Annotated in this window: 40 protein-coding genes (2 of these 40 running past the window's edge); 6 read left to right on the forward strand and 34 right to left on the reverse strand. The window is 51.2% G+C overall.

The annotated features are described in order from the left end of the window. The 5 genes from G5B42_RS02695 to G5B42_RS02715 form a co-directional block, all read right to left on the reverse strand. Positions 1 to 260: the start of a hypothetical protein gene (locus tag G5B42_RS02695; protein ID WP_181338903.1), read on the reverse strand. The gene continues 562 nt to the left of window position 1, outside the view; 260 of the gene's 822 nt are visible here — the first part of the coding sequence; it begins with the start codon at positions 258 to 260; its stop codon lies beyond the left edge, outside the window. A 55-nt stretch (positions 261 to 315) separates the two neighbouring features. Continuing rightward, positions 316 to 858: an OmpH family outer membrane protein gene (locus G5B42_RS02700; protein WP_181338904.1), complete on the reverse strand. Its 543-nt coding sequence runs from the start codon at positions 856 to 858 to the stop codon at positions 316 to 318. A gap of 35 nt (positions 859 to 893) precedes the next feature. Continuing rightward, on the reverse strand, positions 894 to 2,729 hold the full coding sequence (locus G5B42_RS02705; protein WP_181338905.1) for a BamA/OMP85 family outer membrane protein: 1,836 nt from the start codon (positions 2,727 to 2,729) through the stop codon (positions 894 to 896). Between the two features lie 243 nt (positions 2,730 to 2,972). Further along, positions 2,973 to 7,685, reverse strand: coding sequence for a translocation/assembly module TamB domain-containing protein (locus G5B42_RS02710; protein ID WP_181338906.1), 4,713 nt, complete (start codon positions 7,683 to 7,685; stop codon positions 2,973 to 2,975). 157 nt (positions 7,686 to 7,842) lie between these two features. Next, the gene (locus tag G5B42_RS02715; protein WP_181338907.1) at positions 7,843 to 9,693 is read right to left on the reverse strand and encodes a hypothetical protein; all 1,851 of its coding nucleotides are present in this window, start codon (positions 9,691 to 9,693) and stop codon (positions 7,843 to 7,845) included. Between the two features lie 283 nt (positions 9,694 to 9,976). Between G5B42_RS02715 and G5B42_RS02720 the strand changes: the two genes are divergently transcribed. Then, positions 9,977 to 10,777 carry a tRNA threonylcarbamoyladenosine dehydratase gene (locus G5B42_RS02720; protein ID WP_231133176.1) on the forward strand — a complete coding sequence of 267 codons (801 nt, stop codon included), beginning with the start codon at positions 9,977 to 9,979 and terminating at the stop codon, positions 10,775 to 10,777. 52 nt (positions 10,778 to 10,829) lie between these two features. Here G5B42_RS02720 and G5B42_RS11780 read toward each other — a convergent pair whose 3' ends face one another. The 3 genes from G5B42_RS11780 to G5B42_RS02730 all read right to left on the reverse strand — a co-directional run bounded on the left by G5B42_RS11780 (position 10,830) and on the right by G5B42_RS02730 (position 15,545). Then, positions 10,830 to 10,967 (reverse strand): hypothetical protein, encoded by a 138-nt coding sequence (locus tag G5B42_RS11780; protein ID WP_231133177.1) that lies wholly within the window; start codon positions 10,965 to 10,967, stop codon positions 10,830 to 10,832. A 465-nt stretch (positions 10,968 to 11,432) separates the two neighbouring features. After that, entirely contained in the window at positions 11,433 to 13,130 is a 1,698-nt protein-coding gene (locus G5B42_RS02725) for a glutamine--tRNA ligase/YqeY domain fusion protein (protein ID WP_181338908.1), read from the reverse strand. A gap of 267 nt (positions 13,131 to 13,397) precedes the next feature. Further along, entirely contained in the window at positions 13,398 to 15,545 is a 2,148-nt protein-coding gene (locus G5B42_RS02730; protein WP_181338909.1) for a carboxy terminal-processing peptidase, read from the reverse strand. A gap of 233 nt (positions 15,546 to 15,778) precedes the next feature. On the opposite strand from G5B42_RS02730, the gene G5B42_RS02735 reads away from it, so the two are divergent. Then, positions 15,779 to 17,641, forward strand: coding sequence for an ABC-F family ATP-binding cassette domain-containing protein (locus G5B42_RS02735; RefSeq protein WP_181338910.1), 1,863 nt, complete (start codon positions 15,779 to 15,781; stop codon positions 17,639 to 17,641). Here the strand turns inward: G5B42_RS02735 and G5B42_RS02740 are convergent. Genes G5B42_RS02740 through G5B42_RS11785 form a run of 3 tightly spaced genes read right to left on the reverse strand, consistent with a single transcriptional unit; the run spans position 17,627 to position 21,961 of the window. Beyond that, entirely contained in the window at positions 17,627 to 18,853 is a 1,227-nt protein-coding gene (locus tag G5B42_RS02740) for a peptidase U32 family protein (RefSeq protein WP_181338911.1), read from the reverse strand. The genes G5B42_RS02735 and G5B42_RS02740 overlap by 15 nt on opposite strands. A 39-nt stretch (positions 18,854 to 18,892) precedes the next feature. Then, positions 18,893 to 20,083, reverse strand: coding sequence for a quaternary amine ABC transporter ATP-binding protein (locus G5B42_RS02745; protein ID WP_181338912.1), 1,191 nt, complete (start codon positions 20,081 to 20,083; stop codon positions 18,893 to 18,895). Positions 20,084 to 20,086: 3 nt separating this feature from the next. Then, positions 20,087 to 21,961 (reverse strand): glycine betaine ABC transporter substrate-binding protein, encoded by a 1,875-nt coding sequence (locus G5B42_RS11785; protein WP_331274023.1) that lies wholly within the window; start codon positions 21,959 to 21,961, stop codon positions 20,087 to 20,089. Positions 21,962 to 22,386: 425 nt separating this feature from the next. On the opposite strand from G5B42_RS11785, the gene G5B42_RS02755 reads away from it, so the two are divergent. Further along, positions 22,387 to 23,106, forward strand: coding sequence for a protein kinase domain-containing protein (locus tag G5B42_RS02755; RefSeq protein ID WP_181338913.1), 720 nt, complete (start codon positions 22,387 to 22,389; stop codon positions 23,104 to 23,106). Here the strand turns inward: G5B42_RS02755 and G5B42_RS02760 are convergent. Further along, a complete protein-coding gene (locus G5B42_RS02760; RefSeq protein WP_181338914.1) occupies positions 23,103 to 23,318 on the reverse strand; it encodes a heavy-metal-associated domain-containing protein in 216 nt (71 codons plus the stop codon). The genes G5B42_RS02755 and G5B42_RS02760 overlap by 4 nt on opposite strands. Before the next feature lie 390 nt (positions 23,319 to 23,708). Here G5B42_RS02760 and G5B42_RS02765 point away from each other — a divergent pair, with 390 nt between their 5' ends. From G5B42_RS02765 to G5B42_RS02775, 3 genes are all read left to right on the forward strand, one after another. After that, a complete protein-coding gene (locus G5B42_RS02765; protein WP_181338915.1) occupies positions 23,709 to 24,185 on the forward strand; it encodes a Spy/CpxP family protein refolding chaperone in 477 nt (158 codons plus the stop codon). Positions 24,186 to 24,314: 129 nt separating this feature from the next. Further along, positions 24,315 to 25,007: a response regulator transcription factor gene (locus tag G5B42_RS02770; protein WP_181338916.1), complete on the forward strand. Its 693-nt coding sequence runs from the start codon at positions 24,315 to 24,317 to the stop codon at positions 25,005 to 25,007. Next, positions 25,007 to 26,791 (forward strand): HAMP domain-containing sensor histidine kinase, encoded by a 1,785-nt coding sequence (locus G5B42_RS02775; RefSeq protein WP_231133178.1) that lies wholly within the window; start codon positions 25,007 to 25,009, stop codon positions 26,789 to 26,791. The genes G5B42_RS02770 and G5B42_RS02775 overlap by 1 nt, the downstream gene beginning before the upstream one ends. Here G5B42_RS02775 and G5B42_RS02780 read toward each other — a convergent pair. The 22 genes from G5B42_RS02780 to G5B42_RS02885 form a co-directional block, all read right to left on the reverse strand. Then, positions 26,764 to 27,504: an SOS response-associated peptidase gene (locus G5B42_RS02780; protein ID WP_181338918.1), complete on the reverse strand. Its 741-nt coding sequence runs from the start codon at positions 27,502 to 27,504 to the stop codon at positions 26,764 to 26,766. The two genes, G5B42_RS02775 and G5B42_RS02780, sit on opposite strands and share 28 nt — an antisense overlap. 129 nt (positions 27,505 to 27,633) lie before the next feature. Beyond that, complete coding sequence (locus G5B42_RS02785; protein WP_181338919.1) at positions 27,634 to 29,328, reverse strand: methyl-accepting chemotaxis protein; 1,695 nt, start codon at positions 29,326 to 29,328, stop codon at positions 27,634 to 27,636. Between the two features lie 191 nt (positions 29,329 to 29,519). Further along, positions 29,520 to 30,704, reverse strand: a complete 1,185-nt coding sequence (locus G5B42_RS02790; protein WP_181338920.1) for a sugar ABC transporter permease — start codon at positions 30,702 to 30,704, stop codon at positions 29,520 to 29,522. Between the two features lies 1 nt (position 30,705). Further along, positions 30,706 to 32,223 (reverse strand): xylose ABC transporter ATP-binding protein, encoded by a 1,518-nt coding sequence (locus G5B42_RS02795; protein WP_181338921.1) that lies wholly within the window; start codon positions 32,221 to 32,223, stop codon positions 30,706 to 30,708. Positions 32,224 to 32,377: 154 nt separating this feature from the next. Continuing rightward, a complete protein-coding gene (xylF, locus tag G5B42_RS02800; protein ID WP_407926898.1) occupies positions 32,378 to 33,424 on the reverse strand; it encodes a D-xylose ABC transporter substrate-binding protein in 1,047 nt (348 codons plus the stop codon). 185 nt (positions 33,425 to 33,609) lie between these two features. Continuing rightward, positions 33,610 to 34,680: a sugar ABC transporter substrate-binding protein gene (locus G5B42_RS02805; protein ID WP_181338922.1), complete on the reverse strand. Its 1,071-nt coding sequence runs from the start codon at positions 34,678 to 34,680 to the stop codon at positions 33,610 to 33,612. A 94-nt stretch (positions 34,681 to 34,774) separates the two neighbouring features. Next, a complete protein-coding gene (locus G5B42_RS02810; RefSeq protein ID WP_231133179.1) occupies positions 34,775 to 36,070 on the reverse strand; it encodes an AraC family transcriptional regulator in 1,296 nt (431 codons plus the stop codon). 55 nt (positions 36,071 to 36,125) lie between these two features. Continuing rightward, positions 36,126 to 37,484: a sensor histidine kinase gene (locus tag G5B42_RS02815; protein ID WP_231133180.1), complete on the reverse strand. Its 1,359-nt coding sequence runs from the start codon at positions 37,482 to 37,484 to the stop codon at positions 36,126 to 36,128. Between the two features lie 279 nt (positions 37,485 to 37,763). Next, entirely contained in the window at positions 37,764 to 39,065 is a 1,302-nt protein-coding gene (locus G5B42_RS02820; RefSeq protein ID WP_181338925.1) for a Y-family DNA polymerase, read from the reverse strand. Next, a complete protein-coding gene (locus G5B42_RS02825) occupies positions 39,065 to 39,514 on the reverse strand; it encodes a LexA family protein (RefSeq protein WP_181338926.1) in 450 nt (149 codons plus the stop codon). The genes G5B42_RS02820 and G5B42_RS02825 overlap by 1 nt, the downstream gene beginning before the upstream one ends. A 132-nt stretch (positions 39,515 to 39,646) precedes the next feature. Continuing rightward, positions 39,647 to 42,289, reverse strand: coding sequence for a gluzincin family metallopeptidase (locus tag G5B42_RS02830; protein ID WP_181338927.1), 2,643 nt, complete (start codon positions 42,287 to 42,289; stop codon positions 39,647 to 39,649). A gap of 78 nt (positions 42,290 to 42,367) precedes the next feature. Next, on the reverse strand, positions 42,368 to 44,881 hold the full coding sequence (locus G5B42_RS02835) for an AMP-binding protein (protein ID WP_181338928.1): 2,514 nt from the start codon (positions 44,879 to 44,881) through the stop codon (positions 42,368 to 42,370). Positions 44,882 to 45,268: 387 nt separating this feature from the next. After that, on the reverse strand, positions 45,269 to 46,150 hold the full coding sequence (locus tag G5B42_RS02840; protein WP_181338929.1) for a carbohydrate ABC transporter permease: 882 nt from the start codon (positions 46,148 to 46,150) through the stop codon (positions 45,269 to 45,271). A gap of 16 nt (positions 46,151 to 46,166) precedes the next feature. Then, positions 46,167 to 47,060, reverse strand: coding sequence for a carbohydrate ABC transporter permease (locus tag G5B42_RS02845; protein ID WP_231133181.1), 894 nt, complete (start codon positions 47,058 to 47,060; stop codon positions 46,167 to 46,169). A gap of 115 nt (positions 47,061 to 47,175) precedes the next feature. After that, positions 47,176 to 48,480: an ABC transporter substrate-binding protein gene (locus G5B42_RS02850; protein WP_181338931.1), complete on the reverse strand. Its 1,305-nt coding sequence runs from the start codon at positions 48,478 to 48,480 to the stop codon at positions 47,176 to 47,178. A 119-nt stretch (positions 48,481 to 48,599) separates the two neighbouring features. Then, on the reverse strand, positions 48,600 to 50,222 hold the full coding sequence (locus G5B42_RS02855; RefSeq protein WP_181338932.1) for a helix-turn-helix domain-containing protein: 1,623 nt from the start codon (positions 50,220 to 50,222) through the stop codon (positions 48,600 to 48,602). Further along, positions 50,222 to 52,039 carry a cache domain-containing sensor histidine kinase gene (locus G5B42_RS02860; protein ID WP_181338933.1) on the reverse strand — a complete coding sequence of 606 codons (1,818 nt, stop codon included), beginning with the start codon at positions 52,037 to 52,039 and terminating at the stop codon, positions 50,222 to 50,224. The genes G5B42_RS02855 and G5B42_RS02860 overlap by 1 nt, the downstream gene beginning before the upstream one ends. A gap of 220 nt (positions 52,040 to 52,259) precedes the next feature. Next, positions 52,260 to 53,609, reverse strand: coding sequence for a glycoside hydrolase family 30 protein (locus G5B42_RS02865; protein WP_231133182.1), 1,350 nt, complete (start codon positions 53,607 to 53,609; stop codon positions 52,260 to 52,262). Positions 53,610 to 53,728: 119 nt separating this feature from the next. Beyond that, a complete protein-coding gene (locus tag G5B42_RS02870) occupies positions 53,729 to 55,417 on the reverse strand; it encodes a type 2 periplasmic-binding domain-containing protein (protein ID WP_181338934.1) in 1,689 nt (562 codons plus the stop codon). A gap of 125 nt (positions 55,418 to 55,542) precedes the next feature. After that, positions 55,543 to 56,454: a carbohydrate ABC transporter permease gene (locus G5B42_RS11790; RefSeq protein ID WP_181338935.1), complete on the reverse strand. Its 912-nt coding sequence runs from the start codon at positions 56,452 to 56,454 to the stop codon at positions 55,543 to 55,545. A 21-nt stretch (positions 56,455 to 56,475) separates the two neighbouring features. After that, the gene (locus tag G5B42_RS02880; protein ID WP_181338936.1) at positions 56,476 to 57,420 is read right to left on the reverse strand and encodes an ABC transporter permease; all 945 of its coding nucleotides are present in this window, start codon (positions 57,418 to 57,420) and stop codon (positions 56,476 to 56,478) included. Positions 57,421 to 57,542: 122 nt separating this feature from the next. Continuing rightward, positions 57,543 to 57,671, reverse strand: partial view of a LacI family DNA-binding transcriptional regulator gene (locus G5B42_RS02885; RefSeq protein ID WP_181338937.1) — the end only. It continues 873 nt past the right edge of the window; the window shows 129 of its 1,002 coding nt (coding positions 874-1,002); its start codon lies beyond the right edge, outside the window; it ends in the stop codon at positions 57,543 to 57,545.

A 57,671-nucleotide genomic window follows, 5' to 3' on the forward strand; every position in this document is an offset into this window, starting at 1 on the left:
AGCCCATCTCCCGCTGGAGAAAAAACACCGGCTTCTTGGCCCGGCCGTTCCAACCGCCACTGCAACTTGCGGGGCAGATCTTGTATTGCCTGCGTAATCTGGCGATAAGACCCCCATTTCAGTTCCGGCAAGAGAATAATCTCCGTTTCCGGGGCTACCACCTGGGAAGAGCGATAATAAAACCAACACCCGACCCCAATAAAGACGGCGAGGATCAATACAAAGAGTTTTCGCCGAAGCAAAGTAGTGTTCTTATTCATGCTCCTGTTCACCGTCGTCTTGAAGGATCATGCCGGTTGATAATCTCCTTTGCTGTTACTTCTGCAAAGCCGCGATCACTTGCTCAGTTAAATCCACGCCCCCATAGTAAACGACGCTTTTTTCCAGAATAATCGCATAACCTTCTTTTTTGGCGATCTCCTCCAGAGTCGCTTCGATTTTGGCGATAATTTCTTCATGTTTGGCTTGCACTTCACTGGACAACCGCGCATTTTCTGCCTCTAGCTTTTGCTGATAGCTTTTAATGACCTTGCGCGCCTGTTCTTGGTATTTGGCCTCAATCTCTTTCCGTTCCGCTTCCGATTTCCCTTTCAGCTCCGCTTCCTTCTGCTTTTCCAGGGCATTCAACTCGTTCTTTTGTTGCGTTTGGAGATATGCTCCAAAGCTGTTAAACTCAGCATTTTTTTGTTGCAACAGTTCCTGCAAATCCTGAAACAGCGACAGTTCGTTCTGTAATCGCTGCATATCAATATACCCAACCGTTGATCCGCCTTTGGCGGCAACGAGCCCGGTGATGGCGAAGACTATCCCAATCAACAACACCATGGGGACCAGTTTCTTTGCAACCTTCAATTTCATCTTAAACCTCTCCTTTTATTCTGATTTCTCCCCACCTAGAACATCTCTCCGAAGAAAAAGTTAAACTTGGGTTTACCGCTCTCCGGCGTCCAGCCAAAGTCAAACCGGAGTTGCCCCAATAAGGGAATGTTATAACGGAATCCCACCCCATAGCTGTGATAATACTTTTCAAAATCGACCGTCCCGACATCGTAAAAGAGGACGGCTTCCAGGTTTTCCGCATTGGGAATCCGTTGTCTTAGCTCGAAATTGGCCAGAACCTGTTGGTCCCCGGAGACATGTCTGACGTCGTAACCACGAAGAGATAATTCGCCACCAAGATACAGCTTGGAAGAGTCGGGTGTTTGCCCCAGGATCTTGCTGCCCATCACCCGGTAACCAAGGGTGGTGTGGGCCAAGGGTGAATAGAACTGTTTAAATTCCCCGTAGAGGCGCTGATAATCGTATTCGCCGCCAAAAATACCGCCGTGAAGGTTAAGACCTAAACTTGCGTGGTAACCATCGGTGGTATAGGCGCCGGTATAAACCAAACGGTTGTAATTCAACCCGAGGCCCAGACTATTATCCCAGTATTCTTGCTTTAAGGGGAGAGTAGGGTAATCATCCTCTTTTTCGATGGTCTGTTTGTTGCCTTCGGCATTTTCATATTCATACTGGTTGTTCCGGTCGGCCACCCACTCCTGCGGGTCTATCGTCACCCGTTCCATCCGGAAGGATGTGCTCAACCGTAAGTGGCGGTTCAACGGCCGGCCCAGCGTCAGGTTGAGGCCGGTCTTCTTTTCATTGTAATTGTAGGTGTACTTGTTATCGAACCGCCCATCTTTACCGGAGAAAACACCACCATCCAAGTTCCGCGAGGACAAGGAAAGCGTGTGGTTGGAATAGAGCTTGAGCCCCAAAGAAGTCTGTTTTGCATCCAACCAGGGTTCCTGGAACTCAAAATTAAAATTAAAAACATTGTTCGGGTTGAACTCCATGTTAAACGAGAGCTTCTGGCCAAGGCCCATGAGGTTCGGATCTGTGATCCCAAAGCTCCCCAGGAGCGTATTGTCCACCGGAGTATAAGAGATACCCATGTTAAAAATGCGGTTCTCACCCTCCTTGAACTCCATGATCAGATCCATCACCCCCGGTTCAGTGGTTGGTTGCAGCCGGGGAGAAATATCGGAGAACAATTGGAGTCTGGCCAGTTGCTGCGTATCTTCCCGTAAAACGTTAAGGTCCAGGATGTCTCCTTCTTTCAGCGTCATCTCCCGCGCCACGACAAACTCTTTCGTTCTCTCCAACCCCTGGTAGCGGATGCGGCCTAAGCGGGCCTCGGTAAGATGAAGATGGACTACCCCTTCCTCATCGATCTGCATTAACTCACTGATCTCACCGGCGCTACCGCTAAAGGGCGGGATGAGCAGTCCGCGCTCCTCATTGAAATACTGTTGCGCCATCACCAGGTCGTTCAGCATCGTTACGTAGTTGAAAACATCTCCTGGTTTTTGGCGGAAAAACGGAAGTACCTCTTCGGGTGTAATCCGTTCCAAACCTTTAATTTCATAACGGGTAATCTGCGGATTTTCCACCACGCGGAAGACCACTTTAATCCCGCCGAGAAATTCTTCGGCGTAGGGTTCCACCATGGCGAAATAACCAAGATCCATGATCGCTTGCTGATCCTTGACCACCGCTTGCCGGTCAAGGGCTTCGCCCAAGCGTATATTGGTTACCGCCTGGAGGATCTGTTCCTCTTTTACCTGTTTGTTACCGGAGATCTCGACCGATAGAACAAGCTCTCCTACCGCCAGCGCCGGTCCGCTCCACATCATAAACATAAAAAGCACAACACCAAGTAGTACCGGGATTTTTAAGATCCTCGTCACCGAATTGGCCTCCTTTTTGTTTGGACTATCGCTTCTTCCGCCGTCGAAAACAGCAAAGGACAGAGTCTCTTCTCCGCCCGTAGGCCTCCCGCCGCTAACAGCAGAAAAAGCTCAACTAGAGAAGCAGTTTGGAAGCAATCTGAGGAGCACTAATCACTAAAAGTTTCGTGATTGGACACATCTTTCCCTTCTTGCTTCGGATAAAGATTTCCGGTAAATTTGGCGAAAATAACGAACTATACATTAAAAACGTAAATTATACTGGAATTGCCACCGTAACCCCTCCGCGGCGGAGTAATCCCCAAGTAAGGAAAAGTTGGGAACAATCTTCCATTCTAGATTCCAAACCTGTTCATCCAGTGAGGTCAGGTTTCTGCTGTACGAGAGGTATAAATCTTCACTAATAGACTTACCCATATTCATCCAGAAGGTCCCTTCCTGCCGGTCCTGCTCCAAAGTGAGGAAATCAATGGGCATAATGCTTCGGAACTCATCCAGGACGCGCCCGATAAAAAAGTCCCCGACCATATTGATATTCTCCTGAAACAGATTGGCGAAAGTAAGGGATCCATCCTCAATCTTTTCCGGCCAATTCAGGAGCTTCAATATTTCTTCCCTGCTCATGGGCGGATTGGAACTGGGGTTAATCACTAAACTATCCAAATCCCCGGACCACCCCGCCGTACTCAGCGAGATTTCCGTCCCGGCGAGAAAACGGGTGGCTTCCAACTCCAAATAGGGATAGAGCTTATAATCCGGACGGAATTCCGCCCGCAAGCTTTTGATCCGGAACGTATCGCCCAGCACATTCACCCAACCACGGTTTGAAACAAGCTCCCCGTTTAACTCCGGTTTCCGGAGCGTACCACCGACGTGCAGACGGCCGTTGAAGGGAACATAAGCCATGCCGTACATCCGGAAATAAACATCGTTCAGGGCTTCACATTGAAGATCCAAGTTCAGATCAAAGGGAACCGTGTTGCCCTTAGCCTCCGGAAGTTCAATCCGGGCTTTCCGGATCGCCACCTTCCCTTGTAAGGTCGGTTGGGTGGCAGGCCCGGCGAGCGTCAGTTCTCCGCCGACCAACCCGTCAAAGAAAGACGGGGATAAGAGAAGATTATCGCCGTTCAAGCGTAGGGCGAAGCCCTCCAGCCGCAGACCATCCATCATCACCCTTCCTCCCAAACGGAAGCGCCCACGGCCCAACCGTCCTTCCAGGTAACTTCCTTCGCGGTTGCTCAACCCCCTCAGCTCCAACCCGCGGCTGGAAAAGGAAAGGAGTCCATTGAGATCCTTTAGTTCCTGAGATAAACCGGCAATCGTTCCCCGCCCGCCGGTAATCTCTATTTGCCCTACCAAATAGGGTTTTCGCCATGTCCCGTTCAACGAAATCAAACCGTCGATCGTCCCTCCGGTGAACTTTGTTCCCGTAAAGAACGTATTCAGGACGCTGGCTTCCATTTTCTCCGCAGAAAGCCCGAGGTCGATCTGGCTATACCGGTGTGGCCAGGCCGTCGGTAACTGTAAACCGCCAAACCACTCCGGGTTCAATGGAATACTTCCCTGAATCGAGAGGCGTTGGGTCCCTAAATCCTGTGCTTCCAGAAACACCAGGTCATCATTGATCCGGCCACAAAGCCCCAACGAATTAACGGCGATACTTCCCCAGACGATATCCTGCAGGAATGCCTCAAACTCCCCTTGCATTCCGTCATCCGTGGTTGTAACCATCATTTCCAGGTCAAAACGGCCCTCCGTCGGCAGATCGGCCCGCCCGGTTAGCGCAACCAATGGTTTAAGCGAAAAATCTTTGGTCCGGGCGTTAATATCCAGTTGGACACCGGGGGTGTAAACAATCGAAGCAAACAACTCCCCACTGCCGTCATCAAGCAATAAACGGTTGACCGTTACCTTTGAATCATGGATCTGTAAGTCAAGCTCGCCACTTAATGGAGTATAACCATTAAGCTCCCCGTTTTCAATCTGAGTAATCAGACGGATTTGGGGCTGAGCCAACGGACCAAAGAGGCGTAAATAACCCGTCAAGTCAGCATCAAGCCGAAGGTTGGGCGCGCGCCCCACCACGAGCAACAGATCGGCCAACCCGGCCTTTTCCATTTTTAAACCCAGATCCAGATATGGTGCTCCATTTGTCCAATCAACCTGACCGTAAACGGTTACCTCCTCTTCGCCCCGCCGTAACCGTAAGCGCTCGCAGGAGAGCCTCCGGTCGAACCAAGAGAGTTCACCCCCGAGCCAGTCCAGGGCAAACCCGGCAAAGACCGGTTTGGTTACACTCAACTCTCCCGCAAAGACCGGTTCTTCGATCGTCCCCTGTAATTTCCCCTGTCCAGTCAGTGTACCGGATATTTTCTTTAGGAGCTCCGGGTTTTGTAAATAGTCCCCGAAAAGCTTATCCAGCGCGACGAGGGGGAAGTTCCGCACCGCCACATCAAGGTCCAGTTGCCGGTCGGCACCGATCTTCCCTTGCCCCTGCAGCCCCACCGCCGCCGAACCTAACAGGAGACGGTCAAGAGAGAGCTCCCCCTCCTGCCAACGGAAAGCAACCGCACCATCTCCGAAATAATAACCATTGAGCCCCAGCCATGCACTGGTCACTTCACCGGAGATCAGCGGGTCTTCCCAACCGGTGATCTTGAGCCGCAAATCGGTCAACCCCGCCAAGGTGGCAAGGGAAAAATCCGGAAAAAGGGAACCAAGATCTTCAAGGGACAGGTCTTCGCCGTTGGCATCCAAAGCATAGAAAGGCTGGTCTTGCCACTCCACCAATCCGGTGAGCTTGATTTCACCGGCCGGCGTTAGCAGAAAGGAATCGCTCAGGCTCAGCCGGCCGTTTTCCGCCTTCCCCTTGAGCTTCAAAACACCAAGTTCCTGCCCGTTATAGGTCAAATCATAGATTTCCAGCCAGCCTTCGCCTTGGATCCGCCGGCCGTCCGTCCAATTCCCTTCCACCTGTAACAACCCATTAATATCACCGTTGAAAACGGCAAAGGGGTGGGGCAATAACCGGTCATCCGGTTTGAACCCGTGCAGGAGAAGGTCTCCCCGGAAATCACCGGTGTCGGCCTGAAGGGAACCGGTCGCAATTAGGTTACCGTCGTTTTCCTTAAGGACCGCCCGCACCACCAGCCGGTCCCCGTCGCTCCGCAGCACGAGTTGAAGCTGATCATAACTAAAACGGTCCACGCTACCGGCTGTAACCACCAATTCCGCCTCACCGACCAACCTGGAAAGTTGCCCGTTTAGAATCAAGTCGAGATCGGCCGTCCCGGTCAACGCAGGAATCTTCTCTCCCCATAACGACGACGGGAGTTGGTGCAAGGCAACCTGTTGCGCCTGCACGTCCAACTGCAGAATGGGCGCGCTGGTCAATTGTGCCAGCTCGCCGCGGATCACCGCTTGTCCACCTAAAGCCTGCACCGTTAACCGGTTAATCTGCAGGTGATCCTTCGCCCAATGGTAGACCCCACTCAACTTTAAAGATGGCACGCTCGTGCCCGCCACCTGCAGGTGGCGGCCGGTAAGGTCGCCTTTGATCTCCGGTGCGGCCAGCCGGCCACGCACCTGAAACGTGGCGTCAACACCGCCTCCCGTCAGCGGAAACTCCTCAAAAGCAAGGATATCGAGGGGAAAATCTTTGATTTCGCCTTTTAAATCCAAAGCCGGATCGGAAAAATTAAAGACCCGTCCGTGCAGGAAGAAGGGAGCCCCGCCGATCCGCCCCTGCAGATAAGAAAGATGAAACTCATCACCGGCGAGCCGCGCCAGCAACCGCAGCTCGTCCAGGGCAGCGGAGGATCCGGCAATCGCCAACCGGCCGTCCGTCATGCGTACTTCCCCCGTCAGTTCCGGGGCGTTGAGTTTACCGCCAATTTGCAGGTTCAAATCGACCAGTCCGGCCAGTCCCACCGTTTTCAACTGGGGAATCACAGTGGCCCAATCCGCTGGATCCAAGCCGGTCGCATACAGATTCACATCAAGATCAAGGGAAGTGGTCTCCAGGTTTCCTTTAAGACTAATCCGGCCGTCATGATACTTTCCCTTAAAATTTTGCACTGAAATTCCGGTGGACGAGACCGCCAGTTCCGCGTTCAGGTCTTCGAGGGGATATGGCAGTGCCGTCAACTCCCACCGGGAATCGGCGAAAGCCATCTGGGCCTCGTCCAATCTTACCATTCCGTTTTGGAGTAGGAGCGCCACCTCGGAACTGACTTTCCCCGCCACCACTCTACACTCTCGGTCGTACCTGAGAAGGCGGAAGATCTTCTCCCCCCATAACGGTGCGGAAGCTGCCTCCGCCTTTATCTTCAGCTTTCCTTGTTTACGTTGAACGGCATAGGCCAGTTCCACCACCGCCGCCGCCTCCGGGTCAAGTGTACTTTTCCCTTCGGCGGTGGCCCGGATCTGGGGAAAACCACGCAGGTCAACATAGCCGCTCAACTGCGCAAAATTTCCCCAATCCCATTTCCGGCCTGGTTCTTCCATGATCAGACGGCAATCATAAAGACCAATCGTAATCGGTAAAACACCGCCCCCGCCGCCGCTGGAATCGAAACGGAAAAGGTTGAGGGTCTCCCATAACCAGACCGTCGTGGTCATTAGATCAAGATTCCGCAGACCTTTATTGAAGGACCGGGTAGTCACCAGTTTGAACCAGTCCAACCCGACGCGGATTTTCGCCGCCGTTAAAACCGGTTTCCCCCCGGCGGTCCTGATCTCTACCTCCCTTAACTCCGGGGAGAAAAAGAAAAGACCAACCTCCTTGATCTGTACCTCCGCAGAGAGAAAACGGGACATCTCGTTCTCCACCACATGTTTGATCCGCCCCGCCAGTGCGGTGGAGGGAAAAACCTTTACCCCCCAAATGAAAACAACACCAAAGAAAAGGAGAAAGAAGGCATAAAGGAACCGGATTTTCCCTGTTCTCAACCGCAAACCCTGTTCCCTCCTTCTTCCCTTCTGTCGTTCTCAGGCGTTTAACACTATCCAAATCCGGTTAGGAATGGAAAATCAACTCGTAATTAACTGCATTATATAGAAACGAACCATTACAAAATCCTGTTCCCGTCTTTTTTTAAAAACCATCTACAACCTACAACTCTGTAACATCGATACTGCTCGTGGGCTCATACTTTAACCACACCGGGGCTTCTTTCCCGGTGGCCGGTAATACTTCAATGTTAATCTGCTCTTGGCCTCTGATGAAATAGGGAGTATCGATGGTTTGATAGTCGCGGGTCGAACCCTCCTCCTCTGTTTCCTCCCCGACCTTCTCCGCCTCTTCTTCGGGTGTTTCTGATAATTCCGGTCCTTCCAACCCTGCGGCCGGCAAAAATTCTACTACCAACTGATTGTTCTGAATTCTCGTCCGGTAATCCGCCAAGCGCTCCTCCAGGCTAGTACTGGATTGGTATAGGTCCATGCTGTACAATTCTTCCTCGGTACCCTCTTGTTCCCCAGAGACATAGTCATACTCATTACCATATACCATCAATACCCATTTACCTGGAGTGGATGGCAGTTCAACCTCGAAGGGCGTTTCAACCACTTCCCCCCGGTAGGGAAGGAGGTGAACGGTGAGGGTGACTTTTTCACCCGGCGCAAACTCCTTTTTGGGCAGTTCAACCTTGACAATTTTCGCCTGCAACAACTGGGGATTAATTTTTACCTGCACTTTAACATTGGTCAGTCCCGGATGGACAAATTCGTTACCCGTGAGCACCCGGAGGAGCTCCCCTAGTTCCTGAACAGCCACCGCGGCCACATCGGGTCCGCAGAATAAATTTTCCCGTTGAAAGCGGTCAAAATTATCCCCCTCCAGCTCAAAGTAGACATTGGCGGTCCCGGAACCAATCCGGTCCAGCGTCCGGTCGATCGTATCGATCACTCCGGCCAGCACTAAGTTGGGAAGGAGATTTTCCTCGTTGACCACGGCAAAAGCATAGTTGCGGACCAGACCCGATTCTTCATCGGTCACTTCGGTGGTCACTTTCACCATCTTGGGCAAAACCCCCAGCTCGCCGGCCACGCCCGCCCCCCGGTCCTGGGTGATCCGCCCGCGGCAGGGGAAAGCCACCCCGATCTTGAAAGGAAGGTCTTGGTTGTCAATAACACTCAAAATCTCGGCCCCGCCCACCCCGAAATCTACCTTCCCGCGGTTTAAAAAAGGGTGACCAAAACCGAGGAATTTTTGCCCATCCAACCAGGTTAAAGTCCCCAGTGCCGTAACCTTATAATCACCCTCCACCAGCGAGATGGTGAGGGCGCTTCCCGGTTGGAACGGCGGGTTTGCCGCCGGCGGATCCGTCTCTGTTCCCGCCGCCGTCAACGGAAGAAAAGTGGGGAGAGTCCATCCCCCTCCCTGTTGCAACGTAAAGACTCCTTGTTTTGCGAGGGCATTGACCAGGTATTGGCGGGCCCGGGGGCCATAGCCGGAAAGAAACAAAGGGGCCGCCACCGGAGACGCCCGGAGCCAATTTCCGTTGGCCGGTGCTTCCCCAAAGATTACGCCGTCAAACCCGGCCAACCCACCCTCAATAAAATTGAAGGTCTCCGCCTCTTTTCTTGACCACAAAGTTAGCATCTCTTCAATCGGCGTTACCATGGCATAGCGGTGATCGCTGTTTTGAAACCCATAACCAATGGCGCCGATCAGTTTATCCCCAATAAAAACCGGGCTTCCACTCATTCCCGCCGCCAAAGTATGCGCACCGGTAAATTTAATCAGGATCAGGTGGGCGACGGAACCGCTTCCCTCCATAATGCCAACGATTTCCACAGGAAATGCTTCCACCTTTGTTCCGGCAAAAACAGTTAATCCGTAACCAATCATCCCCGGTCGTATTGCCGATAAAGGAAGAAACGGATCATTGGCGGTAACCTGCAGCCCGACGGCAAGAAGGAATAAGACGACAAGGACGGCTTTTTGGATTCGAATTTTCATCCATAAACGCTCCTAAAATCAATTTTCTCCTCATAACTCTCCGCGCGGTAAATCCACATGATCAAAGTATATTAAAACAAATTCAAGTTATAACTCCGTTCGGTTTATATTCTTTTTACCCACCTAATATCCTGCAAGTATTTCTGGGAAAAAGCCCAAAGCAGGAAGTGATACCCCTCAGCGGGAAAAATAAAGCGGGGAGCCTTTTGCCCAATATAATACATCGAACAAAAAATTGATTGGATTTAGGGAAAACTTGAAATTGCGTAATGGAGGTCTTGTCATGCTGGAGAAAGAAACCCAAATGCGTTTTAGTCGGATGGAGAAGTTAATCGGCACCGCCGGTTTAAGCACCCTGCAGCAGGCGCGAGTCGCGGTGGTCGGGGTCGGCGGGGTTGGTTCTTTTGTGGTGGAAGCCCTGGCCCGGGCAGGAGTCGGCTGGTTGGTGTTGGTCGACCACGATCAAGTTGAGCTTTCTAATACCAACCGCCAGATTCACGCTTTAACCGGAAATTACGGCCGGCCCAAAGTCGAGGTGATGGCCGAACGCGTTAAAGCGATTAATCCGGAGGTTATCGTCGTTCCCTGGCAGATCTTTGTCGGGAAGGAAAATCTCCCTTCTGTCCTGCACGGCGACCTCAGTTATATCGTTGATGCCATTGATACAGTCACGGCCAAAATCGCCCTCATCCAGTATGCACGGGAACGGGAAATCCCCGTGATCTCCGCAATGGGAGCCGGGAATAAATTGGATCCTTTGGCACTTAAGGTCGCCGATATCAGCCAGACCCATACCTGTCCTTTGGCCAAAGCGGTCCGCAAGGGGCTCCGTGACCGTGGCATTACAAGCGGCGTTAAAGTGGTCTTCTCCACTGAACCACCGGTCCACAGCCCGGAAGGGACTACGGCGGCACCCGCCGCGAACACCGGCTGTCCTTCCTGCCCAAAGGAGGCGGTCACCGAAGCATGCTGCTGCCCCCGCCGGCGCGCAACACCGGGAACGATCTCCTACATGCCGGCCATGGTCGGGCTGATCGTCGCCGCCGAAGTCATCCGCGACCTGCTGAGCCTGGAACGGAGGTAAAAAACAAAAGGGGTGACCAGAAAAATAAAAAAGGGGGGTAACCAAACCCCCCTCAAAAGATGACATGGTGCGCACTTTCGTCATCTTTTTGCCGCAGCCGGATTTGATGAAAAGCCAGCATCCCGGCACTCACAGGCGAAGGGCAGTACTCACCCTTTTCAGGATGCTCCGACTTTTGGCGCCTTTTCATCCAGCTGCATTAAAATTATATCCGCTTTCCTTCCCTTTTATGCATGAAATTTTAATCTTATTCTAAAAGCCGTGTTCCTTCTTACCGCCCCGGGTCATATGATAAGACTAAAAGGACACACTTCGACAAAACTATTGGCACCGGTATGGGTGACCACCGGCAATAACTTCTCGAAATTCAGTTTTGGAGGGAGAAAGAATGGGTTCTTTTCGAGGCGGGCATGATCAAATCTTGACGTTAATCGTCTTCCTAATCCTCTTCTTGCTTATTCTGGGCTTATGCTAAGCCCACGTTTTACCACGCTTTGCGCGTTTACGCGGCCTTGGCAACCGCCGATATCTTTTCCGGCGCGGGGAACCTTCTTCCCCGCGCCGGTTTTTATTATTCGCCTCGTATACCCCAAAAATACTTTAAAAATAGTTCCCGCCCCGCTCATCGAACCGTGTCGATGAAGTCTGGCCTTTACTATTCCTGGTCTTGATCTTGGCTTTTTTGTTGGATCTTCGCCCAGGTATCACGCAGCGTAACCGTCCGGTTAAACACCAAGCGCCCGGCGGTCGTATCGGGGTCGACACAGAAGTAGCCAAGCCGTTCAAACTGGAAACGGTCCTCCGGTTTGGCGTCGCGGAGCGAGGGTTCGACCATCGCCGAAGTTAAAACCTCAAGGGAATTGGGATTAAGGCAGGACTCCCAATCCTCGGCCGCACCCGGATCCTCCACCGTGAAAAGGTGGTCATACAGCCGGACCTCCGCCGGGACGGCGTGGGCGGCCGAGACCCAGTGGAGCGTGGCTTTGACTTTCCTTCCATCCGGTGCGGAGCCTCCTTTGGTCTCCGGATCGTAGGTGCAACGGAGTTCCACAACCTTACCCGACTCGTCTTTAATAACGCCGGTACATTTAATAAAGTAACCGTAGCGCAAACGGACTTCCCGCCCCGGCGCCAAACGGTAAAATTTCTTGGGCGGATCTTCCATAAAATCATCTTCTTCAATATACAGAACTTTGGAGAAGGGTACCTTCCGGACCCCCATTGCCGGATCTTCCGGGTTATTCACCGCCTCCAGCTCTTCCACCTGGCCTTCGGGGTAGTTTTCGAGCACGACCTTGAGCGGTCGTAAGACAGCCATTACCCGGGGCGCCCGTTTGTTCAGATCTTCCCGTAAACAGTGTTCCAGCAAAGCAATATCCACCGTACTGTTGCTTTTGGCCACCCCAATCCGTTCGCAGAAATCCCGAATCGCAGCCGGCGTATAACCGCGGCGGCGCAGTCCCGCAATGGTCGGCATCCGCGGGTCATCCCAGCCTCTGACAATTCCCCGTTCGACCAGCTGCAAAAGTTTGCGCTTACTCATCATTGTGTAAGTGAGGTTTAGACGCGCAAACTCAATCTGCTGCGGTTTACGGGGAACAGGGAGCTGCTCGATAAACCAGTCGTATAAAGGACGGTGGTCTTCAAACTCCAAAGTACAGATGGAGTGGGTGATCTTTTCCAGCGCATCGGAGAGCGGGTGGGCAAAATCGTACATCGGGTAGATGCACCATTGGTCGCCGGTCCGGTGGTGGGGTACCCGTAAAATCCGGTAGATCACCGGGTCCCGCATATTGAGGTTGGGCGAGGCCATGTCAATCTTGGCCCGCAAGACCCGCGAACCGTCAGGGAACTCCCCGGCCCGCATCCGGCGGAAAAGATCCAGGTTTTCTTCGACCGTCCGGTCCCGGTAGGGGCTGTTTTTCCCCGGTTCGGTCAGAGTTCCCCGGTAAGCCCGGATCTCCTCGGGGCTTAAATCACAAACATAAGCCTTACCCGCTTTGATCAGGAGCTCAGCATACTCGTAAAGCTGCTCAAAGTAGTCGGAAGCGTAATAAAGATGCTCGCCCCAGTCAAAACCGAGCCAGCGTACATCCCGTTTGATCGACTCAATATACTCCATATCTTCCTTGCTGGGGTTGGTGTCATCAAAACGGAGGTGGCAACGGCCATTGTACTCCGCCGCCAAACCGAAGTTGAGGCAGATCGATTTTGCGTGTCCGATATGGAGATAACCGTTGGGTTCAGGGGGAAACCGCGTGATCACTTCCCCGTCGTTCTTGTTTTGCTTTAGGTCTTCGTTAATAATATTTTTGATAAAATTAGTTGGCGAATTGTTTTCGGTTGTACTCATGGTCAATCTCCCCCTGCCAAATTATCCTTTCAAACTTTCTATTCCTTTCTATTCTACTCTGCTTTTTCCTGCCGGTCAACGGAAACTGGCGCTTTCCGGTTGGTTCCGGCTGCCACATGCTTAGTATATCCGAAAACCGGCGGCACCGGTTTGTTCGGCTCGGGAAAACGGCTACCAAAAAGGGCGCTTTATCAGCGCCCAATCCTTATTGTCGAGAGACAGTATTAACAAAGACAGTTACTCCGCGTACTACCCACACCCCACAGGTTAGGCGGCCGCCGCTTGGCTGCCGGCCCTGACGATATCCAAAAGCACATGGACCGCTTCTTCCAGGTATAAATCGGTCTGGAGCTGATCCAGCCATTCCTTTTCCCGGGCGGCGTGAACTTCGTCTTGCGCTCTTTGGCCGATGAAGTTCCAGCCCGCCCCGATTGTCGGCTGCGGCGCCGTGTTCAATTTTTCGGCTTCCAGCTGCACCTTTCGCTGCTGTTCGATAAACTCGGCCAGCTGTAAAGGTTGTAAAGTCGATTCCCGTTGTTTCCGGACCTGCTCAATATTTTTTTGTACTAAGGCAAAGCCCGGATGGTCGGCAAGCCGCCGGGCACTGTTGGCTTTCAACTCCGCCAAATTCCAGGCGGCACTAGCCCAAGGCTTGTAGGAGAGCGGAGCGACTTTATCCCACGGCAGCGCATACTCATGGTACCGCTCCCCAATCTCCAGGTAAGCGTAGGGGTCGGGCAGGACCAGATCCGCTTGCACCCCTTCCAACTGGGTTGCCCCGCCGTTAATCCGGTAATACTTTTCTTCCATAAACTTCAAAGAACCAAGGGGTTTAAACGAAGCGTACCGCGGGAAAAGATAATCCAGAAAGTGGTCAAGGCTGATCATGCCCTGAACCGTCCCTTTCCCGAAAGTATGGGCGCTGCCCACAATCACGGCGCGGCCGTAATCCTGCAAGGCGGCGGCCAGGATCTCCGAAGCCGAGGCACTCATGGTATTGACCATCACTACCAAGGGCCCCTCATACACCACGGCCGGGTCCGGGTCATAAAAGACGCTAATCTCCCCTTTTTTGTTCTTCGACTGCACAATGGGGCCGGATTCGATGAATAGCCCGGCCATCTTGACCGCATCATCCAGGGCGCCCCCCAGGTTGTCCCGGAGGTCAAGAATGATTCCGGCCACATTTTCCTTCTTCAGACGCTCCAGTTCCTTCCGGACATCGCCCGCGGAAGTCCGGCCGTTGGGGTTATTAAAGTCATGATAAAACGAGGGAATTGCGATATATCCCACCTTGGGTCCGGCTTTCCCGGTTTCGATCACCGTCGACCGGGCGTACTTTCCTTCAAAGCTAACCACATCACGGATGATCGAAATAACCTCGATCTGCCCGTCCGGCTTCTTGACGGTCAATCTTACTTCGGTCCCCTTTTTTCCCCGGATCAGCAGCACCGCTTCATCCACCGGCATGTTGGTCAAATCGACCGGTTCCTCATCCCCCTGGGCCACTTTGAGGATAATATCACCGGCCTTCAATTGCCCTTGCCGCCAGGACGGCCCACCCGGTTCAATGCTGACAACTTTGATATATTCGCCCTCTTCCTGCAAGGTGGCACCAATCCCTTCCAAGGTGCCGCTCATCTCGATGTCGAAATCGGCCTTTGCCTTGGGGGCAAGGTAGTTACTGTGCGGATCAAAACTGCGGGTTAACGCATTAAGGTACCGGGCAAAGCGGTCTTCCGCTTTTTCCTCCAGAATCCGCCGAATAACCCGGTTCAGATCGTTTTTCACTTTCGTCCGGGCTTGCTCCTCCAATTCCGGCTGGAGGGCCCGGCCTTTGATCGCCTGGAATTTTCCGGCCAAGGTCTCCGTGGCGTTTTCCTCCGCCAACAAGAGATCCAGATAGACGTTGAGAGTCTGCGCTTTAACCAGTTTACGCCATAATTCCTTGAGGGCGGCCGAATCCTTCGGATAATCTCTTTTCTTCGGATCAAGCTCAATATACTCCTGGACCTCAAAATCCAGGGGTTCCGCCAAAAACGTATCAATATAACCCTGTATTTCCCGGAGGCGTTTACTCAGCAGGGTCCAGGAAAGATTATAAAATTCCGTAGTCCCCCGGCGCACCTCATCATCGAGCCTGGTACGGAAAGGTTCTAATGTTTTCAGATCCCACTGCGTAAAAAAGCGTTTATTATAATCGAGCGCCTTCAGGTAAAGGTCAAAGGCTTGCGCCGACCAAAGATTCATATCGGAAGGGGAAGCATAATGCCAGGCCGTAAGGGAACCCATCACCAGCTGGGTTAAAACCTGCTCCCGGCTGGGCTCCTGTCCGGTCAAAGAAGTGGTCAACACCAATAAGATGAGACCAATCACTAAAATAACAGGTAGAGAGCGCAAAGAAAATCGTTTCATCATTTTATCTCCTTAACTTCACTGCCCCCGCCATCGAAACGGAGTACGGAATGGAATTAATCTACCTTAAAAAAAAATTACGTCAAAACTAATGATAACAGAGGAAACTAAGGCCGTCAATGTTCGATCTCTCCGCCAAATCGGACCAACAACCCTAATATTTGCTACCCCTTGACTATTTGTTCCCCAACGTATAGATTTAAAGTATTAATTAACCCCTTCAGGTGATATCGTTGATCACAGCAGTCAATCTTTCCAAAGCCTACGGGGAGCAGGTCCTTTTTACCGGTGCCAATTTCCGCATCAACCCCGGCGAACGGATCGGTCTGGTCGGCCGGAACGGTCACGGCAAGACCACCCTGCTTCGCCTGCTGGCGGGGGAGGAGGAGCCGGATCAAGGCACCATTTCCTTTCCCAAACACTACACCATCGGTTACCTCAAACAGCATTTAAGTTTTACCCGCCCCACTCTTCTCGAAGAAGCCTGCCTGGGTCTTCCCCCTACCCAACAGGGTGAGAGTTGGCGGGTGGAAAAGATCCTGCTCGGTCTGGGCTTCACCAAAGAAGACTTTAAGCGTCCCCCGGGAGAATTCTCCGGTGGCTTGCAAGTCCGTCTCAACTTGGCCAAGGTCCTGGTGGCCGAACCCAACCTCCTCCTTTTGGACGAACCTTCCAACTACTTGGATATTACGTCAATCCGCTGGCTCATCCGTTTCTTGCAGGCGTGGCCGAATGAACTTATCCTGGTCACTCACGATCGCCATCTCATGGACCAGGTAATCACCCATACTTTAGGAATCCACCGCCAAAAACTGCGCAAGCTGGCGGGTAACACCGCGAAATTCTATGAGCAGATCGCCAAAGAAGAAGAGATCTACGAGAAAACCCGGATTAACGAGGAGAAGAGACGAAAAGAGATCGAAGCTTTTATCAACCGCTTCCGCTACAAAGCCACTCTGAGCAGCCGGGTCCAGTCCCGCATCAAAATGCTGGAAAAGCAGGAACGTCTGGAGAAGCTCACCAAACCGGAAGTATTGGAATTTACCTTTCCCGAAGCCCCGATGCCGGGCAAGCTGATCCTGGAGGCCAAAGACCTTTCCTTCGCCTACCAACCGGCCGGGCCGCTTTTAATCGATCAACTCAGTTTTACCGTTGGCAAAAACGACCGGATCGGGATCATCGGTAAAAACGGGAAGGGCAAGACTACCCTCTTGCGGCTGCTGGCCGGCGAACTGAAACCCATAAAAGGGTCCATCAGCAGACATCCCGCCCTCCAAACCGGTTATTACGGCCAGACCAACGTAGAGCGGCTGGATCCGCAGAAAACCATTCTCGAGGAGCTGATGGCCACTTCCCCCACCTGTACTCTGGATCAGGCACGCAAAATCAGCGGCCTCTTCATGTTCAGCGGCGATCTGGCCCTCAAAAAGATTGCCGTCCTCTCCGGGGGCGAAAAAAGCCGCGTCCTGTTGAGCAAATTACTCCTGGCCCCCAGTAACCTGCTGCTCCTGGATGAGCCCACCAACCATCTGGATATGGAGGCCTGCGATTCACTGTTGGAAGCGCTGGACGCCTACAACGGCGCGTTAATCCTGGTCACCCACAATGAAATGTATCTTCATGCGCTGGTCAACAAGTTGATCGTCTTCGACCGGGACCGGGTCTTCTTTTTTGACGGCAATTACCAGCGTTTTCTGGACGAAATCGGCTGGGAAGCCGACCGGGAAGACGCCTCGTCGCCACAAAAGGACCGCACACCCTCCGCCCCGCCCGCCAACCTCCGGAAGGTTCTCCGGCAGGAAAAGGCCGAGATCATTAACCGCCGCTCGGCGGTGTTAACACCGCTCGCCGCCAAAATCAACCAGTTGGAAGCGGCCATTGCCGCTCTGGAAGAAGAACTGCAGAAGAATAACGAAGCGTTAATCGCCGCCTCAACCACCGGTTGCGGGGAGACCATCGCCAAGCTTTCCAAGCGCAACGCCGAAATTAACCGCGAAACGGAGCGGCTCTATACCGAACTGGCCAAGGTCACCGACGACTATGAACGGGCCGCCGCCGCCTTCGAAGCCGAACTGGAGAATTTAAGTACCGGTTAAACGGCGGCGCAAAACCGCCCCGGCCGGCACCGGCCGGTCGACTTGGAAATATACCCGGTAACTGTTGTGCCCGGCCGCCAACGGGTGGCCGTCCTCGTCGGTCATGGTGGTGGAATCAATGGTCAGCGTCGTCTCCGGGAGCAATAATTCCGTCTCATCACCCGCGTTTAATTGGTTCCTGAGCGCCACCAACATCTTTCCTTCCTCCGGCAGATACTCAAGGACGGTCCCCGCCAGACCGTACGTCTGCCGGTAACTTTTTTCCGTATTCAGCCCGGCAAAGGCCTCTCCTTTGTGTTTGAGGTAAAATCCGGTGGTATAACCCCGGTTGGAGACCTTGTCCAGCTCCGCCAGCCATTCGGGCGCACAGCGGTACCCTTCCGGATCCTTGAACGCCGCATCCAACGCCCACCGGTAGGTCCTCGTCACCACCGCCACGTAATAGACGGTCTTCATCCGCCCCTCAATCTTTAAACTGGAAACCCCGGCCGCCAACACTTCCGGCAAATACTCGATCATCCGGAGATCCTTGGAACTAAGCAAGTAACTGTACCGCCCGTCTTCAGTCAAAATAAGCGGTTCGTCCGGCCTGGTCCGTTCCGTCAACATGTACTCCCAGCGGCAAGGATGGGTACATTCGCCCCGGTTGGCACTCCGCCCCGTCAGGTAGGAAGAGAGTAAACACCGGCCCGAGTAGGCCAGGCACATCGCGCCGTGGATAAAGATCTCCAGTTCAACCTCGGGAACATCCCGCGCTATGGCGGCGATCTCTTCCAGATTCAGCTCCCGGGCCAACACAATCCGGCTGACCCCTTGCTCATGCCAAAACCGGACTGCTTCGGTGTTGGTGGTACTCGCCTGGGTGCTAAGGTGCACCGGCAGGTGGGGGTCCACCCGCCGGACAAGCGAGAGCACCCCCGGGTCGCTCAGGATCACGCCGTCGACCCCGATCGCAGCCAGTTCACCCGTTTTCTCTTTGACCAACGCCAGATCGCTGTTCCGGGCCGATATGTTGATCGCCGCATACACCTTCACACCCCGTTGGTGGGCCATTCGTACTCCTTCCGCCAACTCCGCCGTCGTCATCTCGGCCTGTTGGGCCCGGAGGCTCAGTCCCTCCACCCCGGTATAAACCGCATCAGCCCCGTAAAGGATGGCCGTCCGTAGTTTCTCCAAATCCCCGGCCGGGACCAGTAACTCCGGTTTTTTCATCGTAACTCCTCCCCGCGGTTCTTCCACCACTTTTCACCATCAAGCCTGATTGTTCTTGCCCAATAACCCTGCTAAAATAGAGGTGCGCACAATGATCCCTAAAATACGCCGTTCCGCGTTGACAACCACTATCGGGTACTTCGTCTTGACCCCTTGATCAAGCAAATCTTGGATCGAAGCTTCTTCGTCCGTCGTATAATAATCATGTCGTAAGATCTGTTCTAAAGAGCGGCCCTCCTTCACTGCGGCGATACAATCATCAATCGTGACAATTCCCCTGAGTCTCCGCTCCTTATCGACCACAAAAACACTGGAAATCCCGTTGTCTTGCATCTCTTTGATCGCGCCCCGCACCCCGTCCTTGAGGGAAACTAAAGCATTAGCCCGTTGCATAATATCTTTCGCCCGCACGATCTTTGTTCGATCAATGTCCTTAACAAATTCGGCAATGTATTCATTGGAAGGGTGGTTCAAGATCTCTTCCGGGGTCCCAATCTGCACAATAGAACCATCCTTCATCACCGCAACGCGGTCCCCCAACTTGAAGGCTTCATTCAGATCATGGGTGATAAAGATGATTGTTTTCTTCATCTTCGCTTGTAAATCCAAAAGCTCCGACTGCATTTCCCGGCGGATCAGGGGATCCAAGGCACTAAAGGGTTCATCCATCAATAAAATGTCGGGGTCATTGGCCAGCGCCCGAGCTAAACCAACCCTTTGTTGCATCCCGCCGCTCAGCTCCTGGGGCATCTTATCTTCCCAACCTTTCAGCCCGACCTCCACTAAAGTTTTAAGGGCAATCTCCCGGCGTTTGTTTTTATCGACTCCTTTAATCTCCAAGCCGTACTCGACATTGCCTAAAACTGTCCGGTGGGTGAACAGGCCAAACTGCTGGAAGACCATGGCCACTTTTTCTTGGCGAAATTTCCGGAGCCGGTTTTGGTCGTATTTAACAATATTCTCCCCATCCACCAGGATCTCCCCGGCAGTCGGCTTATTTAACAGGTTAAAACAGCGGATTAAGGTTGATTTACCGCTCCCCGAGAGGCCCATAATAACAAAGAATTCACCCTCATAAATCGTAAACGAAACATTGTTCACCCCAACGGTTTGACCGTATTTCTGCAGAATCTCCCTTTTCGTCCAGCCCTTTTTAAGCCGGTCCAGGGCCAACCACGGCCTTGAGCCAAAAACTTTTGTTAGATTCTTTACTACTATTTTTTCCTTCATGCTCTAACCTCCTCTCTGCTTTTTACGGGCTGTCGGGCGGTTGGATATTCTCTGGGTTACCCGGTCAATGATAATCGCCAGGAAAACGATGCTGATTCCCGCATCAAAACCCATGGCAATATCCGTGCGGTTAATCGCAATTAATACGTTTTCACCCAGCCCTTTTGCCCCAATCATCGAGGAGATTACCACCATCGACATGGCGGCCATTGTTGTTTGGTTGATTCCCGCCATAATCGTGGGGATGGCTTGTGGCAACTCAACTTTCGTCAGTACTTGCCAGCGGGAGGAGCCAAAAGCATAGGCCGCTTCTTTCATCGTCCTTGGTACTCCCCTGATCCCTAAATTCGTTAAGCGGATACAAGGCGGAACCGCGTAGATAATCGTCGCAAACACGGCCGGAACTGTTCCTAAACCAAAGAAAATCATGGCCGGAATGAGATAAACAAAACTGGGCATCGTCTGGGCCCCATCAAGCAAGGGCTTGACAAAGGCCTCCACTTTGTTGTTATAGGCCATCAGGATCCCAACGGGAATCCCAATCGCCACCGAAATGAGCACCGCGGTGAGAACAATGGAGAGGGTAAGAAGCATCTCTTCCCAAAGTCCCAGCCCGCCAATGGTCAAGACCATCAAAGCATATAAAAGACCGGTTTCCCAGCGGCCCAGCTTCCAGCCTAATAAAAACAGCAGGATTATTAGGATAAACCAGGGGATAAATTTGAAAGTCCTTTGTATCATGGAAACGATCCCAAGAACACCGGCTTTCAACCAAGCAAAGAAACCTTGAAAATTCGCGGTTAACCAAACAATTAATTTCTCCACATGGGTCCCTAAGTCAAGACGGATTTCGGCGGGAAATTGCGTAAAACCCTTTTGGAACCGGGCGGGACTTTCCGGCCGTTCTCCTTTAACCGCCACGGCCACTGCGGGCGAAACCCAGCTCGTCCAGAGGTCTTCATACTCCGTAAAAAACCACTGCACTGTGGCTTCGATATCCCCCTCATGGTCCTGCATAAAAGCCAGAAGTTGACTGGTGATTTTCGTACTTGTCCGGTAATTTTTTAAGAATTCCATAACGTCCGCGGCCTTCTCCCTTAAGCCGGAATTAACCGCAACCGTTACTTTCACCCCCGGGAATTCACAGGCGTAACCGGCCTCCCATTTATCGCTGGAATATGGTTCATCGGCGAGCAAGGTCAGATCATATTTACCGGTAATCCAGGTTGGATCCCAGTAATATCCGACCCACGGTTCCCCCTTCTCATAGGCGGAAACCAGTGAAGTATTGAGTGCCGTGTCCGAACCGGGGTTAAAGTAGTCATACCTTTCTTGCAAATTATATGTCTCCATTTTGGTCCGGAGGATCCGATCAGCCGCCCATCCCGGCGGTGAACCATAGATCCGGCCCTGCGCCGGGTTGTCGGGATCCCGGAATATTTGCCAGTAGCGAGGTAAATCTTTAATCGATTTTAAATCAGGAGCCAAGGGCGGAATTCCCCGCTCCGGATCGCCTTTAATCACATAGGTCGGAACATATAAACCCTGGGCATTATCATCAAAGTTAACTGATAACTCAATGATCTCGCCCTGCGCGATTCCCTCCTGGTAGAGTTCGAGAATGTTATCCGTCCACGTTTCCATACAAATATCAATATCCCCTTGCCGGAGTCCCTGAATGACGATGGGGGAAGAACCGGTCAACACCTCCGTTTTGTATCCGTACCCCTTTTCGATGATCGTAGCGGCAATCGCATTATGGATTCGGATACTATCCCAACCGGCATCGGCCAAAACCAGCGTGGGCTTTTCTCCAGACCCGTGGGGGTCGGCCGCCCTTGCCCCACTACAACCCAACCCCAGGGTAATGAGGACCACTCCTAATCCAAGCAGTATTTTTTTCCCTTGAAAGCAGATAATCAATCACTCCTTTTCTGAATGGCTTGTGGTTTTTATATTATTTCTCCTCCCCTTCGCGAAATCCGAAGAAACCTGGTCTTCTCAAATAAAAAATCACCTACAAAAAGTAAGTGACTTTAAATTTAGGTATAGATTCTAAAAACCCAAACCCCAACTCTTTTAGACGGAAAAATTTAAACTTTCCATCTAAATTGCCCTGTTTTATACTATAACACAGATTGCTTTCTTGCGCAAATTACCCAAACCTATCTTTTTGTTGTTTTAACGACTCCATCCTCTCCCCGGCAGGTATAAACCACTCCTTCCAGTGACTATTTCGAGGGTCCGCCCATAAGATAAACCAAACCCAAAACAGACTGGGCTTAAGGAAGGAGTGTTTCCCCATGCCGTCACCTCCGGAACATAAGCAGCTCAAAGATTACGGCATCATCAAGCTCCGCACCTTCAAACCAACCAACCGTTTGGGCTTCAAGTACTTAAAAGGGAAACACCAACCCACTGGGAAACAGGTCTTTATTAAGCTTGATCCCTCTTCCGGGCAGATCGCCGCCCGGGAAGCAACATTACTGAAGATCCTTAACGACCATCCTTACCGCGTTCACTTTCCCCTGCTGGTCGCCCACAAACCCCGCGGCCGTAATGCTTTTGTCGCCACCGAATTTATTCCCGGGACAACCTTAAAGGTTTTTCTTACCAAGCAAGCCCCGTTAACGGCGGCGCAAACCAACTCCATCCTTGAGCAACTAGTCCGGATTCTGGATGTTTTGCATAAGAAGAGAATTATCCACCGGGATATTCGCCCGCAAAACCTGATGGTCAGTCTGGCCGGGGGAAAACCCCTTTTGCTTTTAATCGACTTCGCCTTTGCCGTCGCCCTTAAGCCCAATCCTTTACCCGAACTTCCTTTTTTATTAGCGCGCCCACAGCTCCTCCGGCGTCTGGGCGGAAGCTACCGCGCCGCAGCCGACTTCTGGGATGATGCTTATTCGATACAGAAAATCGCCCAACTGATTGCACCGGACTACCGCCGTAAATACCCGCTGGTCGGGCAGGCGCTTGACAAGGCCATGGGGCGGCTTACTTTTCCCTATTCCCCAACCTAGGCGTCCTTAATCGCCTTTACATCATAGCCCAGCTCTTCAACGGCGTTTTTCAGTTGTTCATCGGTGACCGTCGCGTCCACTTCGACCGTTGCTCTTTTCTGGGCCAAGTCAACCCGGACTGTTCGTACCCCCGCCACTTGTCGCAAGGCAGTTTCAACATGTCCCACACAATGCTGGCAACTCATTCCTTCGATCTGAATGACCTTTTCCATTAAACACCCATCCTTTCTTTCTTCTCGATCCTTTCCGTTCTAAAATAACTAACCTCCGTTTTTCCCTGAAACATTGACGCTTACCCTCTTTTATCTTGCTCCATCCGCAAACACGACCCCTACTCCATTCTTATGCTCCGTCAATAACCCGTCCTTTAGAAAAAGAGCGCCCAAAACTTGTTCTCAACATGAATCAGGTTCATTTTACCATGCAAACCCGGCAAAATCTACCTAAAAACACCCAAAGCCCCGCCTTTAAAAGTTTTACCGGCATCCCGCGCCCGTTTTATGATTCTTTAGTCTTCGTTCATACTTTTTTCATAAATTCACGTTAGGATCAATCTAAAAGCGAAATACTCCCTGCCAAGGAATTAAGAAAGGAGAATCCAAGTGCGGAAAAAAGCATTAGTTGCGGGTTTGGGTATCGTTTTGACCATCATGACCACCACTGCCGCGTTGGCCGCCGGTTGGGGGATGGGTTTCGGCGGCGGCATTGGGGTTGCCTGTGGCTTGCCTGGAGCCCAAGGGATCCAGTGGCGCAACCTCGATCTTACTCCGGAGCAAAGCGAAAAAATCTTGACGATTCGGCAAGAATTCGCCAAAGATACGCTGGAACTCCGGCAACAGTTACAACGGGCCCAATTAGAATTGCACCAGCTCTGGGCAGCCGAAAATCCGGACCAAACCGCCATCAACCAAAAATTAGCGGCCATGACTCCACTCCGGCTGGAACTGAAAAAGAAAATCCAAGAAGCACAAAAGCAGATCGAAAGCATCCTTACTCCCGAGCAGTTGGAGCAGTATAATAACTTCCGGCCTTTTACCCCAGGCGGGCGAGGCCGTTTCCGCCCCCGGGGTTGGTGGTAAAAAACAACTAATAATTAATAACGCCCTTTTTAGCAGTGCAGATCTTAGAAAGCTGATCTTAAGCGATCAGCTTTCTTTTCTGGACAAAATCTCTGTTTCTTCTCTACAATAAAAAGAGGAGGGAACAGGATGAAAAAACGGCGCATTTTAATCTGTGATGATGAAGAAAAAGTAGTGCAGCTAATCCAAGTCTACTTGCACCGGGAAGGTTACGAGACGGCGGCCGCCTACACCGGACGCCAATGCTTGGAGAAAGTTAGCCAATTCCGGCCGGACCTGCTGATCCTGGATATCATGATCCCGGAGGGGGATGGTTTCTTTGTTTGTCAGGAGATCCGGAAAGAAAGCAACCTCCCCATTATTATGCTAACCGCCCGCGGTGAAGAGAGCGACCGGGTGTTGGGGCTTGAAATCGGTGCCGATGACTACGTGGTCAAACCCTTCAGTCCCCGGGAATTAACCGCCCGGGTCAAAGCCACCCTCCGCCGCCGGGAATGGGATGCCACCTCCAAGCCGGATCGAATGAACTACGGCGACTTAGTGCTAGACAAAAAGGAACGGCGGGTCTTCGTGGCCGGCCAGGAAGTTCCCCTTACCCCCAAAGAATTTGACTTATTGGCACTCATGGCGGCCAGCCCTTCCCGGGTGTTTAGCCGGGACTTGCTGTACGAAATCGTTTGGGGTAACGATGCCTTAGGCGACGTGCGCACCGTTGACGTCCATCTTACCCGCTTACGAAGTAAGATTGAAGAAAGAAGCGACTACCGGTATTTACACACGGTCTGGGGGATCGGTTACCGTTTCGAGGTAAAGCAAAAATGATGAACAAAATCGGCCTAAAACTAACCGCCTCTTATATCCTGGTCATCGTGGTCGCCACCCTCGTCCTAGGCCTCCTCTTTGCCGGAACCGCCCGCCGGTTTTTATTTGCCGAAAAACAACGGGAGTTGGTGCGGAAAGGTAAACAACTCGGGCAAACCGTAATCGGCTTTTTCACCGGAGAAATCTCCGCTGCCACCGGGGAAAAAATCCTGGAAGTCACCGGTCAGCATTTAGAGGCCAAAATTCTGGTCCTTGACCGACAGGGGCGCCGGTTGGCGATGACGCCCGGCCTCGGGCTACGGGGCGCCCTGCTTTCCCGCGTCGATTTTGCCCGGGTGATCAAAGGAGAAACCGTTGTCCGGCGTGGCTATAACCCAATTTTAGGGGTAAATGCGATCTTTGTGGGGACCCCGGTCCAGACCAAGGGTGGCCAAATCGTCGGCGCGGTTTTTTTAATTGCGCCCTTAACCGCGATGAGCGGGTTAATCAGCGGCCTATGGCGCCTGGGCGCTTTCGCCGCCCTGATCGGCTTCGCCTTCGCCCTCCTGCTCGCCCTCTACCTTTCCCGCACCATCTCCGCCCCGATTTTGCGCTTGCAAGCCGCGGCCGCCGCCATGGCCAAAGGCAACTTTAACGTCCGCGTCCCGTTCGGCTCCGATGAAATCGGCGCCTTGGCCGCGGCGTTCAACCGCATGGCCGATGAGTTGGGAAAAAGCATGGCCGCGCTCAACCGGGAAAAACACAAAGTCGAACGGATCCTGGCCGATTTGGCGGAAGGCGTCTTGGCCGTCGAACCCAACGGGACACTTATGTTTATCAACAATAAAGCCCGGGAACTTTTTGGCGAGCCGGCTGCCCTCTCCTTTGAAGCCTTTCCGGCGATCCAGGACTTAATCGGGAAAGTAGTGGAAACGCACCGCCCGGAGCGGACCGAATTGAACCTCCGGGAAGATACGGCAATTTTAGCCCACACCTCGCCCCTCCTCGACGGCGAACAACTCTGGGGGATTATTGTGGTTTTCCAAGATATTACGGCTTTACGCCAAGTGGAAAAGCTGCGAAAACAACTGAACGCCGACCTCGCCCACGAACTGCGGGCCCCGCTAACCATTATCCAGGGGCAAACCGAGGCGCTTTTAGATGGGGTAATCGAAGAAGAAGCGGAAAAACAGAAAGCTTTACGGGATATTCTCGGGGAGACCGTCCGCCTTAGTGAGATGGTCCGGGCTTTGCTGGAGATCGCTCATCTCGACCGCGGTCCCCAAGCCCTCAATAAGCGTGTCTTTTGCCTCAAAACTTTGGTTGTTTCCTTGGCCGAAAAGTATCAGGCCATTGCCAAGAAGAAAAAAATAACCCTCACGACCATTCTCCCGGCCGGAGATAATTTCCTCCTGGTCGAGGCCGATGAAGCCCGGATTGGGCAGGTTATTAGAAACTTCTTGGATAATGCCCTCCGCTACACCCCGCCCGGTGAAGAAGTACTGATTCGCCTCCAGGCGCAGGATGACACCGTCCAGGTTGAAGTAACCGACCGTGGGCCCGGCATTCCCGAAGCCGAGCAACCGTTGATTTGGGAACGGTTTTACAAAGTAAATAAAGCCCGGACTGCCGGGGAGGGCGGGGTCGGACTGGGTCTGGCCATCGCCAAGGACATTATCCAGGCGACGGGCGGGGAAATCTGGGTTAAGAGTACGGAGGGAAAGGGCGCGACCTTCGGTTTTTCGTTACCGCGCCTCTCCTCCCCACCCCCTCCGGATCACTGTCCTTCCCCCAACTCCGGATAGACAACAGGCGCTTGGACCTCCGGGCAATTACGGTTGGCCGTCCGGGCCGTGATCAACCGGCCAATGGTGTACGCCTCCATCTGCGCGGCCGGGAAAGGTTGCAGAAAGGACAGGAGCTCGGCCGTGCTCAGCCCGGCGGACAGCCAAGCCCGCTCTTGCTCCCGTGGCAGGATCACCGGCATCCGTTTTTTCGTATTATGGATCCTGGCCAAAAGCGGGTTGGCCTCCGTCGTTAGAATGCTGTAAGTCCGGAAAAGCTCACCGGTGGTTGGGTCGGCCCACTCCTCCCAGATCCCGGCGAAAGAAAAGACCGTGCGGTCCTTGAGGAAAATGTAGTAGGGATATTTTTTGCCCTGGAAAAGACGCCACTCGTAAAAACCGTCGGCCGGCACCAGGCAGCGGCGCCGCTGCACAGCCTGGCGGAAAGAGGGTTTTTCCAACACCGTCTCCGCCCGGGCGTTCAGGGTCTTCCCCCGGATCTGGGCCGCCTGCGCCGGCGCTTTGACCCAGAACGGGATCAACCCCCAGGTTAAAAACTGGAGCCGGTCAGGCGCTTCGTTGGTGATGACCGGCATCTTCGGAAACTCAAAACCGGAGACATAATACTTGGGCGTCCACGGTCCTGCTTCGACCTCCCAGTCAAACCCCTCTGTTAACTGGTACCGGTTTTCCAGGGTTTGGGCCGTAACGCTTAACGCATAGTAAAAACACATGCTCTACACTCTCACCTAATATTAGAAAAGGCTTCTCCCCCTTGGTCGTCCTATAATTTTAGCAGGACAGACCAGTAAAATCAAGCAACCATCGAAAACCAACCTAACGGCCATAACGAACAGGCATTACTATAAGATAAACCGGTCGGTGGCCAAGGATAATTCATTGGCAAGTTCGTCCAATTGTTGGGCTGATTCTTTAATAACGATCGTCGTCGAATACTGTTGTTCGAAGGTGGCGGATACCTCCTCCATCGCCGTCAGGTTGTTCTGGCTGATCTGGTGGACCTGTTCGATCTTGGTAATGACTTTCTCATTATCATTCCCGACTTGAGAAGCTGCCTCTGTAATCTGGGAAATATTACGGGCAATCATCTCAACTTTACCCATCAATTCCTTGAAGAGCGCAATGCTCCTCGCGAGTTGGTTTCGTCCTTTTTCGATCTCCGTGTTGCTTTCATCAACCGCATGAGCAACTTGCTGGTTTTTCCGGAGAATCAACTGAATAACTTCATTAATGTGTTCGACCGCCTCGCGGGATCTCCTCGCCAAAACGCCAATATTAGTGGCGACGACCGCGAAACTCCGACCATGTTCACCGGCGCGTGCCGCTTCAATGGAAGCGTTTAGCGATAAAAGGGTTGATTTTTCCGCAATATCACGAATAATATCCACCAAAATTTGAATCTGTTCTGAATCTTCAACCAAGCCACTGACCACTTCTTTAATTTGTCGAACTGAGAAGATAAAGTTATCAATCGCCTGGATCATCTCTTCAGTGGCCTCTCTCCCATGCTGTGCATCAGCGGAGGCCTCCTGGCAGATCTTGTTGATCTCCTGGGTAGCCCTGATCACCATGTTTGTTCTTGATGTTGCCTGCTGGATAGTATCAATCGCCAAATTAACACTATGGCACTGGGATTCTGCTCCAGCCGCCAATTCGTCGATCAGTTTGTTTAACTCCCCTAATGAAGTTGTTGTTTCTTCCACTACTCTAAAGAGATTATGGGTGGAGGCATTAATTTTTTTGGCATCTTGGGCAGTGCGGGTTACCATCGAACGGAGTTCCTCAACAGCATGGTTAAACGCGGAGGCGACGACCCCGACCTCATCACGGGAGGATAAGTCGACTCTTGTATTTAGATCGCCTTTGGCCAACAGTTGGGTTGAATCGCGAAGCTTGTATAAGGGCCGGATGATGGAGCGCGATACCAGGAAGCCGATCAGCAGACCTAAAGCTACACCAATAATCGTAATAATCAGTTGTAAAGTTCTGGTTGAAGAATAGATTTGCCGGCCGGTGCGAAAACTGTCGACCCCGACGATTCTTTGCGCTTTTCCCAACTCATAACAGAAACTATACAGTTTTCGCGATTCCTCTTTAAAACGGTAATATAAAGGCAAAAGATCATTTTTTCCACTTCTTAGCCCGTTACTAAAATCCTGCGCCACCGCTTCATATTCCGCCCATCTTTGCTGTAAACTTTCCCTGGTTTCATCGGGAAGATTATATAAGAAGTTTCCAAGTAAACCGACACATTCAGTCAAATTCCTGTTAAAAGCGGTAACTGAGCCGGAAGTGTTTAATTCTAATGCTTCGTAAGCACTGTATTCAGTACGGTATACGGTCAACAAGAAATCAAAGAGCGGGAAAAGGACTGAAGTATTGCTATTGAAAATATTGGCCGCCGCCTGATTCATTTCTTCAATTCCTGAATTACCGACCAAACCTACCGCAACAATCATTGCACTTAAGATAACAAGGATGATTAGAATCTTCGAAAAAACTCCGCCAAAATAAGGCCTTAATCCAGCCATCTTCATTGTAATTCCCCTCCCAAGATTAAAGTAGGGAGCTTCCGGACTGGAAATGAATGCCCTTTCTTAATCTACGAAAACCGGTGCGAATCTTACCGGACGATGAGAGGGAAAACAAAACTGACACCTTTATTAATTGCTATGTTATTTAAATTGGCGTTCAGATTCTCTAATTTATTCTACAATCTACTTCAATTTTATCTATTTTTTTTCGTCTTAATATCCAACCAGACCGCTAAAAGAAGGATAGCACCCTTGATGATCATCTGCCAGTAGGCTTCGGTATTCATCATGCTCATTCCGTTATCGATACTTGCCATCACAAGAGCACCTAACACAGCACCGGGAATACTCCCAATCCCGCCCAAAAAGCTCGTTCCACCAATAACACAAGAGGCAATGGCATCCAGTTCGGCCCCGTCCCCGGCCGTAATTGTTCCCGCGTTTAGACGGGCGGTGGTCAGAACGCCGGCGATCGAAGCAAGGAAACCTGCTAAAATGAAGACCACCAGCGTCCGGCGGCGGACATTAATCCCCGACAAACGAGCCGCTTCAATATTACCGCCCATGGCATAGACCTGGCGACCAAATTTTGTGTTGTTGGTAATGAAAGAAAAGATTACCGCCAGCACCAAAACGATGATCACCGGATAAGGGATCCCTTCGTATTGGTATAAGACATAAGTGGCCAGGATAATTAAACCGCAGTACAGAATGATGGTCAGGATCTCCAAATAGAGGGGCAAAACCTTAAAGCCGTACTTCAGCTTTGAACGGCGAGACCAGATGCGGGCAAAGACCAAGCCAATGATGATGATGGAAGTTAAGATGATCCCGGGGACAAGACTTAGGTAGCCACTGCTTAAAATCTTAAAACTAGGATCAAGAGGGGCTACGGTTTGGCCTTTCGTGATCCCCAATAAAACCCCACGGTAAGCCAGAAGACCGGCCAAAGTCACAATAAAGGCCGGAACATTATGATAGGCCACCCAATAACCATGAAAGGCACCGATTAAGACACCAAAGCCCAAAGCAACCAAAATGGCCACCGGGGTCGAAACATTATGCCACACCTGTAAAATGCTGGCGATCCCTCCGGTCAACCCCAAAACCGATCCAACCGACAGCTCAATATGGGTGGTAACAATAACCATCACCATACCGATGGCCAAGATGGCGGTAATTGACACTTGACGGGCCAAGTTAGAAAGATTACGCGGGGTGAGGAACCGTCCCTCAGTCAGAACAGTAAAAAGCAGCCAGATAACGACTAAAGCAATAATCATCGTGTAGGCACGCAGATCGAATCTGGCGTTCAGTCGCGCGAACAAACTTTTTCTGGTCACACTGGTGGTTGGTGTCGATTCTCGAACAACGTTCATTTTAGTTCCCTCCTGTTGCTGCCAACATGATCTTTTCTTGGCTTGCTTCGTCATGTCTAAATTCGCCATTGATTTTCCCTTCATAGAGGACAAGTATTCTGTCACTCATCCCGAGAATCTCCGGTAGTTCAGAGGAGATCATAATGATCGCAACCCCTTGTTTTTTCAGTTCATTCATGATATTGTAAATCTCATATTTTGCCCCGACATCAATGCCTCTGGTGGGCTCATCCATGATTAGAATCAAGGGCTTGGTTAAAAGCCATTTGCCCACCACCACTTTTTGTTGGTTGCCGCCGCTCAGATTATTCACTTTTGTTTCCAGCGAGGGGGTTTTGATACTTAAAGTTTTCACCATCGTTTGCGAATCGTAAACTTCGGCGTTCGAGTTAATAACCCCGGATTTACAGTATTTCCTTAAATTGGCGAGGGTCAGATTCTTTTTAACGTCATGGATTAGGACTAAGCCATAACGTTTACGGTCTTCGGTAACCATCGCCAAACCGTTATTGATCGCATCCTGGGGGCTTTTAATCTCGACCTGCCGGCCGTTGATATAAACCTCGCCATAGCTTTCGCCCGGAAAGCCACCGAAGATACTGCTCATCAGTTCGGTACGGCCGGCGCCCATCAAACCGGCAATTCCTAAAATTTCACCACGCCGGACATAAAAGCTGGCATTGTCAACGATCTTCCTCCGGGGATTATCAGGATCAAAAACATTGTAGTTCTTTACCTCGAGGATTATTTCCCCGGTCTCATGATCAACACGGGGGAAACGGTTTGATAGTTCCCGACCAACCATCTTCGCAATAACTTCATTTTCAGAGGTTTCCGCAATCGGCTTGGTGTCAACCGTCTCTCCGTCGCGAAGAACCGTAACCGTATCAGCAATTTCGAAAATCTCATTAATTTTGTGGGAGATATAAATACAGGTCACCCCATCCTGTTTTAACTTGCGCAAAATGTCCATCAGGGTTTCCACTTCATTTTCCGTCAGCGCTGCACTAGGCTCATCCAGGATTAAGATCCGCGCTTTTTTGGAAAGCGCTTTTGCGATCTCCACCATCTGCTGATGCCCAACACCCAGGTTGACAACTTTTGTGCGCGGATTGATATCCAACTTCACCGCTGACATCCACTTTTGAGCTTCGTAAAACAACTGATCCCAATTGATGATCCCGAGTCTATTTGGTTCATTACCTAGGTAAATATTCTCGCCCACGGTCAACTGCTTTACCAGCGTTAGCTCTTGATTAATAATGGCGATACCGGCAGCTTCGGAGGATGCAATGTTATGAAATCTCTGTTCTTCCCCATCAATGATGATCTCTCCGCTATAAGTTCCATAGGGGTAAACCCCACTTAGGATTTTCATCAGTGTCGATTTTCCGGCACCGTTCTCGCCGCAGAGCGCATGGATTTCACCGGCGCGGACTTTAAAATTAACGTTGTTTAGCGCTCTGACCCCTGGAAATTCCTTCGTAATATTCCGCATTTCCAGGATATAACCGGCCATACGACCTCCTCCTCTCGGCGTTCCAGACAATGATTGTTGGGTCCGAAAATTGCAGTTATCCTTGTTATAATGGAGCTAAATCGAATGCTAGGGAGAGAGAGGAAATCCTCTCTCTCCCGCCTTCCACCACAGGATAGACGTACCCTGCCTATCCTTATTTCTCCTTGGGCCACTGGTCCTTCGGAACGTTACGATACACTTGTTCGATGGTGTAGAAACCATCCTTGATAATCACATCATACATGTTCTCTTTGTAGACAGGGATCGGATCCAGCGCGATATAGGGCACATCAACTTTACCGTTGTTCACGGTCAGATTGGCTTCCACTTTTTCACCCTTGGCCAGCTTAACAGCGGCTTGGGCCGCAGCGGTCGCAATCGCTTTAATCGGTTTGTAGACGGTCACCGTTTGGGTCCCCTCAACAATCCGTTGGCAAGCAGCCAGGTCGGCATCCTGTCCGGAGACCGGAACTTTCCCGGCGAGTTTTTGGTCGGCTAAAGCTTGGATGACGCCGCCGGCAGTACCGTCATTGGCCGCCACCACCGCATCAACTTTGTTATTCAGCATGGTGAGGGCGTTTTCCATGTTCGCTTGGGCAATGGCCGGATCCCAGTTGGGGGTGAACTGATCATAAACGATCTTGATCTTCCCTTGGTCAATGTAGGGTTGAAGCGCCTTCATTGCCCCATTCTTAACCAGGTAAGCGTTGTTGTCGGTCGGTGAACCGCCGATGTAAACAAAGTTACCCTCAGAAACCTTGGAAAGAACACCCATGGCCTGTAAATAACCGACCCGCTCATTATCGAAGGAGATATAGAGGTCAAGGTCACAGTTTTTGATTAAACGGTCATAGGCAATAACGGGAACCTTTGATTTATGCGCAGACTCAACAATCGCCGCCGCCGCTTCACCATCATGGCAAACAATGACGAGGACGTCAATCCCTTGCGAAAGCAGGTTCTCGCACTGGGAGATCTGTAACGCATCGTCGTTGTTCGCGGCTTGGACTAGAACCTCAGCGCCTAATCTTTCCGCTTCCGCTCTAAAGAAGTCTCTGTCTTTCCCCCACCTTTCTTCCTGCAAAGTGGCGAGCGAAAACCCAATCCTGATTTTCTTCGGCGCCGCCATCGTCAACGAAGAGGCGACCAAAACAAACAATAAGCTGAGAATCAATAAATTCCGCAAGTTTTTCACCGCAATTCCTCCTTATAAATTTTTTTGGAAAGAATCGATGAGTCTCGCCATGAGACTCATCGTCTTCCTAAATATAAATTAACATCAAGTAACAGATTTGTATCTGGAATCACTTGCGGAATTGAATAACTATATTGTCATTAAATTCCATTGTCGTTGGCCAACAGAATCACAATAGCATTTTTTTGCAGTCAGAATTGTTTAGCGGTATACGGTATGTTCCGGTAGATATCTTCAGGGCGGTGAAAATCATCTTCAATGACGATGCTGATGTTAGACCGGTCAATCGCGATTGGCGTTATTATTTCGGCCGGGACAAAATGCTTTCCGTTGAAAACAGCCGGGCTATTGGTGGCGATCGCTTTATTCTCCGCCAAAAGCATCGCCAGTTCAGCGGCGCGATAAGCCAGTTGGCGAATGGGCTTATAAACGGTCATCAGTTGGGTGCCCTCGATAATCCGCTGGCAGGCGGAGAGGTCGGCATCATGACCGGTGACGGGGATTTTCCCCGCCAACCGCCATTCGGATAAGGCCTCAATCACCCCGCTGGCCAGGCCGTCGTTGGCCGCAAGCACCGCGTCAAAATCCACCCCATCCAAAAGGAGCCGGGAGATGGTGGTATAAGCCTTTTCCGGCAGCCAATTCTCGGCCCATATTTCGGAGACAATTTCAATCTGGTGCTTTTCCACCAAGGGCGTCAGGATATTTCTGTAACCCTGATTAATCAGATAAGGATTGTGATCGGTCGGTGGCCCGTTGATTATAACATAACGTCCGGAAGGAACTTCCTGCGTCAGACGTTTCGCCATCAACTCGCCAACCTTAACACTATCGAATGAGATATATAAGTCTAAATCGGCGTTTCGAATCAAACGGTCATAAGAAACAACTTTTATACCAGCTCTTTTGGCAATTTCGACCGCTTCCGCCAAGCGGTCCAGATCTTGTGGAACAATGATCAAAACGTCCACCTTATTGTTGATAAAGTATTCCACCTGTCTAACCTGTAAAATCCAATCGTTATTGGCCGATAAGGAAATAAACTCTCCCCCGCACTCCACAATTTTTTCTTCCATATAATCCCGATCCCTTTTCCACCTTTCTTCTTGCAGAGTAGCCAGGCTTAAACCAATCTTCACCCGCCCCGGTTTATTGTTATGTTCGATCGACGGTAAGCTCCACCGGTAAGTGACCATCCTGATGATAATTAGCAACAACAACGCCAATAGAAACAGGGTGTTTTTTAATTTTCTCCGTTCCATAATAAACAATCACCTCTTTAGTAACGGTCTCCAGAGGTCTTTATCTTAAAGCAAACAGAGATAGCAATTCACCACCGTTTTCACCCAGTTCTCCTTACTCGCTGCCTGTTTGTTTGCTAACCCAATCGGACGGTGCGACCCCAAAATACTTTTTAAAGATCCGGCTGAAATAGTTGGGATCATTATAACCAACTAAGAAACAGCACTCTTTCACCGAGCGTCCCTCAGCCAACAACTGGACCGTTTTTTCCATTCGTAACCTGGTTAAATATTCCGAAAAACTCTCCCCCAGTTCCTCTTTGAACAAACGGCTTAAATAAAAAGAACTGACATTGACCTGCTCGGCCAACCATTCCAAGGAGATATGCTTCTGGTAATTTTGGTCAATAAGCGCTTTCGCCTCTTTTATGACGGGCTTAATACTATTTACTCTGTTTTCCCGGACCGAAGCGGTCATCAACTTGATCTCCGCTGCGATTAGACTGAAGACCTTTTTTAGATCAGCGCTTGCTTGAAAAATTTTACTGGTCCTTTCATAGCTTGGCACAAATAGATCAAGGCCGCCGTTTTCTTTGGCGATCCGGTAGGAGGTAAGATAAAAAACCAAAAGTTCAAACAATAACTGATCCTTATGTTCTTCACTGATTTGGGACAATATGGAGTTTAATTTGTCCAGCAGAGGCTGGACCTTCATGGCATTGCCAAAGGAAAGGGCATTCCATACCTCCTGAAAATAAGCGGTTAGTTGGTCCTCCCACAATAAACGCGGGGGTTTAGGCAACTCGTGATAATAAACAATTCTCTCCGCGCTTCCCGTTTTATTGAGGGCTTGAAGCGCTTCGTAATAGGACTGCCTCAACTTCGTCGGATCCGAATAGATCTCGCCAACGCCAAGGACAAGCCCTTGACCGGGGCTTCCGGGCGGCAAGTGATTAAGGATCTTCCAGCCGTAGTTTTCGACGATTTTTTTCGCTTCTTCGCCCGGCTTTACCGTGAGCGGGAAAAAGATCGTTAACGGGTTTGTTTGCAACGGGCCAATAAAACATTTAAACAGATGCCGGATCTGATCGGCGAGAAACACCAGATATTCCCGGACTTGGTATTTATGCTCCTCATAATCCGGACTGGCGGTTTCTTCCCGTAGAGAAATGGCCAGAAAAAAGCCGCTGTTAAATTCAAACCCCAGCAATTTCTGGTATTCATAAAATTGTGTCCGGCTGATCCCATTAACCAGCGCATGCAAAAACTCGCTTTCAATAAAGGGAATGATCTTTTTGAATCTTTCCCGCAGTTCCAAGTCTTTTTGTCGCTCAAGTTTGATCTGTTCGATCCTGTCTCTCGCTTTACTGATAATTTGAAGCAAGTCGTTTTTATTTATTGGTTTAACCAAATAAGAAAAGACATTTAAATTTAGATTAATCACTTCCTGGGCATAGATAAAATTGTCATAAGCCGAGAGAATTATAAAGATCGTCCCGCACGTTCCAAAGGCCGATCCCGGTTGTATGACCGGATACTTTTCTCCCTTCCTGTAATCGTTTCACCGTCTCACTGTCCATGCCCAGCCCGTTGTCGGAGACATCGATGATTACCGATTCATCATTTTGGTAGGCACGGACCTTAATTTCGCCGCCTTCCTCCAGCTGTTCCACCCCATGAATCAAGGCATTTTCCACAATCGGCTGGATGGTCAGGAGCGGGATCTGGAAATCGGCAATGGCCGGGTCGACGTCAATATGCAAGTCAAACCGGTCGCTGCCATATCTGGTTTTTAAGATAAAAAAGTAGTTTTCCAAGTTGTCCGTTTCCTCGCGGATGGTCACTGCCGTATTGATCTTGCGGAGGCTATAGCGGAGTAGTTTGGAGACTTTATCAATAAAATCAGCTGTTTTGTCCGCGTCCTCCATAATGGCCAACTGGACGCCGGCGTTGAGGGTATTGAACAAAAAGTGGGGGTTAATCTGCGACTGCAGGGCGTGGAGTTCCGCTTCTTTGAGGGTGTTTTTCATGGCCAAGTTCTGATATTCCTGTTCTTGCAGTTTCTTTTCCAGATCCGATTTGTTTTTAATCTCTGAGATCAACTTGCCAATGCTTGTCGCCATTTCGTTAAAGGCCTGGGAGACGACGGCAATTTCATCATTGGACGAGACCGGCAAGGGGGGGAGTTGAAACTCGCCCCGGGAAATGGTCTCCGCCGCCTCAACCAATTTCTTCAACGGCTTTGTCAACCGAAAACCGATCCATATGGTGGAGAGGATACTAAAGATAATCGCCAGGATGATCATGAAAAGGCCGAGCCGTTGGATAAAGTTGATCCGCTCTGTAATCAAGAGGTATTGCATGCTGCTCTCTTCCAGTTGTTTCGTGATCAACCGATCAACCGCCCATTTAATGTTGGTATTATAACGCAATACCTCCGTGAAGGCCCCGGAATACCCCGCACTGTCCCTGGCTCTTTTGAACCGCACCGCCGCATCGGCTTCCTGCAAAAAAAGCTTGGTCATTGTTTTTATATTCTTGAGGAGCAGATAGTTTTCGATACTGTCCCCGACAAGCTGTAGATCGGTATATTCCGATTCCACTTCCTGATAATAATGGTAGTAACTGCGCAACATATCAGAACTACGCTCGACCAGGAATTTTTCTAAGGAAATGACGATATTATCAATGTTTGAACTAAATTCCCTCAGTTTGAGGGAGTTCGCCAAGAGACTGTTTATCCTGGATAACAAATTGCTTTGCCTGTAGTAGCTAAAGAAACTGACCGAGGTAAAGATGATAATCATGGTTAAGAATGAAACCATAAATTTATTGCGGATTGATTGTGTGGGTTGTTTACTCACCTTCCTCACCAGCCCGTCCCTTCATGATGAGTTTGCTGTACATCTCATCCACATTGGTCGAATCTACCAAAAAGATTGGGAGATAATAGTTCACTTAATTCCTTTCATGATCACCGATCTTGGTGATCATAAAAAAGGACGGGATTAAGAAAAGATCCTTGTGAAAACCCCTCAAGCGCCTTAAACGCTTTAAACGCCAATCCCTAAAAAAAGCTCTGTTCCAGAATGGAACAGAGCTTTTTATTGGGTGCGATCCCCTTCGTTGGGCGAGCGGCCCCCCGCGGGCGCGACCACCTTAATAATATCCGACCACCGGGTCGTATAACACGGCGACAGCCGTTCCTGCCGCAGCCGCCACCGGCCGCCCAGTCCCTGGGCCGCCACTTTGATCGTGTCCCGTCCGTACTTGGCGTTGATCGCATCCATCTCCCGCATCACCGCCGCATGTTTCGCCCGGTCCACCCGGTCGAAGAGCGAACCTTGGACCCGCTCCTCCGGTCCGATCTCCAGCACGATCACCCCGGCCTTTTTGTAACGGTAACCTTTGCGGTAGATCGCCCGGAGGGCGGCGGAGGCATAACGGATAAGCTCGATGGTACTGTTGGTCGGAACCGGCAATTTGCAGACCAGGTTCCTGGCGTATTGGGGTTCATGTGGTTTGAACCCGTTGGTATGGAGGAAGACCATCAGCATCCCGGCGCAGGAGCGTTGCCACCGGAGCTTCTCCGCACAGCGGGCCGCGTAGGTGGCCACCGCTTCATTGATCGGTTCCAGTTCGGTCTGCTCCTCCCCAAACGAGCGGGACGTACAGATTGCTTTCTTCGCCGGTGGAATCAGTTCCATTTCCAAACAGGCGATTCCGGCCAATTCCTTTTTGATTCTCAGCCCCATGACGGTCATCCTTTTCCGGACCCAATCATCATCCAACTGCAGGAAGTCCCAAGCCGTATAAACCTGGATCGAATTAAGCAGCTTCGCATATTGCCGCCCAATCCCCCAGACTTCCCCGACGTCGAAATTTTTCAGCGCTTCCTCAATCGCGCCCGGATCCGCCAGGACACAAACCCCGTTTTGCCCGGGGATTTTTTTCGCCCGGTGGTTGGCCACCTTCGCCAGCACCTTGGTGGGGGCCACCCCGATACTGACCGGGATCCCCACATGGCGTCCGACCGTCTCCCGGATCGTCCGGGCGTACGCCGCCCAGTCCACGGGTAAACCGGTCAAGTTTAAAAAAGCTTCGTCAATGGAGTAAATCTCCAGCTCCGGGGTGAACCGGCCGAGCGTCTGCATGACCCGGTGGGACAAATCCCCGTAGAGCACATAGTTGGAGGAGAAGACCGCCACCTGGTTTTGCTCGAGAAAAGCGGCAATTTTAAAGGCGGGCTCCCCCATTTTGATCCCCAACTGCTTCGCTTCCTCGGACCGGGCGATAATGCACCCGTCGTTGTTGCTCAGCACCACCACCGGCCGGCCATTGAGATCGGGCCGGAAGACCCGCTCGCAAGAGACGTAGAAGTTATTACAGTCCACCAGGGCAAACATCAGTAGACCTTCTTTATAATATAAGTGACGATCCCCCACACGGCAAAATCGCTCCCCTCGCGGACCTGGATCGGTTGGTAACGGGGGTTGGCCGGCATCAAGTACAGATTCTCGCCTTTCCTCTGCAAGCGTTTTAAGGTGAACTCCCCGTCCAGATAACAGACGGCCAGGGCATTCGGGCGGTAGGGCACGGCCCGGTCGATCACCAACAGATCCCCGTCTTCCACCCCCGCGTCCGTCATGGAGTTCCCTTTGACCGTTCCGTAAAAAGTGGCACTGGGGTTCTTAATCAACACTTCGTTGAGATCGAGGACCGCTTCCAAATAATCGGCCGCCGGAGACGGAAAACCGGCTGAGATGTGGCCCACAGCCGGTAAAGCCTGCTTCGAACTTTGGTCGGGATAAAACAACTTGATGCTCATGGTGTCTTGCCCTTCCTTTACGAACATTTGTTCGATTATCTAATTTATATTATATCCCCCGGCCGCCCAATGTCAAGACGTCGCCTTTTATTAAATAAGAAAAAGAAGGAGGTAATTTCCTCCTCCTTCTTTACCCGTTTTACCCATAAAACCTACGGTTTACAGCGTCAATCCTTTAAGCGTAAAAACGACAAAACCCTCCCCTTCACGGTTAAAGCCAAAGCTGATCCCGGGATTGAGTGTGACGGTAAACCACGCGCCGGCTATTTTCAGCTCCTGATAGACTTCCATCCCGTAGGCGAGTTGATACGCCCCTTCATCCGGAACCGCCGCGTCCACAAAGAGCGAGGCGTATAGATCCTCCAGGTATAGAGAGAACAGCCAGCTTCCGGTCCTTAACTGCAAAAGCGGATGGGAATACTCCAGTGTCGCCACTCCGCCCCGCTTTGCCGGCAGACTTTTCTGATAACCGCGGATCCGCGGGAAAACATCGTCCTGCTTGTCAGGATCAATGAAGCCCTGCGCCTTTAGAGTAAGTTCGCCATTGCCCCAAAGCCGGTTGGCTTCCACCCCGCCGTAATAGCCGATCCGTTTGCCCTGCCCGGCGTAATGGAGATCTTCCACCGGCGTCTGCAGCTCCAGATTAAACTTGGTCCCGGGATAGTTGAAACCAACAGCGGTGGATGGAACCAATTCCGCGCCGAAACCCGTCCCATAAGAGCAGGCCAGGCCAACAGTGATCGCGGAAAGCCCGGGCGACAAACGGTTATAGAGGGGATATTTTAAGTCCAGATATAAGGGGCGGTCCGCAAAAGACTGATAACCGAGATTGGCCAGAAAAGGCGGGAAAAGATTGAGGGTTACCAGCGAATCTATCCCCCACCGTCCGGCCGTGGCATCATATAACAAACCAACTTGATAGATTGGAAAATGGCCGATGGCATCACTGCCCAAGAAGTACAGTCCCGCCACATAACCGTCATCCCGCGGCAAGTATTCGGGAAACATTATTTTCGGGGTTAAGGTCCGTAAATTGTCCCCGTACCCCCCTTGTTTGGCCTCAGCCGCAACCCCCTCCCCCGTCCAATCCGGCCACCTTGTCGGCAAGGCCGCCGGAAGTTGATATGGAGAAAAGATTGCCTTTTGGCGGTACAGATCAAATCCGTCCGCATGGAGACCCACGAAGTACAATTCGCCGCGGGCTTCATCGTAAGCCGGTTCCGTGGCATAATTTCCGGTGGTCATCTTATAAACTTGGGCGGTGGAGAAGTCATAGCAGTAGACGCCGTAAACCTGCTGGTAATTGGCATGGAAAAACAACCGCTCCCCGACCAAGGCAATCCCGTATTCTCCATACGGGGTGGCCACCAACGGCGTGAACTCCCCGGTCTCCAGGGTAAAAAGATAAAGGTGATTGTTCTCCCCTTTCTTCCGGGCGGAAAAGACAATTCGTCCTTCATCCGCCGCCATCTCGTCAACCAAATAGGGGACCTCAAACAGGAGTCTGCTCCCGGCACCCGGATCATAGAGGTAAAGCTGCGACCCGAAACCGTTCTTCAAGGCGGAAGCGTACAAAATCGTCCCGTCCGGGAGCAGTTCGTAAGCCCGCAGATCTCCGGCCAGGACCAGCCGGTCCTTTCCGGACTGTAAATCCTTCTCCCGCAACTCCGCATAATAACCATAGCCCGAACTCAACGCATTGTCATAACCGGCTTTCAGCTCATACACCCCATAGTAGAGCTTGGCGCCGCGCACTTTTATAGGGAGAGTAAACGAAGACGTGGTGGCTACAACCACCTTTTCCTCCTGGGTGAAAAGATTCCGGGCCACAATCTCCGCGCGGTAATAACTCCGGCCCAGTCCGGCTTTGGTCTGTTTTTCCCGTTGATAATAGATCAGCCGCTCACCCTGTTCGCCCACCGCCACGACCGGGGTGGCAACGTACCACCCGTCGTTGGTGATCCGCTCTCCATCGATGGTGAAATCTTTAAACCTGGCGGTCTCGTAGGCTTTCCATTCCTCCCATAATTCGGGGAAGGATTTGCCAAAGACCTCTTCCGTATTTTGATCGAGCGACCGCAACGAAGAACCGTGAACTGTAAAGAACTCCGCCAGTTTCTCTTCCCCGTAGGTTTGGGCCAGGTAGTTGAAGAAGAGGCCGCCGTAGGTGTAGATTCCCTCCAGCTGAAATTCATGCGGTTCAAAGGTGGCATCCAGAATGGAAGGAAAACGGTCCGCCGCCACCCGGGCTCCGATGTAGGCGTCAAACTTCCCGTCATTAAGTCGTCCTTGATAGCTGGAAAGCTGTGATTCACTGTACACCGTGATCCCTTCAATCACCCAGCCGGGAACCGCCACGTTCGGGGAAAAGATATTTCCAAAAATACTGCACAAAATCTTCGGTCCCTTTCCCACGTTCGTCATCTGCAGGATATGAGTGTATTCATGGACCGCCACCAGGGCATTCCAATCTTCCACGGTCCCCAGCAGACCCGCCTTTGGTGGGTACCAAAAGAGATGAACATAATCGAGGAGCGGATTGGCCAGCCCATTAGGGGCGATCCCGGTGTCGTCAATGACCACCGGCAAGTGATAACGGCGGTTCCCGGTAAGCTTCTCAACCTGCGGCCGGTAAAATTCGAGGATCCGGAGAACCTCCCGGGCGACCTCCTCCAGGTCAGAAGGATAAAAAACGGTAAAGGCTTCGGTCTTGAGCACTTGCCAATCGGTTCCCCCAAGGCAAACCGCAGGCCATAGCAGAAGGCAGGCGGTAATCATAATGATGAAGCCGGCTTTTTTCATCGTACAACCCCCATTCTTCCACTAATTTCGTTGCTTGTTGCTCGTCGCTCGTTTAAAAAATCCCTGCTTCCTCTTTCTTTACCTTGCCGAAAGGCCAAGTTTCTCGCGGGCTTCCTCCCGTAATTTGTACTTGAGAATCTTCCCGGCGGCGTTCATCGGGAATTCTTTGACAAACTCGACGTAACGCGGGGTTTTGTGCTTCGCCAGATGGGAACGGACATAGTCTTTTAGTTCATCGGCGGTCATCTCCATCCCCTCTTTCAGGATCACGCAGGCCATAATCTCCTCCCCGTAATCCTTGTCGGGAACACCAATCACCTGCACATCCTTTACTTTCGGGTGGGTGTAAATAAAATCTTCGATCTCTTTGGGATAGATGTTCTCCCCGCCGCGGATGATCATATCCTTGATCCGGCCGGTAATCCGGAAATACCCGTTGGCGTCCCGGCTGGCCAGATCCCCCGTGTGCAACCAGCCGTTTTCATCAATTACCGCGGCGGTCGCCTCCGGCATCTTGTAGTAACCTTTCATGACATTATAACCGCGAACAACAAATTCGCCTTCCACCCCGTCGGGCAGGTCGGCTCCGGTCTGCGGGTCAACGATCTTACACTCCACCCCGGGCAGGGGGCGTCCAACCGTGTTAACCCGCAGTTCAATCGGGTCATCAACCCGGCTTTGCGTACAGCCGGGCGAGGCCTCGGTCTGCCCATACACGATGGTGATCTCCCGCATATTCATCTTTTCCACCACGTCCTGCATCACCTTAACCGGGCACGGGCTACCTGCCATAATCCCGGTCCGCATGTGGGAAAAGTCGGTCTTGGCAAAATCCTCGTGCCCGAGCATGGCAATGAACATGGTGGGCACCCCGTGGCAACAAGTGATCTTTTCCTGATTAATCGCCGCCAAAGACTGTTTCGGCGAGAAAGAGGGCAAGGGAACCAGGGTGGCGCCGTGGGTCATCGCTGCCGTCATCGCCAGCACCATCCCAAAACAGTGAAACATCGGCACGTGCAACAACAACCGGTCGGCTGTAGACAGGTCCATGCAATCACCGATGCATTTCCCATTATTCACCACACTGTAGTGGGTCAGCATTACCCCCTTGGGGAAACCGGTCGTCCCCGAGGTGTACTGGATATTGCAAACATCATGCCGGCTAACCGCCAGGGCCCGCCGTTCAACCTCCGCGCGGGGCACCCGCTCCGCCAGGGCCAAGGCTTCCTCCCAGGTCAGACAGCCCGGCTGTTTGGAATCGATGGTGATAATATGCCGCAAGAAGGGCAACCGTTTGGCAAAAAGCGGCCGCCCCGGCTCGGTGGTCGCCAGTTCCGGACAGAGTTCTCTCATAATCGCCACATAATTCGAGTCCTTATACCCGTCGATCATGACCAACGTGTGGGTATCCGACTGGCGGAGCAGGTACTCGGCCTCGTGGATTTTATAGGCGGTGTTGACCGTCACTAAAACCGCCCCGATCTTGGTGGTGGCCCAAAAAGTAATAAACCACTGGGGAACGTTGGTCGCCCAGATCGCCACATGGTCGCCGGGTTTCACTCCCAAAGCGATGAGGGCACGGGCAAAGGTGTCCACATCCTCCCGGAACTCGGCATAAGTCCGGGTGTAATCCATAGTCGTATAACGGAAGGCGTACTGGTTGGGAAACTCCTCCACCATCCGGTCCAAGACCTGGGGGAAGGTCAGGTCAATCAGCGTGTCTTTCTCCCAAACGTATTTCCCGGTCTTCGTCCTGTTGTCAAAGAGCCGCCCGCGGACCACCTGCTTCTTCAGGTAACGCTGCATGAAGTTGGCGTAATGGGGGAAGACCACTCCGGCGTCGTTCAGCTCCGGGGCCCAGCGTTTCACCCACTCCAGCGTGATATAACCTTCATAGTTGATCGAGTGTAAGGCCTGCATCATCCCGTCAATGGGCAGATCGCCCTCGCCCATCATTTTATACTTAACCACTCCGTCTTCGACCACGGAGTCCTTAATATGCACGTATTTGATATAAGCGCCCAGGTTCTGGACGGTGGTCTCCGGTTTTTCCCCGGCAAAACGGTAAGGATGGTGCAGATCCCATAAAGCGCCCACCGCATCGCTTCCGACCTGATTCAGAAGATTGCATAAACGGCGGGTATCGGCGTAAACCCCGTTTGTTTCAACGAGGAGGGTCACCCCCTTGGCCTCCGCCACGGGCACGAGACGGCGGAGAGCCGCCAGGACGACCGCATCATCCACCTCATCCTTTGGGTGGGGATCCTGGTCGGCCAGGATCCGGACATAAGGCGTCCCCAGCTTGCCGGCGAGCGCGATATACTCCACAAGCTCCCGGTAATTGGCCTCCGCCTGTTCCGGGAATTTCAAACAACAACCCGACGAGAGACAGGGGATCTCCAGGTCCAACCGGGCCAATTGCTCAACCGTCGCCGGGAGCTGACTCTCGGTAAAAGGCGGTGCCTTCACGGCAAAGATCTCCTTCCCCAAACCCCGGATCTCAATCCCGTCAAAACCGAAGTCCTTCGCCATGGAATAAATATCGGTCCACCCAAAATCAGGACAGCCCAAAGTTGAAAAGGCAATCTTCATTCCGACTCTCCTCCCCATAACAAAAAAACTTTCGCCCTTGCCTCACTGCAAGAGACGAAAGTTTCCTTCCGCGGTACCACTCTTATTGGTATAAGAATACCCACTCGTCACATCGATCTTTAAAGTAAAAAGCAAACTTTAAAGATGAATGTCCTCTCCTGGTAACGGTGAGAAACCCGTTCACGCCTACTTACCCGCCTTCCCAAGGTAACCGGGCTTTCGGATGACTGCTCCCGGGGGAGTCCACATCGCCGCGGTGCACTGTTTCGCAGCAACCAACAGCTCTCTGTCGCCACCGGTCCGGCCGTGTGTTGTCCCGTTCCCCGCATTTTTGGTTTTTGCTAAAATCGCATTCAGATTACCAAATCACTAGCCGGTTGTCAAGTACTACTCTTTCAACGCACCGAGCGTAATGCCTTCCGTAATCTGCTCATTCAGGACCATATAGAGGAGGAGCGAAGGCAGGGCCACCAGGGTCATCACCGCAAACTGAACGGCATACCGGGAAGCATACTGTCCGGCAAAATTATAGACGGCAAAAGGCAGCGTCCGGTAGCGGTCACTGGCCAGGTAAGTCGCGGCCATTATGAAGTCGTTCCAGGTGGTGAAGAAGGTCATGATGATCACGGTAATCACCGCCGGTTTCGCCAGGGGAAAAATGGCGTGAACGATTATATGGAAGATCGTGCCGCCGTCGATCAAGATCGATTCCTCAATCGATTCGGGAATCGATTTAATAAAACCGGTCATCAAAAAGGTCCCCATGGGGATGGTGATCCCGATATAGGGAATGATCAAGCCCAAGTAGGAATCGGAGATCCCAAGGGCACGGAAACTGGCAAAGTTCGGCAGCAACGTCGCATGCAGCGGGATCATCATCCCCAACATCACGGTGGTTAGGAAGAATTTCTTCAGTTTCCACTGCATACGGACAAAAGCATAGGACATCGTTACGGAGAAGATTACCGTCAGGCCCACACTGACCACATTAACGATGACACTGTTTAGCAAATACCGGGGAATCTTCCCGTCAACCCAGGCCACCTTGTAGTTACTAAACTGGGGTTCGCGGGGCCACATTAAAAGGCTGGGCCCAAAGAGATCCCCGTCTTTCACCAATGAATAGTTGACCAACCATATCAAGGGAAAGATCTGCCCGACCGCGATCATTGCCAACAGAATATAGATGATATAGCGGGTGTAATTGGGCCCTCTCTTAACCTGGCGTTGTAAAGAGCCGCCCGTAATCTCATAGCGTACGTTTTTCATCTTCCACCCTCCAGCCCTAGTAGTATTCTTTTCTCGTCAACAGCCGGTTTAAAACCACCGTCGTCAGCAGGCAGACCACCACAAAGAAGACAGAAATGGCATTCCCATACGCAAACTCATAAGCATCAAAGGCTTTGATGTATAGGTAGTTGGCCAGGAACTGGCTGGCGTTACCCGGTCCGCCGTTGGTCGTCAGGTAGATCGTTTCCATCTGTTTCAACGAGGAGATCACCGCCCAGATCACATTGACGGCAATCACCGGTTGCATCAGCGGGATAGTGATGCGAAAGAGGGTTTGGCACCGGTTGGCGCCATCGATCTTCGCCGCTTCAAAGACCTCTTCGGGCAGGCTTTTGACCCCGGCGTAATATATCAAAACGGCCCACCCGAATCCTTGCCACATCATGATCAAAACCAGCGAATAAAGGACAATCTTCGGGTCTCCCAACCACTGTTGTTTTAAAAACCCCAGGCCGATCAGTTCCAATACTTTATTCAAGAGACCATACTGGGAATTATAGATATTAACCCACATCTTCGAAGTGACCATAACCGGAATCACACAAGGAATGAAGAAGATCGTTTTAAAAACTTTCTCCAATTTACCCCCGAGTCGGTCGATCAGTACGGCAAACAGAAAGGCAATGGGGTGCTGAATCGTAATGGTCATCAACGCCAGGGTGGCCGCATTTTTTAAGGAGTGCCAAAAGATGCGGTCCTGTAAAACCCGCTGAAAATTACGAAAACCGATATAATTGAAACCGCCAATCCCGGACCAGTCGGTCAGCGCGTAATAAACACTTAAACCAATGGGAAAGAGGACGGCCATCAGAAAAAAGGCAAAGCCCGGAGCGACCAGCAGAAAGATGGTCTTTTTGTTTTCGCGAAAATAATGCATATTATCACCCATTCCGTCTTGATTTAAGGGTTTACCGGGGGTATTAGGGATAGAGGGAGACAATTACTTCGTCTCCCTCTACCATCCTTCGGCTATGCGTGTTCTGCTTAAATTTTAATCAGCTTATTTATTGACGCGCTTTCTGGGCGGCTTGGTCACAGGCGCGCAGGAAGTCTTGGGGTGATCTCATCCCGGCGGCAAACTCCTGGATAATGGTTTCGCTGTCAACTTTGAAGCCCGGAGTAGCCGCATCGTTCCACGGTGTCCCACTGAAGGAGGTCGCTTTGTTAATGATCTCCGAAAGCTGTAACTGCAACCTGTTCTCTTTACCGGTCAGGAATTGGTCATACCTTTGCCCGGGAATAACCAACCCCAGCTGCCAGGCATTTTTCGCCCAGTTTTCGGGTGCCATGATATAGTTAAGGAGTTTGATGGCTTCCGCTTTCACCGGCGATTTGGCCGAAACGGCATAGCCGCCACCAAACCAACCCATCAGATCGGTGCTCTTCCCTTTGCCCGTTCCCGTCATGCCCGGGAAAGCCGTTACGGACACATTGTTCCGGAACGAGGCGGAGAAGTTTTCATCATTGGCCAAACCGGTCTCCCAAGACCCCATGTAGTACATGGCCGCGAGCTCCTGCCCGAACAGGTTCCGTGCCGCTCCGTAATCCGCGGCAATAAAGGAGTCTTGGAAAGCGCCCAGGTCAATCAGTTTTTTTAGTTCTTCCGCCGCTGCCAGGAAATGCTTGTTCTCAGCAAATTTCACCTTTCCGGCGAGGGCTTGATACATGAGGGTCGGGTCGCCACTTACTTTCGTCACCAGATCCTGGTAGAGAATGTTCAAAGCCCAACAGTCGCGCCCGTTGTGGGCAATCGGGGCGATCCCCGCTTTCCGGAAGGCTCTAATGGCCTCAATCAATTCATCATAGGTGGTCGGAACCTTAACCCCATGCTCTTTAAAGAGTCTTTCATTGTAGTAAAGAACCATTAAGTCGGTATTTCGGGCCAGCCCGTAGAGTTTGCCATTCATGCTGAAGCCATCGAGGGCTCCGTCGAAGAAACCGTAATCCTTGTAGTCATCCCAGTTCAGTTCGGCGGCATAACCACCTTTCATGATCGGATCAAAGAAGGCGGGTTGCCCCCAGACCATAAAGATGTCCGGAAGCTGATTACCGGCGGTATAAACACGGAATTTCTGTTTATAGGGCTCGTCTTGTAAAGCTTCGACTTCGATTTGCACGTGGGGGTTGGCTTTCATGTAATTATCGATCAGCAGTTGCTCCAAACGCCCTTGTCCTGCGGTCCGGTCGGGTAAATTCGAGAAGAACTTGATCGTTATCTTGTTCGCACCGATCACCGGGAGGATTCCCCCGACCACCAGCAGCAAAGCGACGGCCAAAAGCAGGCACACTGCACGACGGGAAAGTCTCATCCTTATTCCTCCTTATGTTTCGGGTCTGTCTAAAAAGCTTTTTTAGAACAGTTAATTTATTTGTAAGTTTAGTGTAACATAAGTGTTTTTAAATTAAGGTAGAGATTCTTTGGAAAAAGTTAGCTATTTTTTTTACTTAACCGAAAACTCTCCCGGTACTGTGAAGCCGTCAGCCCCGTGTATTTCTTGAAGATTTGATAAAAATACTTCTCATCCTGATACCCCACCTGGTAAGCGATCTCATAGTTTTTGGCATTGGTGTCCCGCAACAGCTTCTTCGCCTGTTCAATCCGGTAGTGGTTTAAATAGTCGACAAAATTTTTCCCGGTCTCCTGTTTAAACAAGAAACTCAAATAACTTGGACTATAGTTGACTTGTTCCGCGATCGTCTGCAAATTAATGTTGCTTTGGTAATTCTCCTTGATATAATCAATGGCAAACTGCACAATATTGTTGCGTTCGCGGTCCGCCGCCAACTGCCGGACAATCCCGGTTAAAAAAAGTCCGATGATCTCCTGTAATTGTTGGAGTGTATTGGCCTGCAATATCCGGTCAAAGAACTGTAAAATATCCGTCCCGTTCCGTTCCAGGTCAATGTTTTGGTCAAAACAATACTGGAGGATGTTGCTGACCAACGTCAGGCTGAGTTGCTGGATCTCCCTTTTCCCCGGATTTCCGGCCAAGACCAGTGACTGAAAGAATTTTTCCACCGCGGCCTGGACTGCTTCCTCGTCCCCGGTTTCCAACGATAGAAGAACCTTTTTTACCTCCTGGAACGGATAGAGATATTTATGGCCGGTCGCCCTTTGGGGGTCATACATGATAATCTGCTGATCCCCGGCGAAAAAACCGGTTTCCACCGCGGTGGCGGCCTGCTGATAGGAACGCCAGATAAGCGCCAACGAGGAAACCGGCCCGCCGATCCCGACGGTGATGCTTAAATCATAAAGCTGCTCAATGTGCTGCTTAATCTTTTCCAGTTGTAAGGGAAGCTCCTGCCGGCAAGCCCCGTCCCTTATTTCGATGATGGCGATCACCCATTCCCTCTCGTACAAAACTTCACACCGGTGTTCCGGGGCCAACCCTTGCTTGACCAGCTCCATCACGGCCAGGAGCAGATACTCCTCGGTTTTCACCGGAGCCGGTTGCTCCCCGGCCGCCCAACAGTGACAGCTAAAAAGGACCACATTATATTCGGAGGTTAAAGCGGAAAAGGGCAACCCGTAGCAGACCATCTTCTGCTCGATCGCCGCCTGGTCACTGAGGTTTCCTTTGAGCAGATCGGTCAGAAATTTCTCTTTCAGGACGGGCAGATTCTCCCGGATTAAGTCTTGGTAATCTTTTAAAACCGCACTTTTCCTCCGTTCTTCGACGATGAGATTCTTTGCTTTTAAGACGCTTTGCAGGATCTGTTCCGGACGGCACGGTTTTAACAGATAGTTACTGGTCTGCAGCGTAATCGCCTTTTGGGCAAAATAAAAGTCATCATAACCGCTGAGGATGATACTTTGCAGCTTAATCCCCCGCTTCCTTACTTCTTCCAACATCTCGAGGCCGCTCATGAGCGGCATTTTTATATCGACAATCGCAATCTCCGGTAAAGTCCTCTCGATTAATTCCAGTCCTTTAACACCATTATCCGCCGTTCCCGCGATCGCCAGTTCATACCGCTCCCAGTCAATGACGTTTTTAATCCCTTCCACTTGCTCTTGTTCATCATCGATAATCACGACCTTGTACATCAACTCACCCCTTTTTCGCCGGCCGGAATCATCAACTCCACTTTCGTCCCGGCCCCTTCTTTACTGTCGATCAACAGTTGATAGCGGTCCGGATAATATAACTCAAGCCGCTCCCGGACATTATGAATGGCATAGCCGCCATTGCCAGTTTTGTGGCAGGGGCGACCCTCCTGCAGCCAGGCCAAAACCTCCTCCGCCATCCCGGCCCCATTGTCGGCGATGACAAAACAAAGCCGGCCCGCCTGATAATAACCCCGGACCGTAATCAGGGTCTTGCCTTCCTTCTTTTCCGCACCGTGAATCACGGCGTTTTCGACAAAAGGTTGGAGAATGAGTTTGGGGATCATGTAGTTCAGGATCTTTTCTTCAAAGTCAATTTCATAGGCCAGTTTATCATTGAAGCGTTTTTTCTGTAAAAGAATGTAATGTTCGATTAGGCGCTTCTCATTCTCAACCGAGATGAAATCCTCTCCCCGGTTGAGTGTTAAACGGAAAAGCACCGCCAAGGCATAGATCATCTCCCCGATCTCTTCCGCGCCTGCCTTCTGGGCTTTCCAATAGATCGTATCCAGGGTGTTATAAAGAAAATGCGGGTTAATCTGGGCCTGTAACGCCCTTAACTCCGCTTCCTTCTGCTTCAGTTGGAGTTTAAAAACCCGGTTAATCAACTGGTGAATATGATCGATCATTGCATTATACTGGGCACCGAGCCGGCCAATCTCATCCTCATAAAGAAAGTCCACTTTTTCTTGGAAATTCCCCGCCTTCACCCGTTGCATCGAAGAGAGTAATTTACTGATTGGCTTCGTCACCAGGGAAGAGGTCCAAACCGACAGGACAAAGCCAATCAGTAAACAAAGGAAGATCACCACGATGGTGAGCAGCAAGATCGTCTTGACGGCTTGTAAAACAATTCTGGTCGGAACCAGATAAACCACTTTCCAGTTGTTCTGGGCCAAAGTACTATACGTCAGGAGAAGTTGATCGTGTTTGAGCGCCACAATATGCTCGCCTTCCATGGCGGACAAATAGGACGGAAGGACCTCCCCCAAATCCGTCCACCGCGGCCAGGGATTCCCCGCCGAAACCGCCGCGATAATCTCCTGGTCTTCATTGATTATAAGGATGCTGCTTTCCGGATAATCCAAGTTCTTCCGCAACAATTCCTCCAAAAAACCCAGGTTAATACAGACCATCAATAAACCGTGGGGCTCCAGTCTATTCAGATCAAGCAGACTACGGAACATGGCAATCTTCGGATTCCGGTTGTCTTTGATGAAAGGCTGGTGACCCCCGGTTAAAGTAACCCAGAGCGGCCCCCCTTTACGGGCAACCGCCTCCCGGTAAATTGGTTCTTCTTTGATCCGGCTGAGGGGACCGATGCCGGCGCTCCCGTCCTTGCTGGTGTAGTACTCCAGCCCGTTCTCCCCGTAGATACTGATGAAACTGATTGCTTCCTTAAAAGCCAAAAAACCGGAGAGGGGCATCATCGCCTTGTTGAGATCATTGAGCGAAATCGCCCCGATCTCATCGAGATTAAGCACCGTTTGGATCTGATCCCACAAGCAAAGATAGGTGGACAGTTCATAGATTTCTTGCTGGAGGGTATCAATTTTCTGCTTAACCTGGCGGGTGTCACGTAAATTCACCGTGCTGATCTTCTGGATGATATTCCGCGCATAGACCAGATAAGAAAAGATCCCGATGATTAAGGCGATAAGGATAATCACGATAAAGTTAAGAAGCAAAATTTTATCACGGATGCTTAAGTTCATATACCGTTGTACTACTTTATGTCTGACCGTTTCGAAAATCATCTGTCTCCCTCCAAAAAGAAGGCCGTCGTCCCCCCAAATTTATTATCTTAATAAATTGTTACTTTAGTTCGTGCCCGCCGATGGTTTTCCCTGCATAGCTCCAAGTTCCCATTCTCCCAAAAATAACGCCGTATCTTCAATCTCCCATGCGTAAAGATTGACCCGGCGATAAATTGCCGGGTCAATCTCAAAAGGGAGGTTGTGAAAAGGCGCTTATTTTTTATGCGCCCCACAGGTAAGTCGTGATCGAGTGGGACGGACTGGACATCATTCCCGCCTGCCCGTTGATGGCCAATTGGAACCGGCATTCCTCATCCGTGGGATTGAACACAATGACCGCCACGGTCTGGTCCGGGTTTTTAAAAGCCACTGCTTCCAAGCGCCGGTCGGTGCAGGTGCAGTTCACCCGCCGGGCACCGGGTTTCACATATTTACTGAAATGCCCGATATAGTAATAGGATGATTGGTAATATACCCGGTTGGCAACGGGGTCGGCCACCACCGGCGCATCACAGAAATTCGCCACGTGGTTCGGACCGCCCGCCGGATCCAGGATCAGATTCCAATCCAGCCAACCATTGGCCCCATTGGTAAAATCACCAATCATATTATGGGCATAACGTTCACCCCGGTCCCACTGGCCCAGCTTCATGCCCAATTCAATGCAGCCTTCGGTAAACAACAATTCCTTGTCAGGGAAGGTCTCGTGGGTCTTGCGCACCTCTTCAAAATGACCCCCCGAGTACCAGTGGAAAGCCATCCCACTAACATAGGAAGCGGCTTTCTCATCCCCCAGGATCACCTTGGCCCGCTCGTAGAGTAAATCCCGGTTGTGGTCCCAAGCGAAGATCTTCTTGTCGCCCAGACCTTCACGGGCAAGGGTCGGACCAAGATAGTCCCGGACAAAATCCCGTTCCTCTTCCGCCGTGTAGAGACAGGACTCCCAGGTCTGCTTCGCCGCCGGCTCATTTTGTACCGTCAAAGCCCAGATTGGGATCCCGGCTGCTTCGTAGGCTTTAATAAATTTGGCATAGAAGAGGGCCCAAGTTGCCCGGTACTCTTCTTTCAGTTTCCCGCCGTGGCACATCTGCTCGTTGGTCTTCATCCAAGCCGGCGGACTCCATGGCGAGATCAGCATTTTGATCGGCCCGCCTTTAACTGCCAGCGCCGCTTTGATCATGGGGATGATGTACCGTCGATCCCTTTCAATATTGAAGTATTTGAGCTCGACATCGCCACGGACATCATCACAAGAATAACTGCCCAGACTAAAATCGCAACTGTTCATATGGGTCCGCCCGAGGCTATAGCCGATCCCCCGTTCCGGATGGAAGTAAGCCTGGAGAACTTCCTCTTGTTTATCCGGCGCCAGGTGGGCAAAGAGAAAGGCCGAAGCTTCCGTAAAAGCACCCCCAAAACCGATGACTTGCTGAAACTCTTGTCCGGTATCGACGGCAACAAAGGGGTTCTTTTCCGGTTGCATCTGATCCGGCAGTAACTCTTCGCGAACCGCAAAACGTTCCCCTGTATCACGTGCTGTTCTGATCACTTTAACTTTACTACCGCCCATTTCCAACGACAACTCCTTTTCTTAATTCTTCTCTTTCGGTAAAGGAAGCAACGGCCCCTGTATGCCCAGCCTGCTTCGGGTCTTTGGTGTTAAATATTTACTGAAATATAGGACGATTTTTATTTAAACTCATCCAACAGTTCGGCGTAGGGGTAATCCGCCGGGATACCGCAAGCTTCTTTACCACCATTCGCTTCAATGTAGGCTTTGCGCCGGGCCCACTGGTCAGCACACAACTCTTTGAAACCAACCCGTTTCGCTTCCTCAATCGCCCGCCGGTATTCCCGCTCAAACTGGTCCGGAGGCAACACGCAAGCCCGGTGGAGCATCGGCGGGATAACTGCCCAAATCCGGTTGTTGGCGGTGGCGAATTCGTCGGGAATATACTCCGGTCCAACGTCGCCCATATAGGCAATGTTATTGTTCGCGCTGATCCACTCGAAATTCTCCTTCGCCCATTTGTCGGCCGGACTTAAAATATTCGGCACTTGCAGCTCCTCACGGGTATACGAAACCGGGCCGTTCAACGGGAAGACGCCGTGTTTAATCCGGGCCGGACCTGTGTTCCCGTACACATACCAATCCAGTTCTTTGTATTCATCCTTGAACCAGTAGGTCCCCTTGTATGGTCCGGAGGTTTTCAGCTCAATCATGTCGGGAGAGGCTCCCAGGTAGAGGCAACGGGCGCCTTCCGGACTTAAGGCCCACTCGGCAATCCGGGCTAACTTCTCCACCTGTTCCGGAGTGGCCTTATCGGTGACATACAGAACCAAATCGGAGTCGGGTCCAGGCAGCACGTTCCAGGGGAACGGCCGGGAAACACCGGGGACTTTCGGTACGGGCAACGCCGTATAGGAAAAGTTGTAACCGGCGGCTTTAATGTCTTCAATTATATCATATCCGAGCCATCCGACGATCACCGCCGCGGAACCGTTCCGTAATTTTTCTTGGTAGATCTCCTCGGTCTGCGTCACCCATTCCTTGTCGATCAGCCCTTCATTATACAGCTGGTTCGCATACTTCATCGCCTGATAACCTTGTTTCGTCATGCCCCAGAACTGATACCAACCGTCCTTTGTCATCCCAATCCAGTTCAAACCAAAGGTCTGGAAGAAGATACACTGGGAATACCAGTCCGCCGGCGGGAGCAACAAGGGAATGATCGGTTGCCCGTTGGGCGCCTTGAAGTTACCCGCTTTGATCTTCCGGAGCATCTCCGTAAATTCATCCAAGGTCGTCGGCCGTTTCCCGCCCAAGGCCGCCAAAATATCATCACGAATCCACCAACCGGCCGTGTAACTGATGTCGGGATTTGCCTGGCCGACCTTGTAGTTGATCCGGATCGGGAAACCGGTGATATGACCGTCCCAAATCAAGGGTTTCAACGTCCGTTCGTACTTTTGCTTAATCTCATACAGACGGGGGAAATTCACCGGATCGTTGTAGTATTTATCGAGGTTGGCATATTTAATGTTCCGCCCCCAGTTGTAGACCGCCGCGTGAGTTATGTAAACGAAACATTCGGGGTACTCACCCGACGCCGACCAGAGCGTCATCTGGTCTTGTTTGTAGTTGTCAAGCACGTATTCATAGGAGATTTCGACGCCAAAGTGTTTATTGATCCATTGCGTCATTGCCCCGTTCTTATTGGGTAATTCCCAAGCCCGACCAAACCGGTCGTTTGCCTGTCCAAAATTATAGATGGTAATCTTAACCGGTTGCTCTTTGGTCAAACCGGTGACCGGGAGCAAGCTGACCAGAATCAAGAAAATCCCCAGTAGGATACTGGTACGCTTAAATTTACCCATTGTTTTTCCTCCTTTTATCTTTTTTGCAGGAACAACCTGTTCCCACCAGTTTATTTCCGCCCGGCATGACGCTGGGGCCTAAACGTCGCGCCGGAGAGCAGAAACCGCAAACAATGAAACCAGGCTTATTCCTTGAGCGACCCGACCATCACCCCGTGGATAAAATACTTCTGGAGAAACGGATAGATCACGGTAATGGGGAGGATCGTCACCAACAAGGTGGCCGCCCGCAGAGAGGCTTCGTTAAATGTGATACGGGTGGTGCGATCCGCCGCCAACATGGCCTCGGCCGCACTCCGCACACTATGGGATGCCCCCCGTTGTAACACCATCTGCAGATAAGTGGCGATCGTCCATTTTTCATGACTGCGGATATAGAAGGTACCGGTAAACCAGTCGCCCCACGCCCAGACCGCATTAAACAGTCCCAAGGTAGCAATGGTCGCGGCCGTCAGCGGAACCACAATTTTAAAGTAGATGAGGAAATCATTCGCCCCGTCCAAATAGGCCGTTTCAATCAAGCTTTCCGGAATCGCGCGGACGGCGACCAAATACACCATCAACTCAAAACAACTGAAAAGCCAGGGCAAAACGTAAACCGCAAACCTGTTAATTAACTTCAGTTCCACCAGGGTTAAATAAAAGGGAATCAGCCCGGCATTGACAAACATGGCCACCACAAACATACTGACAAAGAACTTCCGCCCGGGTAAATTACGCCGGGAGATCACCCACCCCGCCATCGTGGTTACCAAAAGATGAAGCGGCGTCAGAATCCCGAGGCGGAGAATAGAGTTGCGAAAATAACGCAGAATCGAAAGTTCGGAAAAGACCGCCCGGTAATTATCCCAGGTGAAAGCGCGGGGCCACAGATAAACACCACCCCGGGCAAAATCGATCCCTTCGTTCAGCGAAATAACCGTTATATACCAGAACGGGAGGATTACCGCTACCGCAAAGATGAGCAGGACTACATAGTTGGTCACGCGAAAGAACCGTTCCCCGAACGAAGCTTTTCGAAACTTAACCCGTGCCACTTGTTTCTCACTCCTTTCCTTTTACCAAATGGTTGAACCGCCAAGTTTCCCTGAACCTTTGTTGGCAATGATGATCAGGAATAAAGAAACAACCGAGTTACAGAGGCCCATCGCTGCCGCTTTCGCAAAATCGCCATAGGAAAGCCCGCTTTTTAAAATGTAAATGTCCAGAATCTCGGAGACCGGCTGGTTGAGGGGATTATGTAACAGATAGATCTGGTCAAACCCGGCATTGATTAAATTGGGGATCGACAAGACCAGCATCATCGAGATGATTGGGTAGATGCCGGGCAGGGTAACGTACCTAAGCTGCGCAAATCTCCCCGCCCCGTCAACCTCCGCCGCCTCGTATAACTCGGGGTTGATCTGGGTAATCGCCGCTAAATAAACAATCGAAGAAAACCCCACCTCTTTCCATAGGTGACTGATGATGACAATCGGGAGAAACCACGTGGTACTGCCCATGAAATGGATCGGCTGGCCGCCCAAAGCGGTAATAATCCCATTAACCAACCCGGCGTTGGTATTTAAAAGCCGGTCAATAATGTTGGCAATGATCACCCAGGAGATAAAGTGGGGAAGATAGCTAATGGTTTGGATCACTTTTTTAAACCGGGGATGACGGACTTCGTTCAGGAGTAAAGCCAGGATAATCGGTGCCGGAAAACAGATTAACAGCTTGAGACCGGCAATTACCACTGTATTACGGAGGGTCTGCCAGAAATAGGGATCAGTGAGAAAATAAAAGTTTTGAAAGCCCACCCATTTTGTCCCGTAGGGCAGATGAAACTCATCCACATTCCGGAAGGCGATCAACATCTTGCTCATGGGAAGATAAGCAAAGGCCAGCTGGACCAGGACCGCCGGAGTGATCATCAAGTATAACCACCGGTTCTCTTTGAGGGTCGACCAAAACTTGCTTCTTTTGGGTGCCATGAGCTCGCTAAAGGATCCTGCCGTTTTCATATGTAACCTCCTTTTATGTCTAAAGGTTTACAACCTAATATCGAATAATGGGCTATAACACGAATATTCATATTTATTGACACATATAATAATGTAATCGTTTACATTTTACGTTAAAAATTTTAACACCCGCATGATTCCCGAACAATCAATTGGGGTGGGATCACCAGATTAACACTGGGGACTTCATTGTTCTGGTCGAGGGTGTAAATCAACTTTTCGCAACATAGATTGCCAATCATATAGGTTGG

Origin of the sequence: Capillibacterium thermochitinicola (assembly GCF_013664685.1) — a bacterium.
GTDB classification, from domain to species: Bacteria; Bacillota; UBA4882; order UBA10575; family UBA10575; genus Capillibacterium; species Capillibacterium thermochitinicola.

Excerpts from the sequence above, each read along its gene's own strand:
- G5B42_RS02700 (WP_181338904.1), bottom strand. The coding sequence starts at position 858 with ATGAAATTGAAGGTTGCAAAGAAACTGGTCCCCATGGTGTTGTTGATT.
- G5B42_RS02715 (WP_181338907.1), bottom strand. The coding sequence starts at position 9,693 with ATGAAAATTCGAATCCAAAAAGCCGTCCTTGTCGTCTTATTCCTTCTT.
- G5B42_RS02720 (WP_231133176.1), top strand. The coding sequence starts at position 9,977 with ATGCTGGAGAAAGAAACCCAAATGCGTTTTAGTCGGATGGAGAAGTTA.
- G5B42_RS11780 (WP_231133177.1), bottom strand. The coding sequence starts at position 10,967 with ATGAAAAGGCGCCAAAAGTCGGAGCATCCTGAAAAGGGTGAGTACTGC.
- G5B42_RS02725 (WP_181338908.1), bottom strand. The coding sequence starts at position 13,130 with ATGAGTACAACCGAAAACAATTCGCCAACTAATTTTATCAAAAATATT.
- G5B42_RS02730 (WP_181338909.1), bottom strand. The coding sequence starts at position 15,545 with ATGAAACGATTTTCTTTGCGCTCTCTACCTGTTATTTTAGTGATTGGT.
- G5B42_RS02740 (WP_181338911.1), bottom strand. The coding sequence starts at position 18,853 with ATGAAAAAACCGGAGTTACTGGTCCCGGCCGGGGATTTGGAGAAACTA.
- G5B42_RS02745 (WP_181338912.1), bottom strand. The coding sequence starts at position 20,083 with ATGAAGGAAAAAATAGTAGTAAAGAATCTAACAAAAGTTTTTGGCTCA.
- G5B42_RS02755 (WP_181338913.1), top strand. The coding sequence starts at position 22,387 with ATGCCGTCACCTCCGGAACATAAGCAGCTCAAAGATTACGGCATCATC.
- G5B42_RS02760 (WP_181338914.1), bottom strand. The coding sequence starts at position 23,318 with ATGGAAAAGGTCATTCAGATCGAAGGAATGAGTTGCCAGCATTGTGTG.
- G5B42_RS02770 (WP_181338916.1), top strand. The coding sequence starts at position 24,315 with ATGAAAAAACGGCGCATTTTAATCTGTGATGATGAAGAAAAAGTAGTG.
- G5B42_RS02775 (WP_231133178.1), top strand. The coding sequence starts at position 25,007 with ATGAACAAAATCGGCCTAAAACTAACCGCCTCTTATATCCTGGTCATC.
- G5B42_RS02780 (WP_181338918.1), bottom strand. The coding sequence starts at position 27,504 with ATGTGTTTTTACTATGCGTTAAGCGTTACGGCCCAAACCCTGGAAAAC.
- G5B42_RS02785 (WP_181338919.1), bottom strand. The coding sequence starts at position 29,328 with ATGAAGATGGCTGGATTAAGGCCTTATTTTGGCGGAGTTTTTTCGAAG.
- G5B42_RS02790 (WP_181338920.1), bottom strand. The coding sequence starts at position 30,704 with ATGAACGTTGTTCGAGAATCGACACCAACCACCAGTGTGACCAGAAAA.
- G5B42_RS02795 (WP_181338921.1), bottom strand. The coding sequence starts at position 32,223 with ATGGCCGGTTATATCCTGGAAATGCGGAATATTACGAAGGAATTTCCA.
- G5B42_RS02805 (WP_181338922.1), bottom strand. The coding sequence starts at position 34,680 with ATGGAACGGAGAAAATTAAAAAACACCCTGTTTCTATTGGCGTTGTTG.
- G5B42_RS02815 (WP_231133180.1), bottom strand. The coding sequence starts at position 37,484 with ATGGTTTCATTCTTAACCATGATTATCATCTTTACCTCGGTCAGTTTC.
- G5B42_RS02820 (WP_181338925.1), bottom strand. The coding sequence starts at position 39,065 with ATGTTTGCCCTGGTGGACTGTAATAACTTCTACGTCTCTTGCGAGCGG.
- G5B42_RS02825 (WP_181338926.1), bottom strand. The coding sequence starts at position 39,514 with ATGTTCGTAAAGGAAGGGCAAGACACCATGAGCATCAAGTTGTTTTAT.
- G5B42_RS02830 (WP_181338927.1), bottom strand. The coding sequence starts at position 42,289 with ATGAAAAAAGCCGGCTTCATCATTATGATTACCGCCTGCCTTCTGCTA.
- G5B42_RS02835 (WP_181338928.1), bottom strand. The coding sequence starts at position 44,881 with ATGAAGATTGCCTTTTCAACTTTGGGCTGTCCTGATTTTGGGTGGACC.
- G5B42_RS02840 (WP_181338929.1), bottom strand. The coding sequence starts at position 46,150 with ATGAAAAACGTACGCTATGAGATTACGGGCGGCTCTTTACAACGCCAG.
- G5B42_RS02845 (WP_231133181.1), bottom strand. The coding sequence starts at position 47,060 with ATGGGTGATAATATGCATTATTTTCGCGAAAACAAAAAGACCATCTTT.
- G5B42_RS02850 (WP_181338931.1), bottom strand. The coding sequence starts at position 48,480 with ATGAGACTTTCCCGTCGTGCAGTGTGCCTGCTTTTGGCCGTCGCTTTG.
- G5B42_RS02855 (WP_181338932.1), bottom strand. The coding sequence starts at position 50,222 with ATGTACAAGGTCGTGATTATCGATGATGAACAAGAGCAAGTGGAAGGG.
- G5B42_RS02860 (WP_181338933.1), bottom strand. The coding sequence starts at position 52,039 with ATGATTTTCGAAACGGTCAGACATAAAGTAGTACAACGGTATATGAAC.
- G5B42_RS02865 (WP_231133182.1), bottom strand. The coding sequence starts at position 53,609 with ATGGGCGGTAGTAAAGTTAAAGTGATCAGAACAGCACGTGATACAGGG.
- G5B42_RS02870 (WP_181338934.1), bottom strand. The coding sequence starts at position 55,417 with ATGGGTAAATTTAAGCGTACCAGTATCCTACTGGGGATTTTCTTGATT.
- G5B42_RS02880 (WP_181338936.1), bottom strand. The coding sequence starts at position 57,420 with ATGAAAACGGCAGGATCCTTTAGCGAGCTCATGGCACCCAAAAGAAGC.